Origin of the sequence: Pseudoalteromonas xiamenensis, assembly GCF_017638925.1 — a bacterium.
Taxonomy (GTDB): Bacteria; Pseudomonadota; Gammaproteobacteria; order Enterobacterales; family Alteromonadaceae; genus Pseudoalteromonas; species Pseudoalteromonas xiamenensis.
The window spans coordinates 519,041-576,711 of sequence record NZ_CP072133.1 but is presented as its reverse complement, the minus strand read 5'-3'; the positions used below and the strand labels follow the sequence as shown (position 1 = coordinate 576,711).

39 protein-coding genes, 8 tRNA genes and 3 pseudogenes (2 of these 50 running past the window's edge) are annotated in these 57,671 nt (G+C 43.3%); 34 read left to right on the top strand and 16 right to left on the bottom strand.

All coding sequences use genetic code 11. The features are described 5' to 3' along the window. The 3 genes from nadA to J5O05_RS02830 form a co-directional block, all read left to right on the top strand. Nucleotides 1–712 carry the 3' portion of a quinolinate synthase NadA gene (gene nadA, locus J5O05_RS02840; protein ID WP_208843511.1) on the top strand. 329 nt of this gene lie to the left of the window's left edge, so the window shows 712 of its 1,041 coding nt (coding positions 330–1,041); its start codon lies off the left edge, out of view; its stop codon occupies nt 710–712. Nucleotides 713–815: 103 nt separating this feature from the next. Next, a tRNA-Ser gene (locus J5O05_RS02835) sits at nt 816–905 on the top strand. Between the two features lie 88 nt (nt 906–993). After that, nucleotides 994–1,380: a VOC family protein gene (locus J5O05_RS02830; RefSeq protein ID WP_208843510.1), complete on the top strand. Its 387-nt coding sequence runs from the start codon at nt 994–996 to the stop codon at nt 1,378–1,380. Between the two features lie 53 nt (nt 1,381–1,433). On the opposite strand, the gene J5O05_RS02825 is transcribed toward J5O05_RS02830, so the two are convergent. Then, nucleotides 1,434–2,195: an outer membrane protein assembly factor BamD gene (locus J5O05_RS02825; RefSeq protein WP_208843509.1), complete on the bottom strand. Its 762-nt coding sequence runs from the start codon at nt 2,193–2,195 to the stop codon at nt 1,434–1,436. Nucleotides 2,196–2,322: 127 nt separating this feature from the next. On the opposite strand from J5O05_RS02825, the gene rluD reads away from it, so the two are divergent. The 3 genes and pseudogenes from rluD (at nt 2,323) to clpB (ending at nt 6,706) form a co-directional block, all read left to right on the top strand. Beyond that, the gene (rluD, locus tag J5O05_RS02820; RefSeq protein WP_208843508.1) at nt 2,323–3,300 is read left to right on the top strand and encodes a 23S rRNA pseudouridine(1911/1915/1917) synthase RluD; all 978 of its coding nucleotides are present in this window, start codon (nt 2,323–2,325) and stop codon (nt 3,298–3,300) included. After that, complete coding sequence (pgeF, locus tag J5O05_RS02815; protein ID WP_208843507.1) at nt 3,300–4,052, top strand: peptidoglycan editing factor PgeF; 753 nt, start codon at nt 3,300–3,302, stop codon at nt 4,050–4,052. The genes rluD and pgeF overlap by 1 nt, the downstream gene beginning before the upstream one ends. A gap of 79 nt (nt 4,053–4,131) precedes the next feature. Continuing rightward, nucleotides 4,132–6,706, top strand: a pseudogene (gene clpB / locus J5O05_RS02810) (ATP-dependent chaperone ClpB). 63 nt (nt 6,707–6,769) lie between these two features. On the opposite strand, the gene J5O05_RS02805 reads toward clpB, so the two are convergent. Continuing rightward, nucleotides 6,770–8,320: a methyl-accepting chemotaxis protein gene (locus J5O05_RS02805; RefSeq protein ID WP_208843506.1), complete on the bottom strand. Its 1,551-nt coding sequence runs from the start codon at nt 8,318–8,320 to the stop codon at nt 6,770–6,772. Between the two features lie 183 nt (nt 8,321–8,503). Here J5O05_RS02805 and J5O05_RS02800 point away from each other — a divergent pair, with 183 nt between their 5' ends. From J5O05_RS02800 to J5O05_RS02790, 3 genes are all read left to right on the top strand, one after another. After that, entirely contained in the window at nt 8,504–9,235 is a 732-nt protein-coding gene (locus tag J5O05_RS02800) for an MDR/zinc-dependent alcohol dehydrogenase-like family protein (protein ID WP_208843505.1), read from the top strand. Between the two features lie 167 nt (nt 9,236–9,402). Continuing rightward, complete coding sequence (gene gshA, locus J5O05_RS02795) at nt 9,403–10,980, top strand: glutamate--cysteine ligase (protein ID WP_208843504.1); 1,578 nt, start codon at nt 9,403–9,405, stop codon at nt 10,978–10,980. 121 nt (nt 10,981–11,101) lie between these two features. Further along, nucleotides 11,102–11,704, top strand: a complete 603-nt coding sequence (locus tag J5O05_RS02790) for a transglycosylase SLT domain-containing protein (RefSeq protein ID WP_208843503.1) — start codon at nt 11,102–11,104, stop codon at nt 11,702–11,704. 215 nt (nt 11,705–11,919) lie between these two features. Here the strand turns inward: J5O05_RS02790 and J5O05_RS02785 are convergent, their stop codons facing one another. Further along, entirely contained in the window at nt 11,920–13,206 is a 1,287-nt protein-coding gene (locus tag J5O05_RS02785) for an HlyC/CorC family transporter (RefSeq protein WP_208843502.1), read from the bottom strand. A gap of 72 nt (nt 13,207–13,278) precedes the next feature. Beyond that, nucleotides 13,279–14,085, bottom strand: a complete 807-nt coding sequence (locus tag J5O05_RS02780) for a cytochrome C assembly family protein (protein ID WP_208843501.1) — start codon at nt 14,083–14,085, stop codon at nt 13,279–13,281. A 164-nt stretch (nt 14,086–14,249) separates the two neighbouring features. Between J5O05_RS02780 and ffh the strand changes: the two genes are divergently transcribed. From ffh to J5O05_RS02760, 4 genes are all read left to right on the top strand, one after another. After that, the gene (gene ffh / locus J5O05_RS02775; protein ID WP_208843500.1) at nt 14,250–15,629 is read left to right on the top strand and encodes a signal recognition particle protein; all 1,380 of its coding nucleotides are present in this window, start codon (nt 14,250–14,252) and stop codon (nt 15,627–15,629) included. A 250-nt stretch (nt 15,630–15,879) separates the two neighbouring features. Further along, nucleotides 15,880–16,245 (top strand): hypothetical protein, encoded by a 366-nt coding sequence (locus J5O05_RS02770; RefSeq protein WP_208843499.1) that lies wholly within the window; start codon nt 15,880–15,882, stop codon nt 16,243–16,245. A gap of 29 nt (nt 16,246–16,274) precedes the next feature. Then, on the top strand, nt 16,275–16,727 hold the full coding sequence (locus J5O05_RS02765; RefSeq protein WP_244369753.1) for an alpha/beta hydrolase: 453 nt from the start codon (nt 16,275–16,277) through the stop codon (nt 16,725–16,727). Next, on the top strand, nt 16,727–16,969 hold the full coding sequence (locus J5O05_RS02760; protein ID WP_208843497.1) for a hypothetical protein: 243 nt from the start codon (nt 16,727–16,729) through the stop codon (nt 16,967–16,969). The genes J5O05_RS02765 and J5O05_RS02760 overlap by 1 nt, the downstream gene beginning before the upstream one ends. On the opposite strand, the gene J5O05_RS02755 is transcribed toward J5O05_RS02760, so the two are convergent. After that, on the bottom strand, nt 16,941–18,812 hold the full coding sequence (locus tag J5O05_RS02755; protein WP_208843496.1) for a winged helix-turn-helix domain-containing protein: 1,872 nt from the start codon (nt 18,810–18,812) through the stop codon (nt 16,941–16,943). The two genes, J5O05_RS02760 and J5O05_RS02755, sit on opposite strands and share 29 nt — an antisense overlap. 474 nt (nt 18,813–19,286) lie before the next feature. Between J5O05_RS02755 and edd the strand changes: the two genes are divergently transcribed. From edd to J5O05_RS02730, 5 genes are all read left to right on the top strand, one after another. Beyond that, a complete protein-coding gene (gene edd, locus J5O05_RS02750) occupies nt 19,287–21,134 on the top strand; it encodes a phosphogluconate dehydratase (protein ID WP_208843495.1) in 1,848 nt (615 codons plus the stop codon). 21 nt (nt 21,135–21,155) lie between these two features. Further along, entirely contained in the window at nt 21,156–21,776 is a 621-nt protein-coding gene (gene eda, locus J5O05_RS02745) for a bifunctional 4-hydroxy-2-oxoglutarate aldolase/2-dehydro-3-deoxy-phosphogluconate aldolase (protein ID WP_208844456.1), read from the top strand. A gap of 16 nt (nt 21,777–21,792) precedes the next feature. After that, complete coding sequence (gene gap / locus J5O05_RS02740; protein WP_208843494.1) at nt 21,793–22,797, top strand: type I glyceraldehyde-3-phosphate dehydrogenase; 1,005 nt, start codon at nt 21,793–21,795, stop codon at nt 22,795–22,797. A 269-nt stretch (nt 22,798–23,066) separates the two neighbouring features. Beyond that, entirely contained in the window at nt 23,067–23,306 is a 240-nt protein-coding gene (locus J5O05_RS02735; protein ID WP_208843493.1) for an HP1242/YdcH family protein, read from the top strand. Nucleotides 23,307–23,408: 102 nt separating this feature from the next. Continuing rightward, nucleotides 23,409–25,007, top strand: coding sequence for a putative bifunctional diguanylate cyclase/phosphodiesterase (locus J5O05_RS02730; protein ID WP_208843492.1), 1,599 nt, complete (start codon nt 23,409–23,411; stop codon nt 25,005–25,007). Between the two features lie 117 nt (nt 25,008–25,124). On the opposite strand, the pseudogene J5O05_RS02725 reads toward J5O05_RS02730, so the two are convergent. After that, nucleotides 25,125–26,943: pseudogene (locus tag J5O05_RS02725) on the bottom strand (M2 family metallopeptidase). Nucleotides 26,944–27,113: 170 nt separating this feature from the next. Between J5O05_RS02725 and J5O05_RS02720 the strand changes: the two are divergent. Further along, nucleotides 27,114–29,381: an acyl-CoA dehydrogenase gene (locus J5O05_RS02720; protein WP_208843491.1), complete on the top strand. Its 2,268-nt coding sequence runs from the start codon at nt 27,114–27,116 to the stop codon at nt 29,379–29,381. A gap of 61 nt (nt 29,382–29,442) precedes the next feature. Here the strand turns inward: J5O05_RS02720 and J5O05_RS02715 are convergent, their stop codons facing one another. The 3 genes from J5O05_RS02715 to J5O05_RS02705 form a co-directional block, all read right to left on the bottom strand. Continuing rightward, nucleotides 29,443–29,880, bottom strand: coding sequence for a putative periplasmic lipoprotein (locus tag J5O05_RS02715; protein WP_208843490.1), 438 nt, complete (start codon nt 29,878–29,880; stop codon nt 29,443–29,445). 122 nt (nt 29,881–30,002) lie between these two features. Next, complete coding sequence (cysK, locus tag J5O05_RS02710; RefSeq protein ID WP_208843489.1) at nt 30,003–30,971, bottom strand: cysteine synthase A; 969 nt, start codon at nt 30,969–30,971, stop codon at nt 30,003–30,005. Between the two features lie 137 nt (nt 30,972–31,108). After that, on the bottom strand, nt 31,109–33,427 hold the full coding sequence (locus tag J5O05_RS02705; protein WP_208843488.1) for a carbohydrate binding family 9 domain-containing protein: 2,319 nt from the start codon (nt 33,425–33,427) through the stop codon (nt 31,109–31,111). Nucleotides 33,428–33,635: 208 nt separating this feature from the next. On the opposite strand from J5O05_RS02705, the gene J5O05_RS02700 reads away from it, so the two are divergent. The 14 genes and pseudogenes from J5O05_RS02700 to J5O05_RS02635 all read left to right on the top strand — a co-directional run bounded on the left by J5O05_RS02700 (nt 33,636) and on the right by J5O05_RS02635 (nt 42,757). After that, nucleotides 33,636–34,790, top strand: coding sequence for a dicarboxylate/amino acid:cation symporter (locus tag J5O05_RS02700; RefSeq protein ID WP_208843487.1), 1,155 nt, complete (start codon nt 33,636–33,638; stop codon nt 34,788–34,790). Between the two features lie 212 nt (nt 34,791–35,002). Beyond that, on the top strand, nt 35,003–35,653 hold the full coding sequence (gene uvrY / locus J5O05_RS02695; RefSeq protein ID WP_208843486.1) for a UvrY/SirA/GacA family response regulator transcription factor: 651 nt from the start codon (nt 35,003–35,005) through the stop codon (nt 35,651–35,653). A gap of 9 nt (nt 35,654–35,662) precedes the next feature. Beyond that, nucleotides 35,663–37,487, top strand: a pseudogene (uvrC, locus tag J5O05_RS02690) (excinuclease ABC subunit UvrC). Nucleotides 37,488–37,530: 43 nt separating this feature from the next. Then, a complete protein-coding gene (gene pgsA, locus J5O05_RS02685; RefSeq protein WP_208844455.1) occupies nt 37,531–38,076 on the top strand; it encodes a CDP-diacylglycerol--glycerol-3-phosphate 3-phosphatidyltransferase in 546 nt (181 codons plus the stop codon). A gap of 133 nt (nt 38,077–38,209) precedes the next feature. Further along, nucleotides 38,210–38,285, top strand: a tRNA-Gly gene (locus J5O05_RS02680). A gap of 16 nt (nt 38,286–38,301) precedes the next feature. Beyond that, nucleotides 38,302–38,375 (top strand) — tRNA-Cys (locus tag J5O05_RS02675). Nucleotides 38,376–38,409: 34 nt separating this feature from the next. Continuing rightward, nucleotides 38,410–38,496, top strand: a tRNA-Leu gene (locus J5O05_RS02670). Between the two features lie 58 nt (nt 38,497–38,554). Continuing rightward, a tRNA-Gly gene (locus J5O05_RS02665) sits at nt 38,555–38,630 on the top strand. A gap of 18 nt (nt 38,631–38,648) precedes the next feature. Then, nucleotides 38,649–38,735 (top strand) — tRNA-Leu (locus tag J5O05_RS02660). 74 nt (nt 38,736–38,809) lie between these two features. Continuing rightward, nucleotides 38,810–38,885: transfer RNA gene (locus J5O05_RS02655), tRNA-Gly, on the top strand. Nucleotides 38,886–38,897: 12 nt separating this feature from the next. Next, a tRNA-Cys gene (locus J5O05_RS02650) sits at nt 38,898–38,971 on the top strand. 77 nt (nt 38,972–39,048) lie between these two features. After that, complete coding sequence (locus J5O05_RS02645) at nt 39,049–39,249, top strand: DUF1289 domain-containing protein (protein WP_208843485.1); 201 nt, start codon at nt 39,049–39,051, stop codon at nt 39,247–39,249. 232 nt (nt 39,250–39,481) lie between these two features. Further along, on the top strand, nt 39,482–41,191 hold the full coding sequence (locus tag J5O05_RS02640) for an alkaline phosphatase D family protein (protein ID WP_208843484.1): 1,710 nt from the start codon (nt 39,482–39,484) through the stop codon (nt 41,189–41,191). 498 nt (nt 41,192–41,689) lie between these two features. Further along, complete coding sequence (locus tag J5O05_RS02635) at nt 41,690–42,757, top strand: PAS domain-containing protein (protein ID WP_208843483.1); 1,068 nt, start codon at nt 41,690–41,692, stop codon at nt 42,755–42,757. Nucleotides 42,758–42,860: 103 nt separating this feature from the next. Here J5O05_RS02635 and J5O05_RS02630 read toward each other — a convergent pair whose 3' ends face one another. The 4 genes from J5O05_RS02630 to J5O05_RS02615 all read right to left on the bottom strand — a co-directional run bounded on the left by J5O05_RS02630 (nt 42,861) and on the right by J5O05_RS02615 (nt 48,204). Beyond that, on the bottom strand, nt 42,861–44,045 hold the full coding sequence (locus J5O05_RS02630) for a hypothetical protein (RefSeq protein ID WP_244369749.1): 1,185 nt from the start codon (nt 44,043–44,045) through the stop codon (nt 42,861–42,863). A gap of 2 nt (nt 44,046–44,047) precedes the next feature. Beyond that, the gene (locus tag J5O05_RS02625) at nt 44,048–44,845 is read right to left on the bottom strand and encodes an outer membrane lipoprotein-sorting protein (protein ID WP_341874699.1); all 798 of its coding nucleotides are present in this window, start codon (nt 44,843–44,845) and stop codon (nt 44,048–44,050) included. A 16-nt stretch (nt 44,846–44,861) separates the two neighbouring features. Then, nucleotides 44,862–47,210, bottom strand: coding sequence for an efflux RND transporter permease subunit (locus J5O05_RS02620; protein ID WP_208843482.1), 2,349 nt, complete (start codon nt 47,208–47,210; stop codon nt 44,862–44,864). 214 nt (nt 47,211–47,424) lie between these two features. Beyond that, entirely contained in the window at nt 47,425–48,204 is a 780-nt protein-coding gene (locus J5O05_RS02615; RefSeq protein ID WP_208843481.1) for a TetR/AcrR family transcriptional regulator, read from the bottom strand. Nucleotides 48,205–48,653: 449 nt separating this feature from the next. On the opposite strand from J5O05_RS02615, the gene J5O05_RS21570 reads away from it, so the two are divergent. After that, nucleotides 48,654–53,117, top strand: a complete 4,464-nt coding sequence (locus J5O05_RS21570) for a di-heme oxidoredictase family protein (RefSeq protein ID WP_244369747.1) — start codon at nt 48,654–48,656, stop codon at nt 53,115–53,117. Between the two features lie 75 nt (nt 53,118–53,192). Here the strand turns inward: J5O05_RS21570 and greA are convergent, their stop codons facing one another. The 3 genes in view from greA to carA are tightly spaced (at most 43 nt apart) and all read right to left on the bottom strand, a layout consistent with a single transcriptional unit that may run on beyond the window. Further along, on the bottom strand, nt 53,193–53,669 hold the full coding sequence (gene greA / locus J5O05_RS02600) for a transcription elongation factor GreA (RefSeq protein ID WP_208843480.1): 477 nt from the start codon (nt 53,667–53,669) through the stop codon (nt 53,193–53,195). Between the two features lie 43 nt (nt 53,670–53,712). Next, nucleotides 53,713–56,931 carry a carbamoyl-phosphate synthase large subunit gene (gene carB / locus J5O05_RS02595; RefSeq protein ID WP_208843479.1) on the bottom strand — a complete coding sequence of 1,073 codons (3,219 nt, stop codon included), beginning with the start codon at nt 56,929–56,931 and terminating at the stop codon, nt 53,713–53,715. Nucleotides 56,932–56,948: 17 nt separating this feature from the next. Beyond that, a protein-coding gene (gene carA, locus J5O05_RS02590) for a glutamine-hydrolyzing carbamoyl-phosphate synthase small subunit (protein ID WP_208843478.1) crosses the window boundary here: on the bottom strand, nt 56,949–57,671 show its 3' portion. The gene runs 414 nt beyond the window's last position; the window shows 723 of its 1,137 coding nt (coding positions 415–1,137); its start codon lies beyond the right edge, outside the window — the gene reads right to left on this strand; its stop codon occupies nt 56,949–56,951.

Below are 57,671 nucleotides of genomic sequence, written 5' to 3'. Positions count from 1 at the left end.
AGCGACGTGTTCTCTAGATGTTGGCTGTCCTATCGATGAGTTTTCAGCATTTTGTGATCAACATCCAGATAGGAAAGTAGTTGTATATGCTAATACCTCAGCTGCCGTAAAAGCGCGTGCCGACTGGATTGTTACGTCATCTTGTGCCCTCGAAATCGTCGAGCACTTAGATTCTGAAGGTGAGAAAATTATCTGGGGTCCGGACAAGCATCTTGGCTCTTACATCCAGAAAAAAACGGGTGCGGACATGATCATGTGGAATGGTGCGTGCATTGTCCATGATGAGTTCAAAACCAAAGCACTTAAAGACATGAAGGCATTGCACCCTGATGCCGCGGTGCTTGTTCACCCTGAATCGCCGGCAGAGATTGTTGATCTTGCTGATGCGGTTGGCTCGACAAGTCAGTTAATTAAAGCTGCACAAACACTACCAAACCAAAAGTTCATTGTGGCAACAGATCGTGGCATTTTTTATAAAATGCAGCAGCTTTGCCCTGAGAAAGAGTTCTTTGAAGCGCCGACTGCTGGCGAAGGTGCAACATGTAAAAGTTGTGCACATTGTCCGTGGATGGCTATGAATGGCCTTAAAGCGATTGAAGAAGCTTTGATAAGCGCAGAAGGTCGTGAAGTGTTTGTCGATATGAATTTGCGAGAAGGCGCACTGCGTTCGCTTAATCGTATGTTAGATTTTTCAGCAAGTTTAGTCCGATAATTTAGATATCGTCTAGAAACTGGTCAGTTGACCAGAGAAGTTGAAAAACAACTTGCTAAAGTGCGTGGCTTTTCATAGTATTAGCCCCGCATTTATGCGACGCGGAGAGATGGCTGAGCGGTTGAAGGCGCACGACTGGAACTCGTGTGTAGGCTAACCCCTACCGAGGGTTCGAATCCCTCTCTCTCCGCCATTTTCTTTTTGTTACCAATTCTTCCTTTTTATCCCCCTCATTCGTTGTTAGCATCCCAATTAAGTTAAATTTACTTGGATTAACTAAGATGAATCTCAACCAAGTCACTTTGCCTGTGTATGACATGGACTCGGCCACACTGTTTTATCGTAAGCTAGGGTTAACACAGATTGTTGATACGCCTCACTATGCTCGATTCGTTTGTCCGCAAGGAAACTCAACTCTTTCCTTGGCACTTAGAGAGCAGAAGGAAAATAACAGCGGCATTACCATTTACTTTGAACATGATCAGTTAGATGAGTGGGTCGAAGAGTTGAAGGAGAAGGGGTTACCAATTGAAGTGCCACCAGAAGATAAACGCTATCTATGGCGAGAAACGTTTCTATTTGACCCGTCAGGTAACAAGATCATCTTGTTTTATGCTGGAGAGAATCGAGTCAATCCGCCATGGCGAGTGACTTTGCCTCCACTTTAAGAGATACCGTATTGTGGATGTAAAAAAGCCGAGGATGGCCTCGGCTTCTTATGTTATTTTCGCTCGTTGAGCTGCTTGACTTCCTTGGCGTGCTCGGCAAGGTCAGTCAATCCTAATTTTTCGTAACTTTTTTCCATCATCTCAAGCGCTTGTGGTAAATAGCTGCTTTGTGAGTAATGGTCCACAACATATTTGCCGCGATTTGCAGAAGCGAGATAAGCTTCGCGCTCATAGTAGTACTCCGCGACTTTTAATTCATAACGTGCCATTTTGTTTAACAACCAGACCAAACGTTTTTTCGCTTCAGGCGTGTAATGGCTATTTGGAAAACGAGTTACGAGCGTAGACAAATCTTGGAATGCAACGCGAGTTCGGTTTGCATCTCGGTCTGCGCGGTCAACACCAAAATATTCTTGGAATGCATTTTTGTCCGCTTTAATGTTTACAAGACCACGCATGTAATACATGTAATCAAGATCTTTGTGGTTTGGATTCAAACGGATAAAGCGATCGATTGTCGCAAGCGCTTGCTCTGTGTTGCCAGCTTGGTAGTTTGCGTAGATCAAGTCCATCTGTACTTGGCGAGAATAAGGGCCAAATGGGTAGCGTGAATCGAGCGCGGATAAGAGTTCGATGGCGCGAGCATACAAGCCTGAATCTAGCGTTTGCTTTGCGTCTTCATACAGTGCTTGAGCGGATTTATTCGGTACACGTTCAATGTCTTCTTTGTCTGGAGCAGATGAACAAGCGGCTAAACCTAAAACTGATGCGCCAATAAAAATACTAAATGCGCGCTTCCCTAATGTTTTTATCATTTTATTTGTTACCTTCGTCTGTCTTCGGCTAGGCCAAGTCGGTAAAACCGAGTAAACTATGCGTTTATGAGCGATTCTAACCCAGTCGAGCTAAGCTTGCACTGGTAAATTGGGTAAAGTTAACAGAATGTCAGAGCAAATCTCGCTTCAAGCTGAAGTACCACTGGAGTTAGGCGGTAAACGTCTAGACCAAATTTTGGCGCAATTGTTCCCTGATTATTCGCGTTCGCGAATAAAAACTTGGATTCTTGACGACAAAGTAACCATTAATGGCGAAATTTTAAACGTGCCTCGTGAAAAACTCCTTGGTGGGGAGCTTGTTTCTATTGAAACTGAGCTTGAAGCCGCACGTGAATATGAAGCTCAAGAAATCACACTGAACATTGTCTACGAAGATGATGACATTCTTGTGATCAACAAACCAGCTGATTTAGTTGTGCATCCAGGTGCAGGTAACCCAAGTGGTACGGTGTTAAACGCGTTATTGCATCACTGCCCAGAAATTGCCAGCGTGCCACGTGCAGGTATTGTTCATCGTCTCGATAAAGACACTACGGGTTTGATGGTCGTAGCGAAAACAATTCAGGCTCAAACACATTTGGTGAAAAACCTTCAAAAGCGTGAGAACTTTACGCGTGAATATGAAGCCATTTGTAACGGGACAATGACAGCGGGCGGTGTGATTGAACAGCCAATTGGGCGTCACTCGACGAAGCGTACGCACATGGCCGTTCAAGTCATGGGTAAGCCTGCAGTAACACATTATCGTGTTGCTGAGAAATTCCGTGCTCATACTCGTCTACGATTACGTTTGGAAACAGGCCGTACTCACCAAATTCGTGTACACATGGCGCATTTGAATCACCCGCTAGTCGGTGACCAACTTTATGGTGGTCGTCCTCGTCCGCCAAAAAACGCTACGCCAGAGCTTTTCCAAATGTTACGAGACTTCAAACGTCAGGCGTTGCATGCGGTGCGATTGCAGATTGCACACCCGATCACGGGCGAAATTATGCGCTGGGAAGCCCCAATTCCTGATGACATGGTTAAATTGACTGAAACGCTACGAGAAGATTCTCAAGCAAATCAGGAAATTGAATATTAATGTTTCTTGAAGCTACATGGCCATTAGCGCCTTTTGTTGGCGGATTTTGTACTGTCCGCCATACACTTGGGGTCTCGCAAACACCTTTTGATAAGTTTAATGTGGCTTATCATGTGGGCGATAATGCTGACCATGTAGCGCAAAACCGCCGAACGCTCGATTCGTTTTTACCTAGATCTCCAATTTGGCTAAATCAAGTGCATGGTGGTCGAGTGGTGGACATTAATGAATCAAATATTAGTGAGTGTGCAAATAACCAGCTCGATGCAGACGGGCTTTTTACTAGGCTGACGAATACACCACTGGCGATAATGACGGCAGATTGCCTTCCAATATTATTGTCGAATGAAGATGGATCTGAAGTCGCCGCGCTCCACGGAGGTTGGCGGCCCTTACACAAAAACATTATCAAGCAAGCATTACGTTTTTTTGAGTCTTCACCTGAGCATGTAAGCGCATGGTTTGGTCCAGCGATAGGTCCTAAAGCGTTTGAAGTAGGCCTTGATGTTGTTGAGGCTTTTTGTAATGACGATCCGAATTATAAAGGAGCGTTCGTACGACATCCCGATAACGAAGATAAATGGCTTGCAAACATATTCACTTTGGCACGCATGCAACTTCTGGCCTTGGGCGTAAAAAACATATACAGCGATGATTTATGCACTGTGGAAGACAAAACTCGTTTCTTTTCTTACCGCCGAGATAAACAAACCGGACGCATGGTCAGTGTGATCTGGCGCAAATATCCATAAAAATTTTGTGATTGTTACTTGAAGCTTACGTGACTCAGACCCATAAAAGGGGTAGAGACATTTTTTGTAGGTAACATCCATGAGAATCGACCGATTTACCAGTAAATTCCAACAAGCGCTTTCAGATGCGCAATCATTGGCGTTAGGCCGCGACCACCAGTTCATCGAACCTGTTCATTTAATGTATGCGTTATTGCAACAATCCGGTTCAAGTGTCCGTATGCTGTTGGCACAGGCAGGAATAAAAGCCGAAGAAGTAAACACCAAGGTTTCTCAAGCCATTGAAAAGCTTTTCAAAGTGCAAGGTTTCGGGGGCGATGTTCAACTGTCTAATCAGCTCATTTCGCTCATTAACTTGTGTGACAAGTATTCTCAACAGCGTGATGATAAATACATATCGAGTGAGCTTTTTGTGTTTGCAGCATGTGAAGACAAAGGCACGCTTGGTGATATTTTCCGCTCACTTGGTATTACTCAAGACAAAATTGACAAAGCAATTAACGCGATGCGTGGCGGTCAGAAGGTCAACGATCCAAACGCTGAAGAAGCGAGACAAGCACTCGAAAAGTTTACAGTTGACCTAACAGAGCGGGCAATTCAAGGTAAACTTGACCCTGTAATCGGCCGTGATGACGAAATTCGTCGTACAATCCAAGTATTACAACGTCGTACTAAAAATAACCCTGTGCTGATTGGCGAACCCGGTGTCGGTAAAACGGCCATTGTGGAAGGTCTTGCACAACGTATCGTGAACGGAGAAGTTCCTGAAGGTTTGAAAAATAAGCGTGTTTTGTCGCTTGATTTAGGTGCTTTGGTTGCGGGTGCAAAATACCGAGGTGAATTTGAAGAGCGTCTAAAAGCGGTACTTAATGAATTGGCCAAAGAAGAAGGTCAAGTTATTCTGTTTATTGATGAAATTCATACGATGGTGGGAGCAGGAAAAACAGATGGAGCGATGGACGCGGGCAATATGCTGAAACCAGCATTAGCACGTGGTGAGCTGCATTGTGTGGGCGCGACGACACTGGATGAGTACCGTCAATATATTGAAAAAGACGCCGCTCTAGAAAGGCGTTTCCAAAAAGTGTTTGTAAGCGAACCAACAGTAGAAGACACGATTGCGATTTTACGTGGCTTGAAAGAGCGTTATGAGCTCCATCATTCTGTGCAAATTACCGACCCAGCGATCGTTGCAGCAGCACATTTGTCACATCGTTATATTTCAGATCGCCAATTACCCGATAAGGCCATTGACCTAATTGACGAAGCGGGATCATCTATTCGTCTGCAAATTGATTCAAAGCCGGAACCACTCGATAAGTTGGGGCGCCGTATCATTCAGTTAAAACTTGAAGATAACGCGCTGGCCAAGGAAAAAGATGAAGCCAGTCGCAAACGCCGCGACGAAATGCAAACGCTGATTGCAGAGTTGGAAAGCGAGTATAAAGAGCCTCGATGAAGTATGGAACGCAGAAAAAGCGTCGCTACAAGGCACTCAAACGATTAAAGCTGAACTTGAGCAAGCGCGTCTTGATCTTGAGGTTGCACGTCGTGCGAGTGATTTGCAACGCATGTCTGAGCTTCAATATGGACGTATTCCTGAACTTGAACGTAAATTAGACTTAGCCTCTCAAGCTGAAATGCAAGAGATGAGTTTATTGCGCAATCAAGTTACAGAAGACGAAATTGCTGAGATCTTATCGCGTTGGACGGGGATTCCTGTATCAAAAATGCTCCAAGGCGAGCGAGAGAAGCTACTTCAAATGGAAGATGAGCTTCATAAAAAGGTCATTGGCCAACACGAAGCAGTGGTTGCGGTTGCAAATGCGATTCGCCGCTCACGTGCTGGGCTTGCCGATCCTAACAGACCGATTGGTTCCTTTTTATTCTTAGGTCCAACAGGGGTAGGTAAAACTGAGCTGACTAAAGCATTAGCGAACTTCATGTTTGATACTGAAGATGCAATGGTGCGCATAGATATGTCTGAGTTTATGGAAAAACATTCCGTTGCTCGTTTAGTTGGTGCGCCTCCAGGTTATGTAGGTTATGAAGAAGGCGGCTATTTGACAGAAGCTGTTCGAAGACGTCCATATTCAGTTGTATTACTTGATGAAGTAGAAAAGGCACATCCTGATGTGTTCAACATTCTACTGCAGGTGCTTGACGACGGACGTTTAACCGATGGTCAAGGCCGCACTGTGGATTTCAAAAACACGGTCATCATTATGACGTCAAACTTGGGGTCCGATATTATCCAAGAACAAGCGCAAAGTAATGATTATGCGACGCTTAAAGAAAAAGTTATGAGTGTCCTAACTACGCAGTTCAGACCGGAATTCATCAACCGGATTGATGAAACGGTGGTGTTCCATCCACTCGTCACGGAACACATAAAGCATATTGCCAGCATACAATTAGCGCGTCTTGAAAAACGATTAACAGAGAAGGGATATCGTTTCGAATTAAGTGAGGCGGCACTTGAGAAAATTGCAGCAAATGGATTTGATCCAGTATTTGGGGCAAGACCATTAAAACGAGCGGTACAGCAGTATGTTGAAAACCCGCTTGCACAACGATTATTGGCTGGCGACTTTGTGCCGGGCGACAGCATCAAAGTAGACGTTGAAGGGGACGATTTTGTCTTCAAAGTGTAAATAGTAAAAGACAGAAGAAAGGCCTCAAATGAGGCCTTTCTTTTTTCTGAAATATGGCTTTTTTTACTGCGCCTTAAAGGTCATTAGAAGTCCTTTAATTCTCTCGGCTGACTCTACCAATTGAGCGGCATCTCGTGCGACACCAAAACTCAACTCTAAGTTTTCCGCGCTAAACTCACGGATATTATTGATGTTAGAGTTAATGTCGGTGCTGACCACTTGCTGCTGTTCTGCTGCTGCAGAAATTTCTTGAGCCGAAAGTGCAATTTCGCTTATCTCACGGAAAATATCTTCTAAGTCATTTTGACTGGCTAAACTGCTTTGGGCGCAGCCATCCGCACGAGATTTGGTGCTTTGCATAACTTCTGACCAGCGGTAAAGCGTATCTTGAATTTCTTTAATTGACGCGTGAATGTGCGTTGTTGCACTTTGCGTGCGGGATGAAAGCGCACGAACTTCATCAGCAACAACGGCAAAACCACGGCCATGTTCACCAGCACGAGCAGCTTCAATCGCCGCGTTTAATGCTAATAAATTGGTTTGTTCAGCAATGCCTTCTATTTCACTCATGACCTGACCAATCTTGTCGGCTTCAGTCGCAAGGGATGACGCCGTTTGTGCAGCTTCATCAACTTGGCTGGCGAGACTGGTCACCATGCTGGTGTTTTCCGTCATGCTGGTACGAATAGTTTCGCAGCTTGCTTGGGTATTGTTCACTTTATCTGCCGTTCGAGCGGTATTTTCTGAAATATCGCCGATAGTCGCACTCATTTGAGCCATCGCAGTGGCGATGTCCTGTAAACGTAGACCTTGAGCTTCAATGCCTTTTTCAGTTTGGCTCGATTGCTTATCTAGATTTACCGCAATATCTTTGAAAGTGACGGTTGAGTCTTTCACTCGCCCTAATACCGTACGTAACTTTGCATTCAACATGCCGATATTAAATTCTGCGATGCTAAATGGGTGTGTTCCGCAATAAACATAGCGGGATACGGAATCAAATTCAGCTTGTTGGTCAGCGAGTTTATTTGGTGTAACGACGAGTTCTTCATAATTGCAGGCAATAATTGCCGCTATCATCGCAAGGACGATGAAGGCAGATAGCGCCGTGCCGAAGTAAGCCGACGCGGCCACGGCGACTACCGTTGAAATAAGAGATAGCCAAGTGCGTAAGTTACGCTTTTCACGCCAACTGGAAAGCGATTTACCCGAATTAATCTTTTCGTAGATCAGCTGTGCGCGTCTTTTCATTTCGTCAGTGGGTTTGACTCGTACAGATTGATAGCCGACTAGTTGACCACGCTCAAAAATGGGGGTAACAAAGGCATCTACCCAATAATAGCGTCCATCTTTACAACGGTTTTTGACGACACCGCGCCAAGAATGTCCTGCTTTTAGCTTTTCCCAAAGTTCCTTAAACGCCGCTTTAGGCATGTCAGGGTGGCGAACGATATTGTGATTCTTTCCAATGAGTTCTTCTTTGCTGTAACCTGCAATTTTGCAAAAAGCGTCGTTTGCATACGTTGTAACACCGCGTAAGTCGGTGGTAGACACAAGCTCTTGATCGGAAGGATACGTCACTTCTTGGTCTATAATATTTTGTCCACGACGCATACAAATCCTTAATTTACTGATTTTAATTGTGTTAGATTATAGCCATTCAAAGAAGTGTCATAAAGTATCTTATTCGCGATGAATGCTCATAAATACGGAATTTTCGACTTTGGCTCAGCCGAAATGATTAGATGTCAGCCGATCTTGTTGCCTCCAATTCAAAATGGATTCATTCGATTACGGATGATCAGCGCTTCTATTAATCCCATTGATGTCAAAACTCGGGCAGGTCTCGGGTTTGTTGCTGCAAGCAAGCGTCCAAATGAGTTTCTTAGTCTTGGCTATGATGTGTATGGCGAAATTGTCGATGCCAGCGAAGAGGCGAAGTCTTTAATTGGAAAATGTGCCTTTGGCATGACTGGATTTCCTAACTCGCCTGGAACTTATGCCGATGTTTTGGACGTGCCACTTGAAGACGTATTTATTTTGCCCGAGGTGAAACAGGATGTTGCGCTAGGCGGTCTTAGTTTAGCCGGACTAACCGCAATGCAAGCATTACAGCGATTGCCGACTCACTTGCCGTTATACGTTAGTGCGCCAACGGGGGGCGTAGGGCACCTTGCAATCCAAATTGCCCAACTACTTGGATATAACCTAATCGCTGTAACAAGACGTCCTGACAATCTAATGTTGTCAGAACTTTCGGCACGTTTGGGATTTGATGTTATCTCCTTCGATACGTTTTTTGCTGAACAACGACAGGGATCATTGTTGGACCTCGTCGGAGGTGAAGTAGCGAAACAATGTTTAGATACATTGCAAGAGGGCAGTATTATCGTGACTGTACCGACAATCACGAAGGATATGATCTGTTCTCATGCTCAATCGCGAAATATTGAAGCAGAAGGTGTTGTTGTGCAGAAAAATGCGTCGCAATTGGCCTGTTTATACGATTGGTACGCAAAAGGGGGTTAACACTTCACATTGCTGAACGCTTTTTGTTACAAGACGTAAATTTGGGCCATCAAATGATGGAATCGGGCGACTACAGTGGTAAATTATTAATCGTAGCTAACCACTTGTAAAAGCAGAATGTCGCCCCAATAAAGTGCAGATAGCCATGAGGACTCGAGGACTTATATTTGACAACTTTGACACTTAGCGATGCGTTAAACGCACTATCGCAACCCGAATTTGTAGGTGCCTTATCAGGTATCAAAAGAGGTATCGAACGCGAGGCATTAAGGATTAATCCAGATGGTCGCATAGCCCAAACAGGTCATCCAAAAGGATCGGGCCATGCGCTGACCAATCCTCATATAACGACAGATTATTCCGAAGCACTCTTGGAGTTTATTACGCCAGTTAGCGTGAACGCCGAAGAGACGCTTGGCCAACTCAGAGATTTGCAAAAGTTTACGCTTGCACAAATGGGCGATGAAATGCTTTGGCCAATGAGTATGCCTTGCTACATCACATCACAAGAAGATATTGGACTTGCACAATTTGGTGAGTCAAATATCGGGAAAATGAAAACGTTGTATCGACAAGGTTTAAAAAGTCGTTATGGCAGTATGATGCAAGCGATAGCGGGTGTTCATTTTAACATGTCGTTTTCCGATACCTTGTGGACGTCTCTTGCGAAAATCGAAGGTTATGAAGGTCCTCTGCAAGCATTCATTTCAGACCGATATTTAGGGCTTATCCGTAACTTCAAACGCGAACTTTGGCTAATTAGCTATTTGTTTGGTGCATCGCCTTCAATTTGCAAATCGTTTTTACAAGGTCGTGAAACGAATTTACCCTTTAATAAAGTAGGAAAAGGTACGCTTTATCTTGAGCATGGTACGGCACTACGACTTGGTAATTTAGGTTATACAAATAGTGCTCAGTCAAGTTTGAAAGTGACATACAACTCATTGTGCGACTATGTAAAAGGGTTACAGTCTGCTATTCGAACAAAATCTGAATTGTATTCATCCATACCGGATTATCGAAGTGAAGAACCAATGCAGTTAAATGGCAATATTCTTCAAATCGAAAACGAGTTCTACTCACCTATCCGCCCCAAGCGCAACACAAAAGCGGGAGAAACGCCAACTCAAGCCTTAATGAGAGATGGTATCGAATACATTGAAGTGCGCGCACTTGATGTGAACCCTTTCGTTCAAGAGGGGATCAGCATTGAGCAAATTCACTTCCTCGATGTATTTTTGACTTATTGTTTGCTGAAAGACTCTCCTGAACTTGAATGGGAAGAACAGCAAGCCACCCAGCGCAATCTTCAATGTGTCGTCAACGAAGGTCGTGATCAATCAATTCTGCTAGATGATGCCGGAAATCCTGTGTCACTTAGCGAGTGGGCAACGCGCATTTTCGCTGATTTAGAAGTGGTCGCCAAAGCGCTCGATTCAGCCTATCAATCGTCAGTTTATTCAAAAACAATAGCAACGATGAAAGATTGGGTTGATGACAGTTCACTAACGTATTCAGGTCGTTTTGTTCAAATGCTCAAAGACAAACAAATGGATGGTGGTGCTATAGCTATTGATTTTGCCAAACAATATAAACAGCAGCAGTTAGCGGGTTTGTATTCTGTCTATTCTGAAAAAATGTTAAATGAACTTGCGGACACATCATTTACAAAAGCCAAAGAAATTGAAGAGAATGATGAGAAATCCTTCAAGGCATTTTTACAGGATTACTTTGAAAAGGCATAAAAAAAAGTGCAGCCAATTGGCTGCACAAATATAACTTTCAGGGATGAAACAATGCTAAACTGCTGCATTCATATATTCAGACTTCGCCTACTAAAGAAAGTTCATTGAGGAAAGTAAAAAAATGAAAAAAAATTTTTTTCTCCTTCCTTTAGTCGCGCTAATGACAGCGTGTGCTACTGCCCCTCCTAAGCAACCTGATGATATTTGTAAGATTTTCGAAGAAAAGCCCGATTGGTACGAAGACGCAAAAGACGCGCAAGAAAAATGGGGTTCACCAAAGCATGTTCTAATGAGCATGATGTATCAAGAAAGTTCCTTCAAGCACGACGCCCAACCGCCAATGGAGTACATTCTTTGGGTGATCCCAATTGGTCGAGCGAGTTCTGCATATGGCTATTCACAAGCTAAAACACCAACGTGGTCGGACTATATTCGAGAATCGGGTAATTCAGGTGCAGACCGTGACGATTTTGATGATGCCATTGATTTCATGGCCTGGTTTGTAAACAAAACACATAAAATCAATGGTGTGTCGAAATGGGACGCGTACGCGCAATATCTTAATTACCATGAAGGGTGGGGAGGATATCGCCGAGGCACTTATAAAAAGAAACAGTGGCTAATGGGGGTTGCGAACCGTGTAAAGCATCGCGCTAGCCGTTATAGTGCCCAATTAAAGCGTTGTGAAAGCGACTTAGGTAAAAGTTGGTGGGAAATATTTTAATGTTTTGAGCACGGCGCAGTAGCCCGTGTTCTTATTCATTGTTGTCACTGTAGCCAAGTCAACCGCTATATCTAGCTCGATTTTCGCAAGCTTTGTACTCGCAAATCGGTGTCACTGTTCTACTTAAGGGTGTACACGTTAAGATAAAATAATCACTGATTAAATTTACTCAATAAAAAAGCCGCGTAAAGCGGCTTTTTTATTACTCAAAACAGTTAATTACCTGTGGCATTCACTCGATTCAAGGGATGAATACGCACTAGTTTTATCATGTTTTCTTTAATCTCCAGCACCTCGATAGGGTAGCCCGAGATTTTCAAACTCAGTGCGGAATCAGGAATGTCTTCCAAATACTCTACGATTAGACCACTTAATGTTTTTGGACCATCGAGAGGAAATTCCCAATTCATTTCTTTATTTAGATCTCGAACGTTTACACCGCCATCAACCAACACAGTGCCATCTTCTTGAACGATGATTTCTTCGCTTGGCGCTTTAGACTGCGTTGTGGTGAAATCTCCAACCACTTCTTCTAGTATGTCCTCTAGCGTAACAAGACCTTGAATATCACCATATTCATCTACAACGATACCAATACGTTCTTTGCTTTGTTGGAACTTTAACAATTGCGTGGTAAGCGGCGTACCTTCAGGAATATAATAAATTTCACGTACTGCACGAAGCAACGATGATTTATCAAATTGTTCTTTCGACGACATTAGCAGTCTAAATGCATCACGTGCGTGGATAAAACCAACCGCATCATCAATTTGATCACGATATAAAAGAATACGAGTGTGTTGAGCATGCATTAGTTGTTTCGAAATGTCTTTCCAGTCATCGTTAATGTCGATAGCGATGATCTCATTTCGCGGCACCATGACGTCTTCAACTTTCATTTGTTCAAGGTCAAGGATAGAAGTCAGCATGTCTTGATGGTGAGTAGGGAACAACGCGCTAGATTCCGAAACCACCGTTTTTAATTCTTCTTTGCTTAGACTGTGTTCTTCAATTTGTTCAGGGGTGATACCAAACAAACGTAACATTCCGTTTGTAATCCAGCTTACCGCCACGACAAAAGGGAATAATATTTTCAGTAAAATCGCAAGCACCACGGAACTTGGGAACGCCACCTTTTCAGGGTAGAGTGCAGCCAACGTTTTAGGGGTTACTTCCGAGAAAATTAGAATAACAAGGGTAAGTGCGAAAGTTGCAACAACGATACCCGCATCGCCCATTAAGCGCATACCAATGACGGTAGCAACGGCCGACGCTCCGATATTAACAAGGTTGTTGCCTATAAGGATCAGACCGATGAGTCTGTCAGGACGGTTTAGAAGTTGATCAACGCGCTTTGCTGCTTTGTTGTTTTCTTTCACCAAATGTTTTAGTCGATAACGGTTAATTGACATGATGCCGGTTTCTGAGCCGGAAAAGTAACCTGAAATCAAGATCAAAACGCCAAGGATTATAAATAAGGCGCTCGTCGATATGTCGTCCAAAAGAGGATCCCTTTTTTACTAAAGAACGGTTATTAAGCGTTAACGAGACATCAGTGTCAAGTCAAACAGGCCCTAAAACTTCAATAAAATCACTTCTTGAATGAATCTGCTGCCAAAGTAGGCAAGTGTGACAATTCCTGACGCTATCATGATGGTAATGACCACCGCTTTACCGCGCCAGCCAAGGAAATGGTGTCCAATAGTTACGGTTGAGAAAATCGCCCAAGCAACCAACGAAAGTACTGTTTTATGGATAAACTCTCGTGCAAACATACCGTCCAAGAAGACAAATCCAGCCGCTAGAGCGAGAGTTAACAACACCGTTCCTATCGTAAGTAATTGATAAAGTTGTCTTTCAACTTGCATTAATGGTGGGAGATGGCTTTGCACAATTGCAATATCTCGATTTTTGAGGCGCTTATCAATAAAGTAAAATTGTACAGCATAAAGAGTAGCAATAATTAGCACGCAATAAGCCAATAAGCTCAATGAAATATGAGTGACCAATCCAACGTCGATATTGATGCCGTGCATGATAATGTGATGCGGGATAAACAAGCTTGCAATCAGTAAAATAGCGGCGAAACCATAAACGACGGGAAGTAATAATGTTGCTGGAAACTTTAATGAGACGGCTGTCACGGAGACGACAATTAACCAACAGGTCAGCATTGCGACATTAACGGTACTTAAATCTTGTCCATTCGTTGTAAAAACTGAATTCACCAGAACCAACATGTGAACTAAGATCGCTGCGGTGCTTAGTAGTAATGTCTTTTTTTGACTTGGACCTTGTTTATCAAAAAGGCGCGATAGGACGTGACCCGTCGCGAAAGCGTAAAAAATACTGGCAAGGATAGAGAGGCTTATAACAAGCATGTGGCTGAATCGCTTTTTTGAAGTTTCCTTTTCAGGCTATTGTATTTTAAGCACACAAAAAAGCCTAGGGCTAATAAAAAGAAACTTATCCAAACATTGATACTGTATTATCCGCCACCATATCAGTATAATCGCGGCCATTAACGAATATTTGGAACTTTTGCATGTTTGAAAATCTTCAAGAACGATTAGGTAAGACTCTCAAAAACATCAGCGGCAGGGGCCGTTTGACTGAGGACAACATCAAAGACACGCTGCGTGAAGTACGTATGGCGCTGTTGGAAGCGGATGTTGCATTACCCGTTGTTCGTGAATTCGTAAAACAAGTAAAAGAACGTGCCGTCGGCGTTGAAGTAACAAAAAGTTTGAGTCCTGGTCAGGTCTTTATCAAAATCGTTCGTGACGAGCTTGAAAAGGCAATGGGTGAATCAAACGAAGAACTAAACTTGAGCACACAGCCACCTGCTGTGTTAATGATGGCCGGTCTACAAGGCGCGGGTAAAACTACAAGCGTTGGTAAACTTGCGAAATTTTTAAAAGAAAGACACAAAAAATCAGTTTTAGTGGTATCAGCTGACGTATACCGTCCAGCGGCAATCAAACAGCTTGAAACGCTTGCATCGGATGTCGGTGTGGAGTTTTTCCCTAGTGATATTTCGCAAAAGCCAGTTGATATTGCGAAAGGCGCGATTGATCATGCAAAGCGAAAATTCTTTGATGTAGTGATAGTAGATACTGCTGGTCGTTTACACGTCGACGCAGACATGATGGACGAGATCAAAGATTTACACGCTGCTATTAAGCCTATTGAAACGTTGTTTGTGGTTGACTCCATGACAGGTCAAGACGCGGCAAATACAGCAAAAGCGTTTGATGATGCTTTACCACTTACCGGTGTAATTCTAACTAAGACTGATGGTGATGCACGTGGTGGTGCTGCGTTGTCTATTCGTCATATCACAGGCAAACCAATCAAATTTATCGGTGTCGGTGAACGTACTGATGCACTTGAACCTTTCCATCCAGACCGTGTAGCTTCTCGAATTCTAGGCATGGGCGATGTGTTATCGCTTATCGAAGAAGTTCAAATGAAGGTAGACAAGGATAAAGCGGCTAAAGTGGCAGAAAAAGTCATGAAAGGCGATGACTTTACGCTTGAAGACTTTGCTGAGCAGCTACGCCAGATGAAGAACATGGGTGGTATGATGTCGTTGCTTGAGAAATTGCCTGGCATGAACAATCTGCCAGATGCAGTGAAAGGCCAAGTTGGTGATAAAGCGTTCAATCAAATGGAAGCAATTATTAACTCGATGACGCCGCTTGAGCGCAAAAAGCCAGATTTAATCAAAGGCTCACGCAAAAAACGTATTGCTGCAGGCTCTGGTACTCAAGTTCAAGAAATCAATAAGTTGCTGAAGCAATTTATGCAAATGCAAAAAATGATGAAGAAGATGAAAGGAAAAGGCGGCATGATGAAAATGATGCGCAACATGAAAGGCATGATGCCTCCAGGCATGTTTGGTGGCGGCGGTCCTAAATTTTAATTTCCATTTCATTCTATAAAAAACCAGCCTTAGCTGGTTTTTTTGTTTTTAACACCGCAGCGGCTTGTATTGCGGTTTTCTTTGATGGCGAACCGTTCGTTTTCACTCTATCTCAATAAAAAAGGTGTTTAAGTAAAATTACTTTAAGCAAATCAGGTATTCATCAGCAGATCAAAATGGTGTCTAAAGGAGTTTAAGTTGGGAATGCGGTGCAATAACGCAACTCAACAAAAACACTAAAAGGATACTTATGTCTATTCGCACCCTCACGTTACTCGCTCTACTATTGAACTGCTTCGTTCGCGCTGAAGCACTTGAACTCTCCATTGGACCTAAAGTGACCTATCATCAAATTCAGTCGAAACAAATGACATCGTCACTGAGATTAAAAGTGGTGCTTCCCAACAGTTACTTAGATAAGTCGACGTATCACTATCCGTTACTGTTAACTCTTGCAGGTGAAAGTCAGATAAATTCAGTCATAGCACAAGTAGACTGGCTAAGTCATGTCAGTTTTGGTCCGATGCCAGAGGTGATACTGGTTCAGCTACCACAATTAAACACGTCTGATGCGATTGCAAAAAAGTTGTTATCGAAGAAATATTGCCCCACTTAAGAACCCAGTTCCGTATAGCGCCTTTTACCATGATAGAAGGGTTCTCAACATCAGGTGTCGCTGCACTTGAGTACTTCGCAGAATTTCCAACGATCTTTCAGGCAACGATAGTATCGAGTCCCGCATTTGGACTAAAAAACGATGCTTGGTTGGCGGAGTTAATCGCGAAGTTAAAAGCAAATTTGGGAGAGCGTTACTTATACGCAAGCAAAAGTGGGTTTAACGACGACGCAACGAGTTATGAACAATTAAAGGCATCACTTACTCATTTTTCAAATGCTCATTTTGCCGATTTGAGTCAACAAAATTATTTGTCAACGAGCCTCATTGGTTTTGAACAAGGCGTTAAAACGCTTTTTGAAGTGCGCGAAATCACCAACTTTGAACCATTTGCTCGAGAAGGAACTTCAGCAGCGTGCTCGAATACCATAAAATGCTATATAAACGGTTTGGTTTTCAAATTTCGGATACGGATAACTTAATGGGATTGGCTGGTTATTATTTCAAACATATGCAAACAACCAAGGCAAACCAAGTTTATGAGTATATGAAGGCACGGGATGAAAAGAACGTTTTGATTCAAGTTAGGCATGGGCAAGCTTTACTAGAAAACGGTCTAGTTGACCTCGCGAAAGAGGTGTTTTCCAGCGCCTTAAAACTCGCGCACGCGCAAAACAACACCGAAGCGGTGGAGTTTATTCAACACCATCTTGAACGTCTTTGACAACCAACTTTACTATGTCCGAACGCTTGGGGGCGTAGTTATCTGACAGCATTCTAAATGGTGCCGTTCTCACGTCCGTTGCAAAAAGCGCATTTTCGTCAAACGTTGCTATATTTTCGCGACTGAAATTCGAGGTATTTATTGTCCAAATACGAGAGGCTTTGTCTTGAGTATAGAGTTGCTCGCTACGTAAGTAATATCGAGATTGTATAGTGATATCTGGGAATAGTTTAGCGGCTGGGCTATTTGGTTCATCAAGTGATGAAACCATTAGTTTCCCGATCCCCTTTGGATTGAAAATGAGTTGATTACGTTCGGTCAGCTGCGCCCACCCAACTTTAGCGTTTATTAAGGGTTTTGTAGTGAGAGAGTCAAGCGTTAATAGGAGTGGTTCATAGGTTTCTGCATGTCTCATTAACAGCCAGCCCTTCGCACTATGCTGCATCAAGGTATCTACCGCAGGGCTGGTAAGATACCTTATTTTGTACGTACTCAAATCAAATTCATAGAGACTGCTATTCGAGATAAACCAAAGACCTTTACCATCTACTTTCCATATAAAACTGGACACGGGTTGTTTATGAGTGAGTTGCCTGAGTTCGCCATTTTTGCTGAGCCAAATTTGATTTTGTCCTGAGCGCGTCGAAATAAAGGCAATACTATCGTCATTAGGGCTGTATTGCCCCATTGTCTGAGAATACTGCGTTGAGAAGAGTGGTTTGTCGAAGAATTTATCTGAATCCCATTGCCGTTCGTTGATTTGCCACGGATTGATACTGGCTTGAGCTAAGAGAGTGTTGTTATCTAAAGCAGCGATAAGGTCAAACTTTTCCGTTCTGGGAATCACGACGTTTTGTATATTACTTTCACTGTGAATGTAGCGGAAAAGTTTGTGCTCATGGGTTTGAAATACCACGCCTTTGCGGTTTATTACTGCATTGGACGCGCCTGATTGAGTATAGGTCGACGGATAAAAGCTCGTTGTGAGAAAGGAATTGTTTTCAAGACGGCCTAACCAAACTCCCGTTTGACCTTGGTGATCGGTTCCGCCCAGCAGGATTTGCCCACTCGACACATTTAGGTTAGCGATTTGGTCGAGATTGGCTTGCTGTGTCAGGTCAATTTGAACTGGTTCTTGCGCCGAAAAATCATATGCATAGACGGAATTTTGTTCGGACTTACTGGTTTTGAAATAAATAAATTGGTCGTTATTAAGCCATTTCGCACCATGGTTAAAGTTGTTCGTGCACGGAATGACAACGTGAGATTTGTTGTTGAGAAGGGAATACAGTCTGACTTGAGCACATTTGATTTTGTTAACGAATTGAACCTCTGAAAAGAGTATTAAAGTACCTTCTGGATTCAAAGAGGTCCCACCATACAACTGCTGAGATGAATACAAAATCTGTATTTTCTGGGTATCGATATTTTTCAAAACTAGGAGATGTTTATCATTGTCTTGTTCAATATAAATTAGCGAATTTTGGTGAAAACTCGCTCCGTGTTGATATTGACTCTTAAAGGTCAGTGGTTCGATTGATTCAATCGAAAGTGAGGGGACGTGCTTTTCGAATGTTGTGCCGATCAAAAAAGCAACAATAAGTACAAGCAGTGTGCCAATCATAATGGCGACTCGTTTATGTTGCCTTGGCGCCGAGGATAAACGTGTTGGATTCAGTCGATAGCCTAATTTTGGAAAGGTCTCGATAATCGTCTTACCGTCATCGCCGAGTGCTTTCCTTAAATGCGTAACACAGCGTTGTAGAGCATTAGGCTCAACCGCGGTATCTGCCCAAACGAGTTCAATCAGTTCTTGGTAACTTAAAACCGAGTTCCTGTGCATTGACGAGAGCAGCCAATACATTTCGGACTTTAGGTTCTAAGAGTGTCCGCGAATCACCATAAAAAATCTCACCTGTTTTTACGTCGACCAAACGCTCGTTTATATGAAAACGCAAGTTATCTCCGTTAGTTAGAAAACTGCAAATACCGATGGGAAGGATGCATGAGTTCTGTTTCGATGTAAATAGAGGTAACTTCCGTTCACTAGGAGATGTGTATCATTTAAATCCATAGACAGAAAAATGAAATTTAACGGTCATTATTTGGTCAAATGTGAAAAGTAGTCTAAATTTTATGAGAAAGGTTGACACCGGTGTCAAGTTCATGCGTTAATAAAGTGACACCGGTGTCAGGTTGGGGTGAGAGACAACCTGACAGCGTACCTTTGAACGGGTAAATCAAAGCTGCTCAGTATGGTTGAGCGAATCGATCCTACTGAGCCTTTTTCCTTTCATCTCAAGAAGAGAGTCATATTATGTTGCATCCACGGATTAAAGAAGTCACAGAACGTGTCATTGAACGCAGCAAGGCGAGTCGCCAAGCCTACCTAGAACGTATGGCTTATGCTAAGAAACAAACACGAGTTCGCGCTGGCATTGGATGTGGCAACCTAGCACACGTTATGGCTGCATGTAGCAGCAGCGATAAAGCAAGACTGAAAGCAGATGAGCAACCTAATATTGCCATCATTAATTCCTACAACGATATGCTGTCTGCCCATGTGCCATATAAAGACTACCCAGATTTAATTAAAGCAGTTGCCGAGAAATACGATGCAACCGCGCAAGTTGCAGGTGGTGTACCTGCAATGTGTGATGGCGTGACACAAGGCCGCGATGGTATGGAACTGTCTTTGTTTTCACGAGATGTCATTGCAATGTCTACTGCCGTTGCGCTATCTCACGACGTGTTTGATGGCGTTTTGTGTCTTGGTGTTTGTGACAAGATTGTCCCTGGATTGCTAATTGGTTCATTAAGCTTCGGTCATCTGCCAGTGTTTTTCCTGCCAGCAGGCCCGATGCAATCTGGTATTCCAAATAAAGAAAAAGCGCGCGTTCGTCAAAAGTTTGCGCAAGGTTTAGTGTCTCGCGAAGAATTACTTGAGGCTGAAAGTGCATCTTACCACAGTGCTGGTACTTGTACTTTTTACGGCACAGCTAACTCAAATCAAATGTTGATGGAAATTATGGGTCTTCATTTGCCAGGTAGCTCATTCATCAATCCTTACACCGAATTGCGTGATGGTTTAACTGCCAACGCGGTTGAGACAATGTTACAGCAACTGATTGAGTCTAAATCAGCAAATACGTTAGGTGATATTGTCAGTGAGAAAACGGTGATCAACGGCCTCGTTGGATTGTTGGCAACAGGCGGTTCAACAAACCACGCCATTCACTTAGTGGCAATGGCTAAAGCCGCGGGTGTAGAAATTAATTGGAAGGACATGGCGGACTTGTCTGAAGTTGTGCCGTTGCTAACACGTATTTATCCGAATGGCTCAGCGGATGTAAACCATTTTCAAGCAGCCGGCGGCATGGGCTTTTTGATGCGCGAACTGCGTGATGCAGGTTTCCTACACAATGACGTAAAAACTATTGTAGGTGATGGTCTAGACGCTTACACAAAAGAGCCACGTATCAAACAAGACTTAACTATCATGACGGACAGTACATTACCTTGCAAAGTTGAGTGGGTAGATTGTCCGGCAACTTCCTTAGATGCGGAAGTACTTCGTCCGGTTAGCGATCCATTTAATAAACAAGGTGGTCTGCAATTACTAACGGGTAACTTAGGTAAAGCCGTTATTAAAGTATCCGCTGTGGCAGAACAGCATCAGGTCGTCAGTGCGCCGGCCAAAGTGTTTAGTTCACAAAGCGCGTTGCAACAAGCTTTTGCTGCTGGTGAACTGAATCAAGATTTTATTGCTGTAATAAAAGAGCAAGGCCCTAAAGCGAAAGGGATGCCTGAGCTTCACAAGTTAACGCCAGTAATGGCGACCCTTCAGGACCAAGGTTTTAAAGTGGCTATTGTCACTGACGGACGTATGTCTGGTGCGTCAGGTAAAGTACCTGCGGCAATCCATTTGGCACCTGAAGCGGTCGAGGGGGGCATTATCGCGAAAGTGCGAGATGGTGACTTAATTACCTTGGATGCACCAAAAGGTGTATTAAAACTTCATGTTTCAGATGAAGAGTTGGCAAAACGAGAATTAGAAATAAGTCAAACCGGCATGACGTATGGCACAGGCCGTGAGTTATTTGCTGGATTCAGAAACATCGTGAGCAGTGCTGATTTAGGCGCAAGCTCATTTGGTATTGAATAACAATTGGGAATGAGGGACGTGATGAACATCGAAGCTATTTTATCATCGGCACCAGTTGTACCTGTAGTTGTGATCGACAATTTAGACGACGCGGCTCCGCTTGCTAAAGCTTTATATGCGGGTGGTTTACGTGCATTGGAAATTACATTGCGTACACCAGTGGCTGCTGAAGCTGTGAAGTTGATGAAACAAGCTGTACCAGAAGCGTTTGTTGGTACGGGCACCGTTGTTGATAAGGCTACTTTCGACGCATCGGTTGAAGCTGGCGCCGATTTTATGGTGAGTCCAGGTGTAACAGACGAACTGATTGCACTTGCAAAATCAACAGACATTCCATTTTTACCGGGAGCCGCTACGCCAAGTGAAGTTATGCGTTTGGCGTCTCATGGTTTTAAGTTTTTAAAGTTTTTCCCTGCAGAAGCGGCAGGAGGGGCACCAATGTTAAAGTCAATTGGTGGACCACTTCCTCACGTAAAGTTTTGCCCGACCGGCGGCATCACGCTCGAATCTGCACCTAAGTACCTATCACTGAGCAACGTTGTGTGTGTTGGTGGTACTTGGATGGTCGATAAGCAACTTATTGCAAACAAAGATTGGCAGGCCATTGAAGCGCTTGCAAAACAAGCAAGTCAAATTAAATAATCAAGGGGACTCGAAAATGATTAAAATCGCAATTAATGGCTATGGCCGTATCGGTCGTAATGTTTTACGTGCTCTCTATGAGTCAAACCAACAAAATGAAATCAAAGTTGTTGCAATCAACGACTTGGCTCCAGCAAATGTAAACGCACACTTGACGCAATATGATTCAGTGCACGGCAAGTTTTCGCAAGAAGTGTCGCTTTCAGGCAATACACTTGTCATTGGCAATGATGAAATCGAGCTGGTTCAAGAACGTGATCCATCAAATCTTCCTTGGGCACGTTTAGGTGTAGATGTTGTTCTTGAATGTACGGGGTTGTTTACTGACCGCGCAAGTGCCTCTAAACACATTGAAGCAGGTGCGAAAAAAGTAATCGTATCAGCACCAGGTAAAGAAATGGATGCCACGGTTGTTCATGGTGTAAATAGCGATGTACTGACTGCATCGAGTAACATCATTTCAAATGCCTCTTGCACGACTAACTGTTTAGCGCCTGTAGCGAAAGCATTGAACGATACTATCGGAATTGAACAAGGTAGTATGACCACTATTCACGCTTACACTAATGACCAGGTACTGACTGACGTATACCACCCAGATCTTTACCGTGCGCGCAGCGCAACGCAATCTATGATCCCAACAAAAACAGGTGCAGCAGCAGCTGTTGGTCTTGTGTTGCCTGAGCTTGCTGGAAAACTTGATGGTATGGCTGTTCGTGTGCCAACTATCAATGTGTCACTTGTGGATCTGACCTTTGTTGCGTCACGTGAAACGACTAAAGAAGAAGTCAATGCAGCGGTTAAAGCGGCAGCGCAGGGTGCTATGGCAGGCGTACTTGAAGTGAATGAACTACCTTTGGTATCAATTGACTTTAATCACAATCCAGCATCGTCTATTTTTGATGCAACACAAACACGTGTTGATGGCAAACTAGTTAAAGTAATGGCTTGGTACGACAACGAGTGGGGTTTCTCTAATCGTATGTTGGATCAAGTAAAAACACTTGGAAAATTCTTGTAATATCAATGTTTATCCAATACAAAGCCGACGTTATGTCGGCTTTTTTATGCCATTTTCCACGATTACTTAAGTCTTGGATTCAATATACTAAAAGTATGTGTTCCATTTAAATCCTTTTGTCATTTTTCAACTTTTTATTAATAGTTTAGTGAGCTTGTCTTAGATCAAAAAAACAAAATTCCATAGGCGTACTATGACTTTAACGGAACAGAAACAAGTTGATAAAAGTTACTGTTGCCACTTTTCTCTATGTGTAAAGGAGTCTCAATATGACGATTGAACGCCACAGCCTTGCAAAAGAATTACCTGAATTTAAAGATAAGATCCACGAGTTGAAAATGAACGATAAACATTTCGCACGTTTGTTTGACGACTATCATGATCTTGACCACGCCGTGATCCGAATTGAAGATGGCGTTGAGAGTAGCTCAGACGAATATCTGGAGTCCCTGAAAAAACAAAGACTTCAATTGAAAGATCAGCTCTACTCACTCTTACGTAACGCGTAAACTCCAACCAGCCTGCATAACTCCCGTAAGATTGTGTGGGCTTTTTCGCCGCTTTAGTTTTTCTCGCCTATACTCTTTAAAACACTTCTTCAGGGTACATTCGTGACTGTCATAGCAGTATTGATTGTCATCGCCGGATTGTTCATTTTACTGTCCACATTAAAAGCGGCTCACAAAATTTGCTTTTTAAGTCGAGAATTGGGCTGGAAGGTTCTTTATGCATTAATTATCGGTTTTAGTGTGAGCTACAGCGTTTTTGTTGCCTATTTAATATCATCTCTCACAATAGACTGGGTCGATCTTGGTGTATCGGGCATTCTGTTTTTTGGCAGTGTATTTGTTTTACTCGTTATTCAGCTCAGTCTTCGGTCGTTGAAACGGGAAAAAGAGCGCACGGAATATGAAAAGAAATTAGCGGAACAGGACAGTTTGACTGGATTGCCGAATAGGGCGAGTTGCCTTTGCCAAATTAGTGAGTGGCTGGACAAGCACACGCCTTTTGCACTTTTACTGATTGATTTAAATAATTTCAAGGAAATCAATGATGCGTTAGGTCATTCGGTTGGTGATAAGCTTTTAAAGGAACTGGCTATTCGATTGTCTCAAGCCTTATTACCTAACAACGTACTTTATCGCATTGGTGGGGATGAGTTTGTGCTTCTGTGTAGTGCTCATGATGCAACAACGATCTATTCTCAAAACAATACATTTGTGAGCACACTTCATCATCCTTTTCACATTGAAGGCTATGAGTTGAATGTTAATTACAGCGCAGGTGCTAGCCAGTATAACGGGGCGAAATCCAGTAGCATGGATTTGTTAAAAGAAGCGGATATTGCCATGTATCACGCTAAACACACACGGCAAAGTCTGGTTATTTTTAGTGAAGAATTAGGAGGCGAAGCTAAAAAGGAATTAATGACTTTGCAGATGTTGCAACATGCTTTGGCTAAAGACGAATTGTTGATTCATTACCAACCTGTTTATGATTTTGTGTCAGGCGATATAGTTGCTGTTGAGGCATTACTGCGATGGCCTCAGAAAGACGGTACGTTACTTGCGGCGGAGCAGTTTATTAAAATGGCCCTACGTGCTGGTATTCTCAGACAAATAACGCCTTGGGTGCTTAATCGGGTGCACTTAGATTTGCCTGCACTACTGGGAGTTAAACCAAATATCAAAGTACACATCAATTTAAGTGCTTTCGACCTTCAATCAAACAAGATTGTGCATCATCTCGCCGAGCACCAGTCAGCCGAAGGCACATTTTCTAGGCATATCGTGTTAGAAATTGCAGACAGTTTGCTCATCTTACATCCTGAGAGTGAAGAGTTAGTGAGAACGCTGAATGAACTAGGATACGAAGTAAATATTGACGACTTCGCAACGGGCAATGGCGGACTTAGACATCTCATCAGTAAAGGATTATCCGGTATCAAGATGGACCCTGTTGTTTTTTCGCATTTGTCGGATGACGATAAGAACACGCTGCTAGAGCTATGCGCTTCCATCGCGAAACGACTTGACGTGAAACTCGTCGCTAAGGGTATTGAACGGGAAGAACAAATAGAAAAGCTGAAAAAAATCGGTATTTCACAGATGCAGGGATTTCATATTTGCGAACCTATGTCACTCAACAATTGCGTTACTTGGCTAAGTTCTCAGTCTGTTGTGAGCCAGTTACTACGCACGACAAAATAGACACTCGTAAAAAAGGCGCTTCAAAGAAGCACCTTTTAGATTCAATACGAGTAAAACGTCATTCGTTTACTAATGTTTAGCCAAACACATACGATTTACCGGTAAATTATTTAAGTATTACCAGCCACATTGACGGTCTTTGTTTTGCTCGTCTAAGTAAGCTTTTAATGGAGCAAAATAGTCGAGAACGGCATTTGCGTCCATTTCGTTTGACCCCGTCAATTTCGCCAAAGCTTCTTGCCATGGGCGGCTTGAACCCATTGCTAACATCTCATTTAGTCGCTTGCCAGCTTCTTCAGAACCATAGACAGAACAGCGGTGAATTGATTCTTTATTGCCTGAAATGTCACACATTGCTTTGTGGAACTGGAATTGCAGAATGTGCGCTAAGAAGTAACGAGTATAAGGAACATTACCTGGAACATGGTACTTGGCACCTGGATCAAAGTCCGCCTCAGTACGCGCGATTGGCGCAGTGATACCTTGGTATTTCTCACGCAGCTCCCACCAAGCTTGGTTATATTGTTCTGGCTTAATTTCGCCAGAGAATACTTTCCAACGCCATTGATCTACAAGAAGACCAAATGGAATGAATGCAATTTTATCAAGAGCCATGCGCATTAATAGACCAATGTCTTTTGATTCGTCAGGTACTTTGTCCAATAAACCGATTTCTTTCAGATAACCAGGTGTGACAGATAGCGCTATGGTATCACCAATCGCTTCATGGAATCCGTCATTCGCGCTGTCTTGATAAAAGACAGGTAAGTTGTTGTAGGCGCGTTGATAGAAATTGTGTCCAAGCTCATGGTGAATAACAGCAAATTCTTCACCTGTGCGTTGAATACACATTTTTATACGTAAATCGTCTTTAAAGTCGATATTCCAAGCCGACGCATGACATTGAACATCTCGGTCTCTCGGCTTGGTAAATAATGAGCGCTCCCAGAATGTTTCAGGAAGTGGTGCAAAACCCATCGAAGTAAAGAACTTCTCTGCGCCTTTGACCATCTTAATCTCATCATAATTATGGTCAGCAAGCAGTTCGGTTACGTCATAACCAGGGTCCGCATTTTCTGGCGCAACTAAATCGTAGATATTACCCCAAGTTTGAGCCTCACATATTGCCTAGCAAATGAGCAGGGATAGGTTTATCTTGTGGCACTTTGTCTGTGCCATATTTTTCGCCCAATTTTGCACGAACATGACAATGAAGCGAATCATAAAGTGGCTTAACTTGACCCCAAATGCGGTCTAACTCTTTCGCAAAATCATCAGCTGGCATATCGTACTTAGAACGCCACATAGCGCCAGTATCTGCATAGCCGAGCTCTTTAGCACCTTCATTAGTCAGAACAACTTGCTCTTTGTAAAGGTCGCGCATTGGTTTCGACACTTCGCGCCAACCTTGCCACATATCAAGTAGTTCGTTGTAATCACGACTTGTCGCCATTTTAGCGGTCATATCACCAAGACTTAAACACTGGCCGTCGTCTTTACAGTATTTACCTTTGCCGTACATACCATCCAGTTCCGCGGCGAGTTCAGAAACTCGAGCCGTTTTTACAGGATCTTGTGGAGCAGGGAGTGTTAGCGCCAGCTTTAAAATATCCAGCTTACGTCGGTTGTCGGCATTGAGCTCTAAACTATCAAACTTTGCAGCTTCATTTGCTAAACTTACGACTGCCTCAGTGAATTTTTGATTAGCTTGAGCAGCCAAATTGGCGGTGTCATGCGTGATAAAGTTTGCGTAAATCCACTGTGCTTGACCGCTTTCTACGTTCAAGTTAAGCAACTCAGTTTCAACTTTAGTTAAGAATTGTTCTGCGTCTTTTTCGGTAAGTGGGGCAGGGCTTGATACTTTTTCTTGTTGGCAACCTGTTAAGGCTAAGGCACTTGCCACCATTAAAGCGCTTAGAGTGAGTTTCGTTTTCATCGTCACGTTCACTTGTTGTTATTGGAACAGTCATGATAGCAGGGCATGAAGTAGGGAACAATTGCGATGCGTTGGACCGCACTTGGTAATTGCAATGAGATTAAACTAGCGTATTGAATTTATAACATTTTGAACCATACTTTTAGCAGTTATTACCAAGGAACATGAGTATGAGTTGGTTCATTTTTATCGTGGCAGTCATTGTGATAATGCTGCTGGTGAAGGACATTCGATATAGCTTAGTTTCAAAGCCCGTTATGAAGTTTTTTAAAAAAGCACTTCCACCGCTATCCCAAACTGAGCAAGAGGCTATGGAGGCGGGTGATGTTTGGTGGGATGCGGATTTGTTTTCAGGTCGTCCTAATTGGTCAAAACTGCATTCTTATCCAAAACCAGCCTTGAGCGAGCGTGAAAAAGCGTTTATTGATAATGATCTAGAAACGTTGCTCGCCATGCTTGATGAAGCGCAAATCGCGAAGAATATGGACCTGCCAAAAAATGTCTGGAAATTTATAAAAGAAAAAGGTTTCTTTTCATTCATCATTCCAGAAAGTTACGGTGGTTTACAATTTTCAGCCCAAGCAAACTCCTATATCGTCTCTAGAATTGCAAGCAAAAGCCTGTCAGCCGCGGTGACTGTCATGGTACCAAATAGTTTAGGCCCAGCAGAGCTGTTACTTCATTACGGGACTCACGAACAACAAGAGCAATGGCTACCAAAACTGGCAACAGGCGAAGCAATACCTTGTTTCGCGTTGACAGGTCCCGAAGCCGGTTCGGATGCTGGTGGTATCCCCGATTTTGGTATTGTCTGTAAACAAACAATTGATGGGCAAGAGGTGTTGGGACTGTCACTCACATGGGACAAGCGCTACATTACGCTCGCACCAGTGGCGACGGTATTGGGTCTTGCGTTCAAAGTTAAGGACCCCGATCGATTACTTGGAACCAACGTTGACTTGGGGATTACCTGTGCGCTGATTCCAACCGATCATCCAGGTGTAGAGATAGGTAAGCGGCATAACCCTCTTAATTTGGGATTTTTAAACGGGACCACATCTGGCAAAGATGTCTTCATTCCGCTTGATTGGGTCATTGGCGGTGACAAGGGTATAGGAAGAGGGTGGCGAATGCTTGTGTCTTGCTTAAGTGCAGGTCGAGGCATATCGTTGCCAGCATTGAGCGCAGGAACGGCACACCTTTGTACACGCATGACCACGGCTTATGCTCAAGTACGGACGCAATTTAGTCAACCTATAGGTGCATTTGAAGGCATTCAATCGGCGTTGGCCCAAATGATTGCAGATACCTACACGATTGAAGCGGCTCGTAATTTTACGGCAATTGCAATCGACATGAAATATAGTCCCGCAGTGACGACCGCTATCGCGAAATACCACATGACCGAGATGGCCAGAAATTGTGTTAACCATGCTCTCGATATTCATGCTGGTAAGGGGATCCAAATGTGCTCGAGTAACTACCTCGCGCGAAATTACATGGGGATCCCAATTTCAATAACGGTTGAGGGGGCTAACATTCTAACTCGTAACCTAATGATTTTTGGTCAAGGTGCTACACGTTGTCACCCTTATGTTTTGAAGGAAATGCAAATTGTTGCGATGGCCGATGAGGAGTTAGCTCTCAAAGAATTTGACGCCACGCTAATGGCGCATGTTCAATTCACGGCGCTAAATGCGTTCAATGCGCTCGGTATGGCGCTTACCGGGTCTCGTCTAGTGCAAGTGAAGTTAAGTGGTCAAACACGGCGTTACTATCAACATTTAACTCGGCTCAGTAAAGCGTTGGCGTTCGTCAGTGATATTGCCATGTTAACGCTTGGCGGAGAGTTGAAGCGAAAGGAAATGCTTTCTGCGCGATTAGGGGATGCCCTGAGTCATCTTTATTTAGCTTCATGTATTTTAAAGAAATTCGCTGATGATGGGCATCAGCATGGTGATTTGCCTCTGGTTCAGTACGGACTGGAAAAGCAACTATTTTTGTGTGCCAAAGCGCTGGAAGAGTTTTGCGATAATTTTAATGTTAGTGTGGTAGGTCCAATGCTTAAAACCTGGATTTTCCCGTTTGGTAATAAATTCCGTCAACCGTCAGATGACCTAGCGAAAGACGTTTGTCATGCTCTTTCAACCCCAAATGTTGTTCGTGAACGCGTCGGGTTTTTGTGCTATATCGATGAAAAAGGCGCAACAGGTATTATGGAAGAAGCATTTTCAATGAAGCATGAACTTCGAAGCACAATTAAAGAAGTCAATGCGTTAAGAAAACAACATACTGATTGGAAGAAGCTTCCTTGGCATGAACTGTTAGAGAAAGCGCGGCGTGGTGACTACATCGGCGAAGATGAGTATCAAAAGCTATTGAGACTAGAGGAAATACGTAAGCAAGCTATTGGTGTGGACGCGTTTTCGAAGCTGTAATCCATAGAGGATTGGTATGGTTTTCAAAGACTGTTCTTGGCAACCATACCAACTAATTATCTTAACGTGCGTAAGGGTCGTAAATAATCTTATCGACGTACCAAACGCCTTTTTTACGTAACATTTTGACACTGCGCATGTCGTCAACTTTTTTACCTTGCCAGTTACCAGTAAAGATCAAATTGACCGTTGACTCATCGCCGTAAACCTCTCGAAGACTTTCGTTGGTCATGTCGACTTCAATGGTCACGTCGTCATATTGCAAATTAAGTAAATTTCGACTGAATTGAGACGCGGTTCCGTAAGAGCGCATGATCCTTGCCATTTTGGGTGTTGAGAATTCGATTGCCGCATTGAGGTTATGTTTATTATATAAAGCATCGAAAAATAACACAGCATTGTAACTCGGCGCATTTTTATCACCGCTTGCTGCATCGTCACCACCACCGCATCCTACGAATGCAAAAACAGCAATTAATGCTAAAAGAAAGTTTTTCATAGTACGTACTTCTATTTCCTTAACAGCTTTTAGTTTGTAACGATTGTAGCTAGATGTAAAGGAACAAACAAAAAAAGGGGCAATGCCCCTTTTTTGTTTAACTACCTGTATTTTTGTACAACCTATTGCACTAATTCTTGATCCGTAAATTCGTCAGCGAAAAGTGGGCTAGACAGATAACGCTCGGTTGCACTTGGTAAAATGACGACTATGTTTTTGTCTGCATTTTCAGGGCGTTCTGCAATACGCTTTGCTGCAACAACGGCTGCACCAGAAGAAATACCAACAAGAATACCTTCGTCTTTCATTAGTTGATGTGCCATTGCGATTGCATCTTCATTTGATACTTTCTCAGTACCATCAATTAACTCTAAATCTAAGTTACCAGGAATAAAGCCAGCACCGATACCTTGGATCTTATGTGGGCCAGGTTTAACTTCTTCACCAGCAAGCGTTTGGCTGATAACAGGTGAGTCGACTGGTTCAACAGCGATAGATTTTACGGCTAAGCCTTTTTCATTTTTTAGATAACGGCTAACACCTGTGATTGTACCGCCTGTGCCCACACCGGCTACAAAGAAGTCAACTTTTCCATCCATCGCGTCGAAGATCTCTGGACCAGTTGTTTCAAAGTGAATTTTCGGGTTTGCTGGGTTTTCAAATTGTTGCAACATAACAAACTTGCTTGGCTCAGCGTCGGCAATTTCACGTGCTTTTTCAATAGCGCCTTTCATACCTTTAGCGCCTTCAGTTAATACTAAATTTGCGCCAAGTGCTTTTAGCAATTTACGACGCTCCAAGCTCATTGTGTTCGGCATAGTTAGGGTCAGTTTATAGCCTCTCGAAGCGGCTACAAAAGCGAGCGCAATACCCGTGTTACCAGACGTTGGCTCGATGATTTCTTTGCCTTCAGTAAGCAAACCTGATTTTTCCGCTTCCCAAATCATAGAAGCACCAATACGACATTTAACGCTAAAGCTTGGATTGCGAGATTCAACTTTCGCGTAAACGTTACCACCGGTGACGCGGTTTAGTTTTACAATAGGAGTGTTGCCAATAGTGAGGCTGTTATCTGCAAATATTTTAGACATCTTGGTCCCTTCATGCGTTAAAAACGTTGTTACGATGACACTTTAGCTTGGATATGAAAAAAAGAAGGAAGTAATGGCTATAAGTTATATCAAATAGGCTTATAGCCATTAGGCATAAAAAATCGACTAGTTATGCATTATAACAACCACGCATAGCTAAATTTTGCAAACACTGAGCGTGTATCTTTTGTTATTTTTCCTAGGTCGTCATCTTCAAATCCACTGTCCCCAAAGCCCGCAAAGAATACGGTTTGTGGGTTTAGTTTATAACTATAAAGAAGTTGAGTCGTGAAGGCTTTGTAGGTTGCATCAACACTTTCAATATAGTTCGCCTGATTACGTTGAATGTCTGTGTAAATTATAGCAAGTCGCAGATAGCTGTAGACGTCAAACTGATAGGTAAAGCGTACATCGCTGAGATTCGCCGTATACACTTCATTTCCATCGGCATTGAGTTTTTCATAGATGTGTTGAAGTTTAAATTCGAAATGCTGGCCAATATTCAAGTTAATGTTTGGACGCGCATAAAAATAATCACCGACTCGATTATTAGCAAGATCAACGCGATTTCCTGTACGCATGTTGATGCTCGCAAAGACACCAGCAAGAGGCTTAAATTCTAAATATGTCCAAAGCGTATTTTCCGAAAATAACTGCGTATTTCCATCGATGACTAAACTCGCCGCGTTATTCCGAAGGCCGGTACGATTACGTTGTTCAATACCCACGGAAATTTGACTTTGCATAGGGCCTTCGACAACAAATTCCGTTTGAATTTCTTTCTCTAATAGTTCGCCGTCGTCATTATGCGTGATGTCCCAATCGGTATACCATCGCGCTCGGTTCCACCACGATTGTTCATCGCCATACCAGCGCATTTCACCACCGACAAGAAACTTGTTAAAGTCGATTTGGTCAACAAAGCCTAAGTCGGCTCGGTAGCCTTGTTGGCGAGCGTTATAGCTCGAGAACACACTCCAATATTTTGTAAAGTGATCATAGGAAAGTAAATAGGCTGAACCGCTTATCGATTTATCGATTACTCGAAGCACGCTTTCGTTGTAATCACAGTCCTCAAAACGCACACAGGCATCTTGTGGTGGCGTACAGGTGTCTCCGTCACACAGCTCATTGATAAAGTCATCGCTGTATTGTGTTTGAGAATGCATGAACTGAGCTTTGAACGTGTCATTTTCAGTTGGCTGATATTTACTGTCGATACTCACTAACTTATTTTCATAGTCATCACTTTGGCGCAAGGTAGAAGTTGAACCTACAGACAGCTTTGAGTTGAAGTCATAGCGGTATCGCAGAGCAGCGTTGTCGCTTTTTTGCGATAAGCTTACAACACTAGATCCTAAGTTTCCGGGTATAAGCACATTTAAATAACTGTCATTAGCGACAAACGCAGCGAAGGTATGTCCTTGTTTACTTCCTGTGACTTTGATGCCGTAATCCGGTGTGGCAATGTTTCGAGTGTGAATGAGATTTTGGAAAGACGAGAAATAGTCATTGTTTTCTAAGAAGAAGCTACGCTGCTCGGGATAAAACAAGCTAAAGCTATTGTTGACGTTAAGCTGGCCACTGTCCGCTTCTACTTGGGAAAAGTCAGGATTTAAAGTCGCATTTAATGTAACGTCAGGCGTAATTGCCCACTTCAAATCGACGCTTGGTTCATAAAATTCATCGCTTTCCCAAGGTTCAGTGATGCCATCATCGATATCCCTGGTTTCCGTTTTACCTGCCACAAAACTCGGAATGACGGCGATATTGTTGCCTTGTTTCGCTTTTTCGAAACCGTCATACGCAGGCATTTGGCAAATCCAACAGGTGTTAGCGTGATCTAACGTCATACTGGATAAACGCAAACGTTCGTTTCTAGGATAGAAGCGAACAAATTCCATGGCCATGGTTTTTATGTCGGCATTGTCATCAAAATTGAGTACGCGAAAAGGGATCTCGATTTCTACGGTATACCCGTCATCATGAATCACCCCAACGCTATCCCAAATTCCATTCCAAGCGCTGCTTTCGGTTTTACTTAATTCGTTTTCGATAGAGTCCATTTGTACACCAAATGGGTTAACGAAAAACTGATATGCGATGCGCCCACTATTATAGGTGTCTATTTTTAGCCCAACGAGATCATCATTCCACGCTTGGTCACGATCTCGATAGAAAGCTCGAATGTGCTCGGGTGATGGGTCTTTTGCTTCAAATCCTATAAAAAGCGACTCACCATCCTCATATACGTAGGCGGTGGTGTCTACTGGACTTGCCAAATTATCATGAGGCCAAGAGATGTTATTGATGGATATTTTTTTCGCTTTTTGCCAATGCGCTTCATCTAGCTTGCCATCAATTTTAGCTTTTGCATTTATGTATGGCATATTTTGATTCGCGAAGACGCCAGTCGGCAGAGACAACAATAGGGCGCAGAAGAGAGATTTATACATTTTTTTAGTAACTTAGTTATTATGACGATAGGTTAACGGTATTCACATTAATGCACAAATTAACCTCGTTAAATAAACAAATTTAGGCGATTAAATCTACAGTGCGAATGTGACGTTACAACCGTGTTAGAACGATAAAGCGCAAACACGAGCAATCGAACGTAAAACGTGATAAAAAGTCGGCTTCGTTCAACGTTTGAGAATTATAATGAATCTAGTTTTAAAACTGCTTGCCGGGATTTTTGGCGGCATTTTAGTGGGACTTTATTTACCGCTACCCGCTGTGGAATTGTTGATCACAGCAAAAGTACTTGTTGGTCAATTAATTAGTTTTACAATTCCCTTGATCATTCTGTTTTTCATCGCATCGGGTATCGCCGGGTTACCGCAGGGATCAGGCCATCTGCTCGGTAAAACGGTTGGGTTTGCCTATGGTTCCACCATTGTAGCGGGTACATTGGCTTTCTTGCTCATTTCTGCCGTTATACCAATGTTTGATGTATCAACCAGTTTTCATGCATCAGAAACGTCAGAGCTAAAGGGCTACATTGACCTTGAAATTCCGCCACTAATGGGTGTTATGACAGCGCTAGCGAGTGCCTTCATTTTTGGTATCGGGATCAGTTATCAAAACCTTACCAGCCTAAAATCAGTTGTTGATGAAGGCCGAGACGTCATTGATGGATTGTTAGCCAACGTGATTATTCCACTATTACCAGTTTATATTGCGGGTGTTTTCGCTGATATGACGGTAGCAGGAACGGTTGTGAGCACGTTGAGTACCTTTGGTATCGTACTGGTCGCGGCGGTCGTTATGCATTGGTTATGGTTAACTTTCTTGTATGTGACCACAGGTCTCATGCTTAAACGTAGTCCAATAGAATTAATTAAGAATATGCTGCCAGCCTACGTTACCGCTCTTGGTACTATGTCTAGTGCGGCAACTATTCCAGTTTCGTTGCGTGCAAGTAAGTCTAATCAAGTGCAAGAAGAAGTCGCTAACTTCACGGTACCGCTATGCGCAACAATTCATTTATCCGGTTCGACAATCACCATCGTTACGTGTGCGATGGCTGTAATGTTTCTCTCTCCAGACTTAGCTCAGCCAACGCTTGGCACTATGCTTCCGTTTATTTTCATGCTTGGCGTTGTGATGATTGCGGCTCCAGGCGCACCAGGTGGCGCGGTAATGTCTGCTTTAGGTTTACTGAGCACAATGTTGGGATTTGGGGAAAGTGCACTAGCATTAATGATTGCTCTATATCTCGCTCAAGATAGTTTCGGTACAGCGTGCAACGTAACAGGTGACGGAGTTATCGCACTTTGGGTTGATAAGTTCTCACGTCAAACTCAAACGGCTTGATAAGCAAAACGTTAACTTGAGTAAAAACTGTTAAAATTTTAAGCGCAAGGAGTTCAATTCTTGCGCTTTTTCTTTTTATTTATTAATGACATGGGTGCAATTAATAAATTTTACGGTGAAGGTGACCGTTAACAGTTATCGTTTTGAAATTTCTGTGATACTCTCCAACAAGAATAATTACAATTGCGACTACCTAGTAAGAGGGCTTTCCTTTGATTAATGTGCTCTTAGTTGACGACCACGAGTTGGTTAGAACAGGGATAAAAAGGATCCTAGACGATGTGCGTGGATTCAAAGTTGTAGGAGAAGCAAAAACGGGTGAAGAAGCCGTGCAATTTTGTCGTCAGCACAACCCAAATGTCGTGCTCATGGATATGAATATGCCGGGGATCGGTGGTTTAGAAGCAACAAAGAAAATTTGTCGTTATTGCCCTGATGTCAAAGTGATCGTACTCACCGTTCATTGCGAAGATCCATTCCCAAGTAAAGTCATGCAAATTGGCGCGCACGGTTATTTAACCAAAGGTACTGGACTCGATGAGATGATTAACGCCATTCGTGCGGTTAATTCAGGCCAACGGTATATTGCACCGGATATTGCACAACAAATTGCGCTTGCTCAGTTTAGTGGACGTAATGATGAGAATCCGTTTCAAAGTTTGTCTGAGCGTGAGCTACAAATTATGCTCATGATCACAAAAGGAGAAAAGGCTCAAGATATTGCAGACAGGCTAAACCTCAGTTCAAAAACAGTTAATAGCTACCGTTACAGAATGTTTGAAAAATTAAATGTCAGTGGTGATGTTGAACTTACGCACTTAGCAATTCGGCACAAAATGATAGATATCGACAGCTCTCACTAAATTCTTTTCATGGCAGTTTTTGATCACAAACTTTTCCTAAAAACACTTTCCACAGAGCCTGGCGTTTATCGTATGTATGACGGTGAGAGTCAGGTGATCTATGTCGGCAAAGCTAAAAACCTTAAAAAGCGGGTTAGCAGCTACTTTCGAAGTAATATTACTGACAGTAAAACCCGTGTTTTAGTCAGTAATATTCAACATATTGACGTCACACTGACAAATACCGAAACAGAAGCGTTAATTCTTGAAAGTAACCTAATAAAGAAATATCAGCCTCGCTACAACATTCTCCTTCGTGACGACAAAAGCTATCCCTACATTTTTCTAAGCGCGCATAAACATCCTCGACTCGCGTTTCATCGCGGCAGTAGAAAAGCAAAAGGCGACTATTTTGGCCCGTATCCGAGTAGCGCTGCCGTGTCAGATAGTCTTCGTCTTATGCAGAAAATCTTTCCTGTAAGACAATGCGAAGATGCATATTATCGCGCTCGGAGTCGACCTTGTTTACAACATCAATTAAAACGCTGCAGCGCACCTTGTGTCGGTATTGTGAGTGACGAGGAATATCAAGACCAAGTTACGATGGTTAAGCAATTTTTGAGTGGACGCTCACAAGATGTAATTGCGTCACTTATTGGTAAAATGGAAAAGGCGAGCTTGTCGTTACAGTTTGAAGAGGCAGCAAAATTTCGAGATCAAATCGCGCTGCTTCGCCAAATGCAAGAACAACAGTCTGTAAGCGGTAATTTTCCAGAAATGGACGTCATCGGTTTTGGACAATTGCATGGGTTGTGTGCGATCCATGTTCTAGCTATACGCGACCACAAAGTACTCGGCACAAGAACGTATTTTCCAAAAGTGCCAAAAGATGCCACAGCCAATGAAATAGTGGAAAGTTTTATTGGGCAGTACTATCTCTCGACTCAAGGCAGTGGTCGTATTGCGGCCGACATTGTTTTACCTTTTGAGATTGAAGAACAGCAAGCTCTCATTGACGCACTTAGCGAGGTAGCTAAGCGAAAAGTCGCAATTCGTGCGAATGTTCGAGGTGAACGCCTACAATACCTGAATCTCGCCAATAAAAATGCTCACAATGCTCTGACGGTTAAACAAAGTGCGCAAGAAGCTATTAGTGTTCGTTACGCACTGTTAAAAGAGGCATTAGGGACTCTCTGAAATAGGGCGAATGGAGTGTTTTGATATCAGCCACACGATGGGTGAAAACACCATTGCGTCTTGTGTTGTTTTCGATGGTAATGGACCGAACAATAAAGAGTATCGCCGTTACAATGTGGAAGGAATTACACCGGGTGATGATTATGCCGCAATGAGTTTTGCCCTTAAAAAGCGTTACGGCAAAGTAACGGAAACGGAGAAAATCCCCGATGTGATTTTTATCGACGGTGGAAAAGGACAATTGGGACGTGCGGAAGAATTTTTTGAGTCTTGGACACAGGATAAAATGCCACTGCTCGTTGGTGTTGCGAAGGGGACAAGTCGAAAGCCAGGTTTGGAAACTCTGTTAATAGATGGTGGGCGCAAAACGGTGAATCTAGAAAGTGATTCACCTGCACTACATTTAATTCAGCATATACGAGATGAATCACATCGATTTGCAATCGCTGGACATAGAAATAAACGCCAGAAGCAACGTACTCAATCATTGCTAGAGGAAATTACCGGCGTTGGACAGAAACGTCGCCAAGCGCTATTGAAGTTTTTAGGGGGTATGCAGGGTGTAATGGCTGCGAACGTGCAGCAGCTAAAACAAGTACCGGGGATCAGTCCTGAAATGGCTGAAAAGATATTTAACCATTTGCATGACAAAGCTTAAGCTTTCATGCGAACATAATGAAAAAGAAGTTATACTCAGCGCTATGTGGAATATTCCTAATATTTTGACGACCTTTCGTCTCTTCCTAATCCCTGTATTTGTCGTGGCATTTTATTTGCCGTATTCGTGGGCATTTTTTGCAGCGGCATTTACATTCTGGCTTGCGTCGGTGACAGACATACTTGATGGCTATCTAGCACGCAAACTCGAACAGTCGACTCCATTTGGTGCTTTTCTCGATCCTGTTGCAGACAAGGTGATGGTCAGTGCTGCTTTAGTTGTCCTTGCTACGTATTACCAAAACATCTTTATTACGATTGCGGCTGTGGTAATTATTAGTCGTGAGATTGTTATTTCTGCGCTGCGCGAGTGGATGGCAGAGCAGGGTAAAAGAGGTAATGTTGCAGTATCAAATATGGGCAAATGGAAAACAGCCGCTCAAATGTTGGCAATCATTGGTTTGATTTGGCAATTTGATACTTGGATGATCTACTTAAGTTACGCACTTTTAGCCATCGCAACTGTGCTGACTCTTAGCTCTATGATCCAGTATTTAGCCGCTGCTCGTTCTGAATTGATTAAATCTTGATAACGAACGATTAAAGAAAAACCAAACTAGATAAAAATTAAGCAAACAGTTCAAAACATTCATTTTTTATGTTGACGCGTTCAAAAGAATCTGTAGAATGCGTCCGTGTTGAGAGGCAGACGCCCTCGAGAATGCGAGTATAGCTCAGCTGGTAGAGCGCAACCTTGCCAAGGTTGAGGTCACGAGTTCGAACCTCGTTACTCGCTCCAAATTCTCGAATAAAGTGGCGGAATGGCAGAGTGGCCATGCAGCGGATTGCAAATCCGTCTACCTCGGTTCGACTCCGGGTTCCGCCTCCATTTCTCAACACTTAACATGCGAAAGCAGCCCGATGCCCGGGTGGTGAAATTGGTAGACACAAGGGATTTAAAATCCCTCGCTGGTAACAGCGTGCCGGTTCAAGTCCGGCCCCGGGCACCATTTAACGAAAGTTAAATCCTCAGGCTAAATTGGAACGCCAGTCGCGAACCATCGGTACGCGAGTATAGCTCAGCTGGTAGAGCGCAACCTTGCCAAGGTTGAGGTCACGAGTTCGAACCTCGTTACTCGCTCCAATTGCTTTCACACCCGATGCCCGGGTGGTGAAATTGGTAGACACAAGGGATTTAAAATCCCTCGCTGGTAACAGCGTGCCGGTTCAAGTCCGGCCCCGGGCACCATTTTTAGATACCATCTAAAAATATCTTTCGATTGTATTTTTTCATTTTCTAATAATATAATCGGACTCTGGATTGCGAGTATAGCTCAGCTGGTAGAGCGCAACCTTGCCAAGGTTGAGGTCACGAGTTCGAACCTCGTTACTCGCTCCAATCTCATTGAACGGCGGAATGGCAGAGTGGCCATGCAGCGGATTGCAAATCCGTCTACCTCGGTTCGACTCCGGGTTCCGCCTCCATTTTACTTACTCCCATACCTATTTTCTCCCTCATTTTGAACTACACTATCTCTAGCGAACATTTTCAGTTTACTGTAATGAGTAAATACATATCTCAAATTCCTGACAATCCCTGTATCCGTCATTGTTGTCTTGACGAACGCAATGTGTGTGTTGGTTGCTATAGAACACTGGCTGAAATACTCAACTGGCACGAGAGTAACGCGGAACAAAAGCTAGCAATTATTGAGCGATGCGAGCAGCGACGTCTCAAACGTCTAGATAGAATGTCAAGTTAAGCCAATTGCACAAACTCTAAATTGCATTTCCCATTCATTCAAAACATCTCCACTAAATTATTAGTGCCATATTAGTTTAACAAATTGTTAATGGTGTTCCTATATTCTCTGCAACCTCGAAGGAATGAGTACTTTGCAAGGGAAGCAGTAAATCTTTCATCATCTCCACGTTTATTTTAAAGCTCGATATCAGAGCAGTGGGCATGATTACGACCAAGGAACTCTTAAAACAATGAAAAAATATCTACTGTCTGCGCTCACGGGTCTGTTGGTAAGCCAGGCCCATGCTGCACCTGAAGTTCATTATGAACAATGTAAAACTAGCTTTGAGTATTTAGGAGCGAGCTATTTTGGTACAACTAATAAAAACAACAGTGGTGGCCAATGGTGTTATCTCAAAAGCTCAATCGAGGACTCGACTTGGGGAAATGTTCGAGTTGAGACAATTCCAGAGTTTAAAACAGTAACGGGTAAACGTTGTTTATCGCCATCGAATTACCAAGGTGAAGCTTTTTATGGTTGCACGACCAAAGCCCATACTGCACCTTGGTGCTACGTAGGCGAAAGCGCCTGGGAAGAATGTGAAATTGAGGAGCCTCAACCTGAACCTCTACTTTCTCATACTATGGTTTCGGAAAACTCAACTCTGAAGCGTATTGCTGTTGGTTCTTGTTTCAAAACACAAGGAGATATGCCAGCTGCGATGAGCAGAGTTGTATCACAGTCACCCGATCTGTTTTTGTGGATGGGTGACAATATCTACGCAGATACAACAGACATGAATTATATGCGCCAAAAATACGATGATAAGAAGCGAAATGCGGAATATCAAAAGTTTTTATCAGCAAATATTCCTGTCATGGCGACGTGGGATGATCATGATTTTGGTAGTAATAATGATGGTAAGCATTACCCTAAAAGAGTAGAAAGCCAACTAGAGTTCTTACGTCATTTTGACATTCCTGCTGATGATCCTCGTTATAACGGCCAAGAAGGCGTTTATAGTGCAAAAATAGTCGGCCCACAAGGACAGACGACTCACGTGATTAACCTAGACGCACGTTACTTCCGTTCACCAACGTTTTCAAATTATGGAACATGTGAAGGTGATAGCAGCACTATGCTTGGTGAAAAGCAATGGCAGTGGCTACAAGATGAGTTAAATAAGCCAAGTGAGATCAAGGTGATCTCAAGTGGTATTCAAGTTCTCCCGCCATTGAACCAAGGCCGCAATAAATCAACTTACTGTGCCTATGGCAATGGCCAGAAGTTCACTCAAGCGGTGGCCTCTCTAAATGAACAAACCATGTCGGGTACCAGTTATGAGTCTTGGGCTGAGATCCCTCAGGAAAGAGAGAAGCTACTCAGAATGGTGCAGAAGTCTCTTAACGATGGCAAAACAAAGGCCGTAATTTTTGTTTCAGGCGACCAGCATTGGGGCGAGCTATTAGAAAAACGAATTCCTGCAAGTAACCAATTTGGTAAAGAGGCAAGGGTATATGAGATCACGGCTTCTGGCTTTGGCCAAAACTGGCCTTATCATATTGAAAATCCATTAAGACTACCTATTTATGCGGACTCGAAGGGTGATGCGAAATTTGCGAATGAATGTAAGCTGCCTTTCAAATACGCAGGTGTTACGTATCAAGGTTGTACAACGCGTGATAACGATAAACCTTGGTGTTACACCCAAGTTGATAGTAACGGTAATGGTGTGAAAGGGGAGTGGGGTAATTGTGCTCCTTCTGGCGCCATAGTTCCGACTGGCCAAGTGGGTGTAGTCAGCGAAAATATGGCTTCGTTAACGACGGGTAATCGTCACCTAATCAATAAATCGGGAAGTAATTACGGGTTACTGGATATCGATTGGACAAAACGTACGATTAAAATGTCTATCGAAACCTCGGATGAAGAAGCTGTCTCAACCATCATTAATTTTTAAATTGATTAAGCTTTAAACTTTGGTCCAGTACAGTCGAGTGTGAACTCATTGGCTGGACCTTGCTATCAAAAATCTACACCCATATCAGAGGGTCAAGTTATGCAAGCCATGCGTGCGATAAGATTACGTAAACTCTATGTAGTGTGAAACACTCGAGAGAGTCAGAAATTCAACTAGAACGATTAAGTTAGTGTCTTGGTTATAGTTCGGTTTTAAGTGAGAGCGGCAAACCGAAAATATTGGGCAATACAATAACATTCAACTTTAAATGCAATCGAATTAAACTCTTAATAATCTTTTCTTAATCCAAACTACATTTTTTACAAAATCTTCTATAGTTATTTAGGATGGGAATGAGTACCGACCATTTCGGACTTAACTGATTAATAGCGTGCGTGAAAGCAAAGTCAAACGAGTAGCAGGTTTTCTAAAGCCATAGGTGATCCTATTTTGTTGATTTAGCTCTTGTTAACCTCGTTGCGCTTAGAGGACTACACCATGACCAATATCATCAAAACGGCCTTAGAAGAAAACCTCTTTTTTTCGCAATTATTGTTAAAAACCTCCGCATTGAATTTCTTACGTAATCTTGTTATAGAGTCCCATCTAGCGCTCGTCATTACGGATTCCGATATTTCAAAAGGGTTGAAAATCATTTATGCCAATGATGAATTTTGTAAGCAAATGGGCTATCAGCTTGCGGAAATTGTTGGGATGTCACCCGCCATTTTTAGAGTACCTCTGAGTGACCAAAAGCTTATTGACCAAGTTAAAAAGCAATTAGCGGAAAAGGGCTGCTTCTTTGGGTCCTCTGTGAGTTATAAAAAGGACGGTAGCTTTTTCCCTGTTCAGTGGAGTATTTCAGACATTCGAGATGAGGATGGAGAAGTAACCCATTATTTTATGGTGCAAAAGGATTTATCACGGCAGACACGTCTCATTGAACAAATGAAGCGGTCCAATGAATTGTTCAAAGAGCACATTCGCAATAACAAATCTAAAGTTGAAGTGAGCGAGCAAATCGTTTCACAGATTATGGAAAACGAAAAATATTACAGTACCGTGCTTTTTGAAGGGGTTGAGTTGTTTGAAGACCCATTTGAAGACTTGTTCTTTGATATTGATACGGATAACGAAGCTCAGGTGACTAAAACCAAAGAACCGTTGTCCTCAGAAAAATTTTTATCACGTAATACCTTTGAAGAAGACGATATACAGTCACTTTTCGACAATATTGACGATATATTGCTAGAGATTGAGTTAATTAACTCCCGTGAACTGGATTTATCAAACATCGAAAAAATTTCCAATGCGTTTGGGTATTTGTCTAGCAGCCTGTACTTCTTCTACGAATTTAATGACGCTGCTATTGTGCTGGATGAGCTCGCGAAACAACTGAGAAATGTCGATTGTAATGAAATTTTCCCGATAGCCGTGCTTGAATCGCTGTCTGATGAACTGAAACTCTGGTTATCTGATATCTTTGTCACGAGTGAATGCGAAAACATTTACGAAAAGGAAGCGAATATACTGGCGATGACGAAGCAGTTGCTTTCAATGCTCTAAAATAGTTTTGTGCAAGGGATCCACTAGAATGCATGTGTTTTTGTTTTAGATTGCATCGACATGGATAATGAACGGGTTCAACAAACCAAGTCGATGCGTAAAACTAAAAAAAGTAACTTATTGAACATGCAATAAAGTCGTCTGATTTCAAAGTGTAAAGTGGTCTCTCATCATTGTTTGTTGAAAACGCCCAACCTTCAATTTGCCATTTCCACCTTTCTTCAAGTCGACCTGAAGCTTCTAATTTAATGGCTTGCTCCGATTTGCCGAGGTCTTGGCTGATACCAAACAAAATTTCGCTCCCATTTGCGTCATTCAACGCCAAACGCCAACCAATAAAAATATCGTTTTGATTTAATGCAACGTCATGGTTGTCGTAGGAATATTCTGCTATCCAGCCTAAGTCGTATACAGTATCAAATACACCAACTTGCGTGTATTCAACCCCTGTCGTGGACGCGAACTCATTGCGTATACTGTCTCGATAACGAGCCTCAAGCTTCCAGAGCCAATCTCCCGATACATTTTGCAACTCTAAACCAATTTGTTGCATTTGAGCGTAAAAAGGCACAACTGAATTCTGTTGGGGAATAAATTCCGGTTCGCGATTTGTGCCATTAAAATAGGAGAGGGCAAAATCCCAAGTCTCAACGCTGTTGCTGTACCTAAACGCATAATCTAAATGATGTTCTCGCCGTGATGATTCGTATCGTGCATTATCATCCACATCAAACGGTAGCGATAGACGACTATCTCTGCCCGCAAAAGTACGTTCCCGAAAATACGGTAATATGTACGAATCCAAGGTTCCCCAGTCCTTCACCATTTTAAAGCGGAGCATTGGTTGCCCAAGTTTGTCTTCACCGTCGAATCCTTCAACAGCATCGGTTTGGTTTATTACATCAACAAGATGGGTGGACTCAGTTACGCCCCAAAAAACGCGACCAATGCCAACGCTAATTTCGTAGTCTTGCCAGTAATGAAGCCACTGAAGTTCACGAATATCAGCATGAGTGCGCTCTGAGTCATGACTGTCGATCCGAAAAAATGGTTTGAAATTGATAATATGACCATCATTTTGCCAAAGCCACTCAGTTTCGAGCATTAAACTGTTTTGGATACGATTGACGGCTCCTTCAAGTTCAGTCTTTTCCGTCTGTAGGAAATTCCGTTGGTCTACTTGTATTTCTCCATGAAAGTCTATCTCTGGATTTGCGGCAAGCTGGGTGCTGAATGCACCCAAACAAAAAGAGAGACTAACAAAACCTTGTGAGGGTTTTAACGTCATCACTACCTCGCACGCTGTAAACTAGCTTGGTTAAAGTCACTGATTGCAAGTCCTTGAGAGAATTCAAGACTTTCTGTCGTAAGGCGAGTGGCTTTGTGTGTTTGCACATTGTCCATTTCTAACGTATGAGCACGCCAAAATTTACCTAGATGCATTTGATAATCGCGTAAAGTGAGGGTTTTCAGAAGCGCGCCTTTACGGTCATAGTATTCTACTTTCAGTGGTTGATAATGTAGTTTATCTAGCCAGACATGTTGTTTGGTATACCCTGAGTTTTTATCAACAGGGATTTGCTCAAGCAAGAACGTACTTTGGTTGTCTAGCATTTGTTCTCCCAGATAATTGAACTGGTATTTAGCTAATTCAAAGGAGCTGAGATCTTCGTAGGCAAATTCGCTTCCCATAAAGGGACCGGATTTGTTTTTTGATGCTATACGTTTTACTCGCTTTAGTGCAGGTAAATAAAGCCATTGTTCGTCTGCTTCGGTGGCGTGCGAGAAGTTTAAGAAAGCCGTTCCTTTCACATCTAAAGGAGTGTCGAAGATGGTGAGGCCTTTGTCTCCGTCATTTTCGACTTCGAGCATTTTCATTCGTAAGTGACGCTCGCTCGTATCTCCATTAGCGTTCGTCAGCAGCATCGTCATACTTGCTTGGCTATCACCCCAGCCACTATCAAGTTGTTTACGTTTGGTTGCAATAGTGATGCCCTGTTCCTCGTTTGCGATAGCAAAAGTATTTGTCATCGCAATAATTGTGCTACCAGCTACTAAGAGAGTTGAAATAATAGTACTCATTTTCATCGTGTTATCCTTTTAATTAGTATTTGCTGATCAGTTGTGGTTCGGTGGTTGTAATTATTTCATTAGACTCAATCACTTCGTGACTTCCCGATTTATCGAACCAAAGCAACATGCAGGGCAGTAGAATAAAATCCACAATTAGCGCGATAAAAATAACAAGTGCACTGAGCTGCCCCATATCTGAGTTAAGGCGAAATGCGGAGGTGCCTAACATTGCAAAGCCAGCCACAAGTACACAGGTTGTAATTAAGAGCGCACGGCCAACCGTGATAAACGCATAGCGAATCGCCCCCTCCGGAGATTGACCTTGTTGTTTCGCATATTGATATTTACTCAAGAAATGCACGGTATCATCAACAACGATCCCAAGTGTAAGCGTAACGACTACGCTTAAGCCTAAATTGATCTCACCGCTGTACAGTCCCCATAAACCAAACCCTAAAATAGCGGGCACGAGATTAGGCACTAAGCTAATAAGGCCTAACCTAAGTGAGCGCAGCGAAAACACCAACAAACCGGAAATGAGTAACAAAGCCATGGGCAAAGATTGCAACATGCTCCTCATGTTTATCTCACCGATGTGCGCAAACATCAGACTCGGGCTGGAAATTTGAGCTTGATAGTTGGCGGCATTCAAATCTAGCCATGCTCGAATTTCCGCTTCAATGGCGACGAGCTCTTTACTCCCTTGATTAGCCAATGTGAGTTGCAACTTGACGGCGGATTTGTCGATATTCACCTGATTATTCAAATCGAGGCCATAGGGAAGCGACATTTCGTACATCAATAAGTATTGCGCCGCGAGTTCTCTGTCATCCGGTAGTTTATAAGCATGGATATCATCACCATGGAGGTTCATGTTTAAGCGTTTAAAGGTGTCAGCAAGGCTTGTAACGTGATGCACTTGTTCTTTCGAGCGAAGCCAGATCGTTAAATGGTCAAGCGTTTGTAGAAAATCTGGAGAGCTAATTCCGTCACTTTGTCCGCTGTCGAGCGCAATGCTTACCGTTGTCATGCCACTTAAGTGCTGCTCCATAAAGTCCGTCGCATCGCGAAACTCGCTGCCTTTTGCAAAATACTTAACCGCTTCGTCATTGATTCGATTTTGACCGACTGCGAAAGCTGCAGCGATTACCAAAATGACAGATGTCGCAGTGAGCAGGACTTTTTTTGCTATAAGCCAGTCGGCGAATTTAGAAAAGCGCAGTGAACCCGTCGTGTCAGACTTCATACTGGGTCTGAATGGTAAAACGTGCACCAATGCCGGTAAGAGCGTAAGTGACAGGACACAAGCAATCATTACTCCTAACGCTGACAGGTTTCCTAAATCTCGGATGATTGGAACATCGAGGGAATTCATTACAAGGAAGCCAAGTGCTGTTGTAACAGAGGTAATGATCACCGGAAGCCAGTTGCTTTGTAGGCTCAATCGGATTGCATCTGATTTGTTCGCACCAGAACGCATGTGATGACGGATTGCGGCAAGAATATGTACGCAATCGGCAACGGCGATCGTTAACACCATTGTCGGTACGTTAACCGTCGCTGTGCTCAAAAACATTCCAAGCCAGCCAGCAATCCCGAGTGTCGCAACAACGGCACCGACGATCACGATGAGCGTATAAACGACAGCGGCAAAACTTCGCAGCAAAAGTCCTAAAAAGATCATGATGACCAATAACATTGCGGGTACAAGCGTGGAAAAATCGTTCTGAGAGGCGTCGATAAACGCATAGTTCATAGCGACTTGGCCACTTTGGTAGAAAGTAAGGTTTGGGTAGTTGGTTTGATATTCTTCAACAAGTTTTTGCGTAAATTGCTTGATGGCAATCACTTTGTCTGTTTTATCTATGTCTGGGAGTTGAACGGTGATATTGACGATAGCAACCGTTTCATCAGTACTTACTAAGGAGCGTCGAGTTTGCGGTTCATTAAGGGCGACATGGCGAATATTCGCAATGTTCTCAGGCGTCAATAAACTTTCGGATGCAATGAGATCCTCAACGACCAAGTCGTCATTCTCCGCAGTGGTATGCTGGAAGTTGGCGATTGAATCAACTCGACTAGAATAAGGGGTTTTCCAAGCTGACTGGGTTAATTCCTCAATGACTCGCAGTGTTTCTGGGTTAAATACGGATTGTCCATTTGCTGAAACGACGATGGAAATATTGTCGCTTTTATTGAATGTCCGTTCTATCGTTTCAAATTGAGTCATTTGTGCATTATCGCTGTCGAAGAACACACGATAATCGCCGCGAAAGTACAATTTTCCACTTCCCATTGCAGCTGTAAAGAGCAAGAGTAAGCTAATGACAATTGTTGTTTTCGGAGCGTTAATGATGGACTTTAGCCATGTTGGTATCATTTCCTTTCTCTCCAGTTAAATTGACGAAACGTCAACTAATTTTCTTAAAAAACCAGCTTGATGGCTGGCTGTAAAAGTACACTTTTGCTATCAATTAAATGACGATTCGTCATTTAATGTTTTGAAAAAACTCGCCTGTTTAGCGAGTTTCAATTATCCACTGTAAATTTCACATTCTTAGGATAACAAGTGTAAGAGAGTCGGGGCGTATCAACTAAATAGAATTAGATGCTTTTAAACAGGCCACTTCATCGGCGAAAATCGTCTCTTCGACTTTAAGCCACACTTTTTTGTAATCCCATTTACTTGAAAGCGGCAACCATTGCATACCATCAAGCATTATATTGATGTTATAAAGCGCAGTGAAAGGATCCAAAACGGGTTCTATACATCTGCTTTCTTTTGCACTGTTAATCAATGCATTTGTTCCAAATGCGACAGCCCAATTCGCAAAGATGAGCGTATCGCTGCTAATTGTTGGGCTTAATTGTAAATCGCCAGCACTTACTGCATCCGTGATAAATTGGTCAGCGACAGCAATTAATCTTTCTTCTTGCGCTATGCTCTTCTCTAAATTTTCAGGGTCGCATTTTTCCATAACCCAAGGGGTTTTAGAGGTAAGTACACACAAAAACATGACGGGTTCGAGCTTCGAGAAAAGGTTGTACGCTACGTGCAACGCAACCATGCGCTCTCTGCTACTACCTTGAAATTCATAAGCTCGTTTGAACAGGCTCTCCATGAATTTCATCGACTCAATACTAAGCGCAACAATGACATCTTCTTTACTGTTGAAGTGATTGTAAATTGTGCCCTTTGAGTATGCACTCTTAGCGGCAAGCTTATCCATTGTGAAACTATGAAAGCCCTCAAGAGCGATAATTTCACGCGCTAGCATCAGTAATTCTTGATGTCGCTCTGCAATAGCAACCTGCTTTTTAGATTTACCTAAAAAACTATGTTGGCAACTCGATTTACAGCCAAATTTAAACATGAAATTCTTTTTCTCTACCCATAATGGTCAGAAGAATACCACAGCCAAACTGATTTGCCTTAAAAACCTATTTACGTGTCTATTTTTGTGTCGCTTCGTCAAAATTGACTTTACGTCATTATTTTCTAAACTTGACGAATAGTCAATAAATGATGCGATTATTTTGATCATCTTTATTGGGTATTTTTCCTTCAGGCTAGAACCATGGCACTCGCTGCCGGATTGTAAAAAACGACATAAAAAATATATTTATTATTTTCAATAAGATAATAGCTTTCTGCTAATAAATCGTACCTGTTTACTTGCAAAACATTTGGTTTATCGCTTTAAATGAAAGCGCTTACATGTTATTTAAATGTAGCAAGTGATAAATATTTGTTTTGTCAAAACGAGGTAGTAATACGACAGGGCAAACTTGACTCATCAAAGCAAAGACAAAGGAAAGTACAATGAAAACAATAATATCGACCTCGCGAAGGCATTTGCATGCAAGCCTCGCTTTCGTTGCTGTGCTCCTCACTCCGCAAACTCAAGCCGCTGTTGGAAGCTTGATGTGGGAAGATAATTTCAACAGTTTCAATACAGAAATTTGGAACGTGGATACGGGTGATGGATGCGCTGTGGGTTTATGCGGCTGGGGCAATCAAGAACTGCAATGGTACAGTGAAAACAACATTCGCATTGAAGACATCAATGGAGAGTCAGGAAACAAAGGCTTAGTCATCGAGGCAAGGCGCGAATCAGTTGGAGGGAAAGGCTTTACCTCTGGAAAAATCCAAAGTAGCAATAAACTCGCGATCAAATACGGCATGGTCGAGATGCGAATGAAAGTATCTGGCGTGGATATGGGTCTTTGGCCCGCACTTTGGATGCTTGGAACAAGCACCGCAACATGGCCTGCGAAAGGTGAGATTGACATTATGGAAATGGGGCAATCTGCACAAAGCCGAGCAGACGCAGGGTTCCCAGGTGCTCCGTCAAACAATTATACAGGGTCGAATCTTATTTTTTATACCGAAGCTGCCTGCAGTAGCGGGAATCCAACCTGTGCAGCAAGTCTTGCTTGGCAAAACGACAATGCTCATTTGAGTGCGCAACCGTTGACAGATCGGTTTGTGACCTATCGTTTGTATTGGACACAAACATCAATTCGGTTTGCTGTGGTCGATAATGGTATTGAATACGACATGTACGACGCTCCCTTTTTCATTGATGATGAATCAAGCGAATTTAGAGAACCGTTTTATTTGCTTATGAATCTTGCTGTAGGGGGCAATTTTACGGATGCGCACAGTGACAGTGAGGTAACAGCACCTCTACCGGGCAGGATGATTGTCGATTATGTGCGTGTGTATCAGCTTGATGGTCAAGGAGAAGTGTTTTTGGGTAACACCACTCCAGCGGAGCATGGCACATTCGGTGTCTTTACCGATAACACGCCAACATCAAACAAATTATCGTTGGGTGAAAATGCCGATTTTTATTTATGGAATCAAATTTCTATAAGTACAGGAAATGCAGCGCCCTATGAAGGTAGTTCCGTTATTTCTTGGAACTACACGCCAAATCAGTGGTTTGGTGGTGGTTTTCAAGCTCGGCAAGCTCGGGACATGAGTGCATTTGTTTACGGTGACGTCCGGTTTAAGATCAAAATCCCTGCGAATGTATCATTTAAGGTTGGTATTGCGGATACCTATACGAATGAAAACTGGATAACGTTTCCTGCGAATACAACGACCTATGGATTAGTTCGTCATGGTGACTGGGCAGAAGCCGTAATTCCAGTGAAAGACCTAGCTGGGCCACTTATCGCGTTACAGTCAATCAAAAACCACTTCAATATCGTGTCAGTTGACGGACAAATACCGACATTCTCCTTTGAAATGGCTATGGATGATATTGTTTGGACGGTTGGTGGTAGCGCGCCAGATCTGGATTCAGATGGCGATGGTGTAAAGGATGCTCTCGATCTATGTCCAAATACTCCAGTCGGCACACCAGTCGATGAAAAAGGATGTGAACTCTCAACGTTAATCGACATCACAGATTCTGCGGGAGAATTGACTGGCCAATACAACGATTCACCACAAGGTGAAACAATAGAAAAAGTCATTGATAACAACCTTAATACGAAGTATCTGACTTTTCATAACGGAATGTGGATCCAATTCAAGGCGACCGACGGGGCCTACATTGCAAAAGGCTACAGATTGACGTCAGCAAATGATGTGGCTGTTCGCGATCCATTGAACTGGACATTGCTGAGACCAAACGATGGAGTAAGTTGGGCAACCTTAGATTCACGGAATAACGAAGACTTTGCATCTCGATTCGAAACAAGGGAATTTTCATTTAGCAATCAAACGCCATACCAATATTATCGACTGACCATGAACAACAATAGTGGCAATATTACACAACTTGCAGAATGGTCTATCTTAACCGAACCAACTCGGCAGGCTGTAGATTCAGATGGTGATGGGGTTGAAGATCCGCAAGATGAATGTGCGAATACACCAGCGGGTACACAGGTTGACAGTAAGGGATGTCCAATTGTGTTGCAACCATATGGTATTACTCAAACGAGTAAGTCGAGCGTTGAGTTTTTTGTCAATACAACGGATTGGGCTGACGTCCACTATCGAATCAACGGTGGGGGTCAACAAAATGTGCGGATGGTGGTAAGTGGAGGCCGAAATACACTGAGTCTCGATAGTCTTCAAAATGGGGATACCGTTGAGTATTGGTTTACCTACCAAACCAGCTCGGGGGCTGTCGATACAAGCGTAAAAACGTTCACACTCACAGGTGATGGCGGTACGCCACCGAATGCTGACAGTGATGGCGACGGCGTGCCTGACACACTTGACTCGTGTCCAAATACGCCAGTAGGCAGCAGCGTTGACAATCAAGGCTGCCCAATCACCTCAGGGTCAAACGTGGTTCCATTATATTCGGCGGAAACGGTGCTTGAGCAAGCTATTCAGTTTGATCGAGGAGATGCATTGGTTACTCGGTTTGCTGACAGAGGTCGTGATAGGCACGCAAAAGAGGACCAATTTCAGAGTTATGATCATTATCTTTCTCACTATTGGACACATCGAACTGCACAATTTCAGTTTGTTGATTACGTAGCGAAAGGTGGAAACAGTCTGGAGATTACGTTTATTACCGAGTGGCCGCTTGACGAAAGGGAGTTTCGTGCTTGGTATCGAGGTTTGAATACCGTTGCTGAGTATCACGGCAACTATTTTGGTGTGAACGGCGCGGTTCAAGAATTAGACCATGGAAGCTATGATCATAATTTCAACAAAATCAGCGATAGCGGTACTCAGCATCGCTACCGATTAGTTATAAACGATTACCGACCACTTAACTGGGATCCGGGCCAAACCGGTTTTTTACCTTTGCAAGTCGGGCAGCGTATGGAATTTGAGGCAAGCCAATTTTTACTCGCTGCACCAGAAGGGAGGGATAACTATTACGGGACCACATATCTTTACGTCATCGGCCAAGGATTGGTTCCGTGGAAAACACAAGGGAACTTTGACGATAAAGGATCTCAACGTGAAGACTCATACCCAATCGCGCAAAGTGCGTGGCTCGGTGGAGGGACCACCTTACCCTACAACTATACCGATGAACCAGACAATCATTTCATGCAAATGGCAACCAACTTGTCCAACGTGAACGGGCAAATGTTTGTTGAAGGTCGTCGAGTGCATCACAGTAGTTTTGTTTCGGGACAACACGATGAGCATGGAAATGAGAATGGAATTTTTGATGCAGCCGTTGGCAAAGCGGGTCCTCATTACATAAATCAAAGTTGTGTGAGTTGCCATGCTCGAAACGGTCGCGCAGCACCCGCGGCAGTCGGAGAACCTTTAAACAAATGGGTATTCAAAGTGGCAGACAGTAACGGAAATCCAGATCCGCTCATCGGAAAAGTATTGCAGCCAAGTACGTTTGGGATCCCAAGCAGCGAAAGTGAAGGCAGCGTTATTATCTCCAGTTGGAGTGACAGCAATGGTTTGCGGAAGCCGAATTTCCAATTCAGCAAAACCACACCTGCCAAATTTTCAGCGCGTATCGCACCACAACTCGTTGGAATGGGGTTATTAGAGGCAATTTCTGAAGAAACGATTTTAGCGCGAGAAGACCAAAACGACTTGGACGGCGATGGTATTTCAGGCAAAGCCAATCGTATCGCGGATCCTGAAACTGGCGTAACACGTCTCGGTCGATTTGGGTGGAAAGCGACAACGGTAAATTTGAAGCATCAAGTTGCCAGTGCTTTCAATACGGATATGGGGGTAACATCAAGCTTATTACCGAGTCCTGATTGTGGCTCCGCTCAATCGAATTGTGGCGGTAGTGCAGTCGAGGTGTCAGATACCGACCTTGATAAATTAGTAAAGTATCTGGCGCTTTTAGGTATTCGTGCACAGCGAGATGTGGAGAGTGCGCAAGTTCAGCAGGGAAAAAGTGTATTTGCAAGCATTGGGTGTGGACAGTGTCACGTCGATACCATGCAGACAAGCGCTTTCCACCCCTTTTCTGAGCTACGCAATCAAACTATTCACCCTTACACTGATTTGTTGTTGCATGATATGGGCAGTGGTTTAGCGGACACGCTCAGTGAAGGTGATGCAATTGGCTCGGAGTGGCGCACAACACCACTTTGGGGAATAGGATTGTCCGCCTGCGTGACGGGTGGGCTAGACAACATTCTTGGTGGTCAAGGTAATGAGTTCTGTACGCCACAACATAGCTATTTACATGATGGTCGGGCACGTAGTCTCGAAGAAGCTATTCTTTGGCATGGCGGAGAAGGGCAAACGGCTAAAGTTGCCTTTGAAATGTTGGGTAGTTCAGATAAAAGCGCATTGTTGGCGTTTTTAAATAGCTTATAATTCGTTATCTCATTGAATTAAAAATAAAAAACCCAAGTATAAACTTGGGTTTTTCCGTTGCGAGTCGATGTGTAATTACAGGTATTCGACTTCAGTGATTTCATACTCAACAGCACCATTAGGTGTTTGAATCGTCACCATGTCATCAACTTCTTTACCAATCAAACCACGCGCGATAGGTGAATTTACCGAAATCAAATTTTCTTTGATGTTCGCTTCATCATCACCCACGATGCGATAAGTGACTTCAGCGTCGGTATCAACGTTTACAATAGAAACGGTAGAGCCGAAAATGACTTTTCCATTGTTTGTCATCTTTGTCACGTCGATAACTTGAGCTGTAGACAACTTAGCTTCAATTTCTTGAATACGTCCTTCACAAAAGCCCTGTTGTTCACGTGCAGCGTGGTACTCTGCGTTCTCTTTTAAATCACCGTGTTCACGCGCGTCGGCGATGTCTGCAATGATTTTAGGACGCACAACAGATTTTAAGTGATTCAGTTCGTCACGAAGCAGCTTCTCGCCTCGTACAGTCATCGGAATTGATTGCATAGTTATCTCGCTATAAGCTGGGGTTTTCACCCCAGCATCGTACTTAGTTTAATCGCTGGTGCAGCTCTTGAACTGAGCTTACATTTGCTCTGTCATCCGCAGAGTGCGCTTTACAGTTAGCAAATGCAGCGTTCAACGTAGTGGTGTAGTTTATTTTGTGTTGAAGTGCACCACGACGCAACACCTTAGAGTCTTCAATTGCTTGGCGACCTTCAGTCGTGTTTACTATGTAGCTGTACTCTTTATTCTTGATACGGTCAAGAATATGAGGACGTCCTTCGAACACTTTGTTCACGCGGCGAACGTCGATGCCAGCTTCTTCTAGTGCTGCTGCAGTACCAGAGGTTGCATCTAATTCGAAACCTAGCGCTTTCATTGTCTTAGCAAGCTCAACTACACGTGCCTTGTCACCATTGCGCACAGATAGTAACGCGCGACCACCGCGTGGTAAAGTGTTACCCGCACCTAATTGTGCTTTTGCGAAGGCTTCGGCGAAGTTTTCACCAACACCCATTACTTCACCTGTTGAACGCATTTCTGGTCCACGCATTGGGTCAACGCCAGGGAACTTAGCAAATGGAAGAACAACTTCTTTCACGCTGTAGTACGGAGGAATAACTTCCTTCGTTACACCTTGTGATTGCAGTGATTGACCAACCATACAACGTGCTGCAACTTTCGCAAGCGCAACGCCAGTTGCTTTAGAGACGAATGGCACAGTACGCGCAGCACGCGGGTTCACTTCGATTAAGTAAACTTCGCCATCTTTAACTGCAAACTGAGTATTCATTAGGCCAACTACGCCAAGTTCAAGCGCCATTGCTTTTACTTGCTCACGCATCACGTTTTGAATTTCTTCAGACAGTGAGTGTGCAGGTAGCGAACACGCAGAGTCACCAGAGTGAACACCGGCTTGTTCGATGTGTTCCATGATACCTCCAATCAAGACTTCTTGGCCGTCACAGATAGCATCTACGTCAACTTCTGTTGCATCATCAAGGAAACGGTCAAGTAGTACAGGCGCTTCGTTTGATACTGATACCGCGTGAGTCATATAACGGCGTAGGTCATCTTCGTCATAAACGATTTCCATTGCGCGACCACCAAGTACGTAAGATGGACGAACAACCAGTGGGAAGCCGATTTCTTGAGATTTAACAATCGCTTCTTCTAGTGACGTTACTGTTGCGTTTTCTGGTTGAAGTAGATTCAAACGCTCAACTAAATGTTGGAAACGCTCACGGTCTTCAGCGCGGTCAATCGCATCTGGAGAAGTACCAATGATTGGCACGCCATTCGCTTCAAGCGCACGAGCTAGTTTAAGTGGTGTTTGACCACCGTACTGCACGATTACGCCTTTTGGCTTCTCAACACGTACGATTTCTAACACGTCTTCTAGCGTGATTGGTTCGAAGTACAAACGATCAGACGTATCGTAGTCTGTTGATACAGTCTCTGGGTTACAGTTAACCATGATCGTTTCATAACCGTCTTCGCGCATCGCTAAAGCGGCGTGAACACAGCAGTAATCGAACTCGATACCTTGACCGATACGGTTCGGGCCACCGCCGATAACCATGATTTTGTCTTTGTCTGACGGCTGCGCTTCACACTCTTCGTCGTAGCTTGAGTACATATACGCTGTGTCTGAGCTGAACTCAGCCGCACATGTGTCTACGCGTTTGTAAACTGGAACGATGTTAAGTGCATGGCGCTTTTTACGGATTTCAGTTTCTGAAACACCGGCGATTTCAGCGATACGCGCGTCAGCAAAGCCTTTACGTTTCAGTTTACGTAGGAAGTCTTCAGTCAGACCTGCCATTCCCACTTCTTTGATTGTCGCTTCGTCTTTTAGGATGTCTTCGATTTGAACTAGGAACCAACGGTCAATTTTTGTAAGTTCGAATACTTCTTCGATAGACATACCATGACGCATTGCATCGGCAACGTACCAAATGCGCTCTGCACCTGGCTCACGAAGCTCATGAACAATTTTTTCACGTGCATTCGGGTCGTCAAGAGCAACGATAGGGTTGAAACCCGTCGCGCCAACTTCAAGACCACGAAGTGCTTTGTGTAGAGACTCTTGTTGGTTACGGCCAATTGCCATTACTTCACCAACAGACTTCATTTGCGTCGTTAGACGGTCGTTAGAACCCGCGAACTTTTCAAAGTTAAAACGTGGGATCTTAGTCACAACGTAGTCAATTGAAGGTTCGAATGACGCAGGTGTCGCACCACCCGTGATGTCGTTTTTAAGCTCATCTAGCGTATAACCTACAGCCAATTTTGCAGCGATTTTCGCAATTGGGAAACCCGTTGCTTTAGAGGCTAGGGCAGATGAACGTGATACACGCGGGTTCATCTCGATGATAACCATACGGCCATCGGCTGGGTTTACACCAAATTGTACGTTTGAACCGCCAGTTTCAACACCGATTTCACGAAGAACGGCCATCGATGCGTTACGCATTAATTGGTATTCTTTGTCTGTTAGTGTTTGTGCTGGTGCTACCGTGATTGAATCACCTGTGTGAACACCCATCGGGTCAAAGTTTTCGATCGAACACACGATGATACAGTTGTCGTTTTTATCACGAACCACTTCCATCTCGTATTCTTTCCAACCGATCAAGCTTTCATCGATGAGAAGCTCTTTCGTTGGTGAAAGGTCAAGACCACGAGTACAGATCTCTTCGAATTCTTCCATGTTGTAGGCAACACCACCACCAGTACCACCCATTGTGAATGATGGACGGATGATACATGGGAAGCCGATACGAGTTAGAATATCAAGCGCTTCTTCCATTGAGTGAGCGATTTCAGCACGTGGACACTCAAGGCCGATTTTTTTCATCGCTTTGTCGAAACGTTCGCGGTTTTCCGCTTTATCGATTGCATCTGCAGTTGCACCGATAAGCTCAACGTCATATTTTGCAAGAACACCGTGACGGTCAAGATCTAGAGCACAGTTTAGTGCTGTTTGACCACCCATTGTCGGTAGTACGGCACATGGGCGCTCTTTTTCGATAATTTTTTCTACTACTTCCCAATGGATAGGCTCGATGTACGTCGCATCTGCCATTTCTGGGTCAGTCATAATAGTTGCTGGGTTCGAGTTTACTAGGATAACTCGATAGCCTTCTTCTCTTAGGGCTTTACATGCTTGCGCGCCTGAATAGTCAAACTCACACGCTTGACCGATAACGATTGGGCCTGCGCCTAAAATAAGAATGCTTTTTATGTCGGTACGTTTTGGCATTTTGACTCCGCTATTAATTAGGCTTTACGTGCTTGCATTAATTCAATGAAATGGTCGAACAACGGCGCTGCGTCGTGTGGACCTGGGCTTGCTTCTGGGTGACCTTGGAAGCTAAACGCTGGCTTGTCAGTACGGTGAATACCCTGAAGAGTGCCATCGAATAATGAAACGTGAGTTGCACGTAGATTCGCAGGTAATGTTGCTTCATCTGCAGCGAAACCGTGGTTTTGTGCCGTGATCATAACAACGTTGCGATCTAAATCTTTAACAGGGTGGTTACCGCCATGATGGCCAAATTTCATTTTTACTGTTTTAGCACCGGAAGCGAGAGCTAGAAGCTGGTGGCCGAGGCAAATGCCGAAAATAGGAGTGTCTGTTTCTAGGAAGGATTTGATAGCATCGATTGCGTAGGTACATGGTTCAGGGTCGCCAGGGCCATTAGACAAGAAGATTCCATCAGGATTCAACGCTAAGACCTCAGAGGCGGGGGTTTCAGCGGGAACCACGGTCAATTTACACCCTCTATCGACCAACATACGCAAAATGTTGCGTTTTACACCAAAATCGTACGCAACAACGTGAAACTTTTCTTCATCAGCCTGAAGCGTTTTAAAGCCTTCACCTAATGTCCAGCTTGATTCACGCCATGGAAAGGCTTCTTTTGCCGACACGACTTTTGCTAAATCCATACCTTTTAGGCCAGGGAAGGCCTTGGCAGCGTCCAGTGCTTTTTGTTCGCA

What these genes read in the sequence shown, in the direction of transcription:
- greA (WP_208843480.1), bottom strand. Translation starts at nt 53,669, where the DNA reads ATGCAATCAATTCCGATGACTGTACGAGGCGAGAAGCTGCTTCGTGAC.
- J5O05_RS21570 (WP_244369747.1), top strand. Translation starts at nt 48,654, where the DNA reads ATGAAAACAATAATATCGACCTCGCGAAGGCATTTGCATGCAAGCCTC.
- J5O05_RS02625 (WP_341874699.1), bottom strand. Translation starts at nt 44,845, where the DNA reads ATGAAAATGAGTACTATTATTTCAACTCTCTTAGTAGCTGGTAGCACA.
- J5O05_RS02770 (WP_208843499.1), top strand. Translation starts at nt 15,880, where the DNA reads ATGTCTATTCGCACCCTCACGTTACTCGCTCTACTATTGAACTGCTTC.
- J5O05_RS02645 (WP_208843485.1), top strand. Translation starts at nt 39,049, where the DNA reads ATGAGTAAATACATATCTCAAATTCCTGACAATCCCTGTATCCGTCAT.
- J5O05_RS02760 (WP_208843497.1), top strand. Translation starts at nt 16,727, where the DNA reads ATGGGATTGGCTGGTTATTATTTCAAACATATGCAAACAACCAAGGCA.
- J5O05_RS02755 (WP_208843496.1), bottom strand. Translation starts at nt 18,812, where the DNA reads ATGCACAGGAACTCGGTTTTAAGTTACCAAGAACTGATTGAACTCGTT.
- J5O05_RS02800 (WP_208843505.1), top strand. Translation starts at nt 8,504, where the DNA reads ATGATCAGCGCTTCTATTAATCCCATTGATGTCAAAACTCGGGCAGGT.
- gap (WP_208843494.1), top strand. Translation starts at nt 21,793, where the DNA reads ATGATTAAAATCGCAATTAATGGCTATGGCCGTATCGGTCGTAATGTT.
- ffh (WP_208843500.1), top strand. Translation starts at nt 14,250, where the DNA reads ATGTTTGAAAATCTTCAAGAACGATTAGGTAAGACTCTCAAAAACATC.
- J5O05_RS02825 (WP_208843509.1), bottom strand. Translation starts at nt 2,195, where the DNA reads ATGATAAAAACATTAGGGAAGCGCGCATTTAGTATTTTTATTGGCGCA.
- pgeF (WP_208843507.1), top strand. Translation starts at nt 3,300, where the DNA reads ATGTTTCTTGAAGCTACATGGCCATTAGCGCCTTTTGTTGGCGGATTT.
- J5O05_RS02630 (WP_244369749.1), bottom strand. Translation starts at nt 44,045, where the DNA reads ATGACGTTAAAACCCTCACAAGGTTTTGTTAGTCTCTCTTTTTGTTTG.
- J5O05_RS02830 (WP_208843510.1), top strand. Translation starts at nt 994, where the DNA reads ATGAATCTCAACCAAGTCACTTTGCCTGTGTATGACATGGACTCGGCC.
- pgsA (WP_208844455.1), top strand. Translation starts at nt 37,531, where the DNA reads ATGTGGAATATTCCTAATATTTTGACGACCTTTCGTCTCTTCCTAATC.
- J5O05_RS02705 (WP_208843488.1), bottom strand. Translation starts at nt 33,427, where the DNA reads ATGTATAAATCTCTCTTCTGCGCCCTATTGTTGTCTCTGCCGACTGGC.
- J5O05_RS02765 (WP_244369753.1), top strand. Translation starts at nt 16,275, where the DNA reads ATGATAGAAGGGTTCTCAACATCAGGTGTCGCTGCACTTGAGTACTTC.
- carB (WP_208843479.1), bottom strand. Translation starts at nt 56,931, where the DNA reads ATGCCAAAACGTACCGACATAAAAAGCATTCTTATTTTAGGCGCAGGC.
- rluD (WP_208843508.1), top strand. Translation starts at nt 2,323, where the DNA reads ATGTCAGAGCAAATCTCGCTTCAAGCTGAAGTACCACTGGAGTTAGGC.
- J5O05_RS02635 (WP_208843483.1), top strand. Translation starts at nt 41,690, where the DNA reads ATGACCAATATCATCAAAACGGCCTTAGAAGAAAACCTCTTTTTTTCG.
- J5O05_RS02805 (WP_208843506.1), bottom strand. Translation starts at nt 8,320, where the DNA reads ATGCGTCGTGGACAAAATATTATAGACCAAGAAGTGACGTATCCTTCC.
- J5O05_RS02640 (WP_208843484.1), top strand. Translation starts at nt 39,482, where the DNA reads ATGAAAAAATATCTACTGTCTGCGCTCACGGGTCTGTTGGTAAGCCAG.
- J5O05_RS02720 (WP_208843491.1), top strand. Translation starts at nt 27,114, where the DNA reads ATGAGTTGGTTCATTTTTATCGTGGCAGTCATTGTGATAATGCTGCTG.
- J5O05_RS02620 (WP_208843482.1), bottom strand. Translation starts at nt 47,210, where the DNA reads ATGATACCAACATGGCTAAAGTCCATCATTAACGCTCCGAAAACAACA.
- edd (WP_208843495.1), top strand. Translation starts at nt 19,287, where the DNA reads ATGTTGCATCCACGGATTAAAGAAGTCACAGAACGTGTCATTGAACGC.
- J5O05_RS02615 (WP_208843481.1), bottom strand. Translation starts at nt 48,204, where the DNA reads ATGTTTAAATTTGGCTGTAAATCGAGTTGCCAACATAGTTTTTTAGGT.
- J5O05_RS02700 (WP_208843487.1), top strand. Translation starts at nt 33,636, where the DNA reads ATGAATCTAGTTTTAAAACTGCTTGCCGGGATTTTTGGCGGCATTTTA.
- J5O05_RS02780 (WP_208843501.1), bottom strand. Translation starts at nt 14,085, where the DNA reads ATGCTTGTTATAAGCCTCTCTATCCTTGCCAGTATTTTTTACGCTTTC.
- J5O05_RS02790 (WP_208843503.1), top strand. Translation starts at nt 11,102, where the DNA reads ATGAAAAAAAATTTTTTTCTCCTTCCTTTAGTCGCGCTAATGACAGCG.
- J5O05_RS02715 (WP_208843490.1), bottom strand. Translation starts at nt 29,880, where the DNA reads ATGAAAAACTTTCTTTTAGCATTAATTGCTGTTTTTGCATTCGTAGGA.
- cysK (WP_208843489.1), bottom strand. Translation starts at nt 30,971, where the DNA reads ATGTCTAAAATATTTGCAGATAACAGCCTCACTATTGGCAACACTCCT.
- J5O05_RS02735 (WP_208843493.1), top strand. Translation starts at nt 23,067, where the DNA reads ATGACGATTGAACGCCACAGCCTTGCAAAAGAATTACCTGAATTTAAA.
- eda (WP_208844456.1), top strand. Translation starts at nt 21,156, where the DNA reads ATGAACATCGAAGCTATTTTATCATCGGCACCAGTTGTACCTGTAGTT.